This window comes from Allobosea sp. P5_A5, from assembly GCF_056400625.1.
The window spans coordinates 282088-339185 of the sequence record NZ_JBFUKY010000005.1 but is presented as its reverse complement, the minus strand read 5'-3'; the positions used below and the strand labels follow the sequence as shown (position 1 = coordinate 339185).

46 protein-coding genes, 1 pseudogene and 1 riboswitch (1 of these 48 running past the window's edge) are annotated in these 57098 nt (G+C 64.3%); of the genes and pseudogenes, 25 read left to right on the top strand and 22 right to left on the bottom strand.

Annotated elements, in window-relative coordinates; translation table 11 throughout:
- The 3 genes in view from AC1DR6_RS13155 to AC1DR6_RS13145 are tightly spaced (at most 29 nt apart) and all read right to left on the bottom strand, a layout consistent with a single transcriptional unit that may run on beyond the window.
- On the bottom strand, positions 1–786 hold the 5' portion of the coding sequence (locus tag AC1DR6_RS13155) for an arginase family protein (protein ID WP_476829682.1). 126 nt of this gene lie to the left of the window's left edge; the window shows 786 of its 912 coding nt (coding positions 1–786); it begins with the start codon at positions 784–786; the stop codon falls past the left edge of the window.
- Positions 787–815: 29 nt separating this feature from the next.
- On the bottom strand, positions 816–2243 hold the full coding sequence (locus tag AC1DR6_RS13150) for an aspartate aminotransferase family protein (protein WP_476829681.1): 1428 nt from the start codon (positions 2241–2243) through the stop codon (positions 816–818).
- Entirely contained in the window at positions 2236–3114 is an 879-nt protein-coding gene (locus AC1DR6_RS13145) for an MtnX-like HAD-IB family phosphatase (RefSeq protein WP_476829680.1), read from the bottom strand. Before AC1DR6_RS13145 ends, AC1DR6_RS13150 begins: the two co-directional genes overlap by 8 nt.
- A 142-nt stretch (positions 3115–3256) precedes the next feature.
- Here AC1DR6_RS13145 and AC1DR6_RS13140 point away from each other — a divergent pair, with 142 nt between their 5' ends.
- Positions 3257–3835, top strand: coding sequence for a cupin domain-containing protein (locus AC1DR6_RS13140; protein ID WP_476829679.1), 579 nt, complete (start codon positions 3257–3259; stop codon positions 3833–3835).
- Here the strand turns inward: AC1DR6_RS13140 and AC1DR6_RS13135 are convergent.
- The 3 genes from AC1DR6_RS13135 to AC1DR6_RS13125 are packed head-to-tail and all read right to left on the bottom strand — an operon-like array spanning position 3832 to position 6867.
- Positions 3832–4908, bottom strand: a complete 1077-nt coding sequence (locus tag AC1DR6_RS13135; RefSeq protein WP_476829678.1) for a sensor histidine kinase — start codon at positions 4906–4908, stop codon at positions 3832–3834. The genes AC1DR6_RS13140 and AC1DR6_RS13135 overlap by 4 nt on opposite strands.
- Positions 4909–4930: 22 nt before the next feature.
- On the bottom strand, positions 4931–5374 hold the full coding sequence (locus AC1DR6_RS13130) for a response regulator (protein ID WP_476829677.1): 444 nt from the start codon (positions 5372–5374) through the stop codon (positions 4931–4933).
- The gene (locus AC1DR6_RS13125) at positions 5371–6867 is read right to left on the bottom strand and encodes a sensor histidine kinase (protein ID WP_476829676.1); all 1497 of its coding nucleotides are present in this window, start codon (positions 6865–6867) and stop codon (positions 5371–5373) included. The genes AC1DR6_RS13130 and AC1DR6_RS13125 overlap by 4 nt, the downstream gene beginning before the upstream one ends.
- A 229-nt stretch (positions 6868–7096) precedes the next feature.
- On the opposite strand from AC1DR6_RS13125, the gene AC1DR6_RS13120 reads away from it, so the two are divergent.
- Complete coding sequence (locus AC1DR6_RS13120; RefSeq protein WP_476829675.1) at positions 7097–7309, top strand: hypothetical protein; 213 nt, start codon at positions 7097–7099, stop codon at positions 7307–7309.
- Between the two features lie 26 nt (positions 7310–7335).
- On the opposite strand, the gene leuA is transcribed toward AC1DR6_RS13120, so the two are convergent.
- Positions 7336–9003, bottom strand: a complete 1668-nt coding sequence (gene leuA / locus AC1DR6_RS13115) for a 2-isopropylmalate synthase (RefSeq protein ID WP_476829705.1) — start codon at positions 9001–9003, stop codon at positions 7336–7338.
- Positions 9004–9378: 375 nt separating this feature from the next.
- Between leuA and AC1DR6_RS13110 the strand changes: the two genes are divergently transcribed.
- Both AC1DR6_RS13110 and AC1DR6_RS13105 read left to right on the top strand, forming a co-directional pair.
- Positions 9379–10689: an MFS transporter gene (locus tag AC1DR6_RS13110; protein ID WP_476829704.1), complete on the top strand. Its 1311-nt coding sequence runs from the start codon at positions 9379–9381 to the stop codon at positions 10687–10689.
- Positions 10690–10694: 5 nt separating this feature from the next.
- Entirely contained in the window at positions 10695–11927 is a 1233-nt protein-coding gene (locus AC1DR6_RS13105) for an anion transporter (protein ID WP_476829703.1), read from the top strand.
- Here the strand turns inward: AC1DR6_RS13105 and AC1DR6_RS13100 are convergent.
- Entirely contained in the window at positions 11924–12673 is a 750-nt protein-coding gene (locus tag AC1DR6_RS13100; protein WP_476829674.1) for a TetR/AcrR family transcriptional regulator, read from the bottom strand. The genes AC1DR6_RS13105 and AC1DR6_RS13100 overlap by 4 nt on opposite strands.
- A gap of 210 nt (positions 12674–12883) precedes the next feature.
- Between AC1DR6_RS13100 and AC1DR6_RS13095 the strand changes: the two genes are divergently transcribed.
- From AC1DR6_RS13095 to purU, 12 genes are all read left to right on the top strand, one after another.
- On the top strand, positions 12884–13552 hold the full coding sequence (locus tag AC1DR6_RS13095) for an amino acid ABC transporter permease (RefSeq protein ID WP_476829673.1): 669 nt from the start codon (positions 12884–12886) through the stop codon (positions 13550–13552).
- Between the two features lie 10 nt (positions 13553–13562).
- Positions 13563–14204: an amino acid ABC transporter permease gene (locus AC1DR6_RS13090; RefSeq protein ID WP_476829672.1), complete on the top strand. Its 642-nt coding sequence runs from the start codon at positions 13563–13565 to the stop codon at positions 14202–14204.
- 60 nt (positions 14205–14264) lie between these two features.
- A complete protein-coding gene (locus AC1DR6_RS13085) occupies positions 14265–15092 on the top strand; it encodes a transporter substrate-binding domain-containing protein (protein ID WP_476829671.1) in 828 nt (275 codons plus the stop codon).
- A gap of 71 nt (positions 15093–15163) precedes the next feature.
- Positions 15164–15895: an amino acid ABC transporter ATP-binding protein gene (locus AC1DR6_RS13080; RefSeq protein ID WP_476829702.1), complete on the top strand. Its 732-nt coding sequence runs from the start codon at positions 15164–15166 to the stop codon at positions 15893–15895.
- Positions 15896–15937: 42 nt separating this feature from the next.
- Positions 15938–16396 carry a type II 3-dehydroquinate dehydratase gene (aroQ, locus tag AC1DR6_RS13075; protein ID WP_476829670.1) on the top strand — a complete coding sequence of 153 codons (459 nt, stop codon included), beginning with the start codon at positions 15938–15940 and terminating at the stop codon, positions 16394–16396.
- Positions 16393–17448 (top strand): Gfo/Idh/MocA family protein, encoded by a 1056-nt coding sequence (locus AC1DR6_RS13070; protein WP_476829669.1) that lies wholly within the window; start codon positions 16393–16395, stop codon positions 17446–17448. The genes aroQ and AC1DR6_RS13070 overlap by 4 nt, the downstream gene beginning before the upstream one ends.
- Positions 17445–18272: a shikimate dehydrogenase family protein gene (locus AC1DR6_RS13065; RefSeq protein WP_476829668.1), complete on the top strand. Its 828-nt coding sequence runs from the start codon at positions 17445–17447 to the stop codon at positions 18270–18272. The genes AC1DR6_RS13070 and AC1DR6_RS13065 overlap by 4 nt, the downstream gene beginning before the upstream one ends.
- Before the next feature lie 115 nt (positions 18273–18387).
- Positions 18388–20295 (top strand): bifunctional sugar phosphate isomerase/epimerase/4-hydroxyphenylpyruvate dioxygenase family protein, encoded by a 1908-nt coding sequence (locus AC1DR6_RS13060; protein WP_476829667.1) that lies wholly within the window; start codon positions 18388–18390, stop codon positions 20293–20295.
- 20 nt (positions 20296–20315) lie between these two features.
- Positions 20316–20538: riboswitch (cobalamin riboswitch) on the top strand.
- Between the two features lie 221 nt (positions 20539–20759).
- Positions 20760–21794, top strand: a complete 1035-nt coding sequence (locus tag AC1DR6_RS13055) for an ABC transporter substrate-binding protein (RefSeq protein ID WP_476829666.1) — start codon at positions 20760–20762, stop codon at positions 21792–21794.
- A 10-nt stretch (positions 21795–21804) separates the two neighbouring features.
- The gene (locus AC1DR6_RS13050) at positions 21805–22848 is read left to right on the top strand and encodes a FecCD family ABC transporter permease (protein WP_476829665.1); all 1044 of its coding nucleotides are present in this window, start codon (positions 21805–21807) and stop codon (positions 22846–22848) included.
- Positions 22845–23627: an ABC transporter ATP-binding protein gene (locus AC1DR6_RS13045; protein WP_476829664.1), complete on the top strand. Its 783-nt coding sequence runs from the start codon at positions 22845–22847 to the stop codon at positions 23625–23627. The genes AC1DR6_RS13050 and AC1DR6_RS13045 overlap by 4 nt, the downstream gene beginning before the upstream one ends.
- Before the next feature lie 69 nt (positions 23628–23696).
- On the top strand, positions 23697–24560 hold the full coding sequence (gene purU / locus AC1DR6_RS13040; RefSeq protein ID WP_476829663.1) for a formyltetrahydrofolate deformylase: 864 nt from the start codon (positions 23697–23699) through the stop codon (positions 24558–24560).
- 29 nt (positions 24561–24589) lie between these two features.
- Here purU and AC1DR6_RS13035 read toward each other — a convergent pair whose 3' ends face one another.
- Together AC1DR6_RS13035 and AC1DR6_RS13030 are read right to left on the bottom strand one after the other, a co-directional pair.
- A complete protein-coding gene (locus AC1DR6_RS13035) occupies positions 24590–25384 on the bottom strand; it encodes an SDR family NAD(P)-dependent oxidoreductase (protein ID WP_476829662.1) in 795 nt (264 codons plus the stop codon).
- Positions 25385–25397: 13 nt separating this feature from the next.
- Positions 25398–26570, bottom strand: a complete 1173-nt coding sequence (locus AC1DR6_RS13030; RefSeq protein ID WP_476829661.1) for a zinc-dependent alcohol dehydrogenase — start codon at positions 26568–26570, stop codon at positions 25398–25400.
- Positions 26571–26761: 191 nt separating this feature from the next.
- On the opposite strand from AC1DR6_RS13030, the gene AC1DR6_RS13025 reads away from it, so the two are divergent.
- On the top strand, positions 26762–27034 hold the full coding sequence (locus AC1DR6_RS13025) for a hypothetical protein (RefSeq protein WP_476829660.1): 273 nt from the start codon (positions 26762–26764) through the stop codon (positions 27032–27034).
- Positions 27035–27081: 47 nt separating this feature from the next.
- Here AC1DR6_RS13025 and AC1DR6_RS13020 read toward each other — a convergent pair whose 3' ends face one another.
- A complete protein-coding gene (locus tag AC1DR6_RS13020; protein ID WP_476829659.1) occupies positions 27082–27324 on the bottom strand; it encodes a hypothetical protein in 243 nt (80 codons plus the stop codon).
- Between the two features lie 434 nt (positions 27325–27758).
- On the opposite strand from AC1DR6_RS13020, the gene AC1DR6_RS13015 reads away from it, so the two are divergent.
- Positions 27759–30035 carry an FdhF/YdeP family oxidoreductase gene (locus AC1DR6_RS13015; RefSeq protein ID WP_476829658.1) on the top strand — a complete coding sequence of 759 codons (2277 nt, stop codon included), beginning with the start codon at positions 27759–27761 and terminating at the stop codon, positions 30033–30035.
- A 33-nt stretch (positions 30036–30068) separates the two neighbouring features.
- On the opposite strand, the gene AC1DR6_RS13010 is transcribed toward AC1DR6_RS13015, so the two are convergent.
- Entirely contained in the window at positions 30069–30308 is a 240-nt protein-coding gene (locus AC1DR6_RS13010) for a DUF2171 domain-containing protein (protein ID WP_476829657.1), read from the bottom strand.
- Between the two features lie 46 nt (positions 30309–30354).
- Entirely contained in the window at positions 30355–30969 is a 615-nt protein-coding gene (locus AC1DR6_RS13005; RefSeq protein WP_476829656.1) for a CinA family protein, read from the bottom strand.
- Between the two features lie 173 nt (positions 30970–31142).
- Here AC1DR6_RS13005 and AC1DR6_RS13000 point away from each other — a divergent pair, with 173 nt between their 5' ends.
- Together AC1DR6_RS13000 and AC1DR6_RS12995 are read left to right on the top strand one after the other, a co-directional pair.
- Positions 31143–31334 carry a DUF3008 family protein gene (locus AC1DR6_RS13000; RefSeq protein WP_476829655.1) on the top strand — a complete coding sequence of 64 codons (192 nt, stop codon included), beginning with the start codon at positions 31143–31145 and terminating at the stop codon, positions 31332–31334.
- Positions 31335–31366: 32 nt separating this feature from the next.
- Positions 31367–32224: an SDR family oxidoreductase gene (locus tag AC1DR6_RS12995; RefSeq protein WP_476829654.1), complete on the top strand. Its 858-nt coding sequence runs from the start codon at positions 31367–31369 to the stop codon at positions 32222–32224.
- Between the two features lie 86 nt (positions 32225–32310).
- On the opposite strand, the gene AC1DR6_RS12990 is transcribed toward AC1DR6_RS12995, so the two are convergent.
- The 3 genes from AC1DR6_RS12990 to AC1DR6_RS12980 all read right to left on the bottom strand — a co-directional run bounded on the left by AC1DR6_RS12990 (position 32311) and on the right by AC1DR6_RS12980 (position 34093).
- Positions 32311–32814, bottom strand: a complete 504-nt coding sequence (locus AC1DR6_RS12990; protein WP_476829653.1) for a YciE/YciF ferroxidase family protein — start codon at positions 32812–32814, stop codon at positions 32311–32313.
- A 205-nt stretch (positions 32815–33019) separates the two neighbouring features.
- On the bottom strand, positions 33020–33736 hold the full coding sequence (locus tag AC1DR6_RS12985) for a Crp/Fnr family transcriptional regulator (protein WP_476829652.1): 717 nt from the start codon (positions 33734–33736) through the stop codon (positions 33020–33022).
- A 132-nt stretch (positions 33737–33868) separates the two neighbouring features.
- On the bottom strand, positions 33869–34093 hold the full coding sequence (locus tag AC1DR6_RS12980) for a hypothetical protein (protein WP_476829651.1): 225 nt from the start codon (positions 34091–34093) through the stop codon (positions 33869–33871).
- A 372-nt stretch (positions 34094–34465) separates the two neighbouring features.
- Here AC1DR6_RS12980 and AC1DR6_RS12975 point away from each other — a divergent pair, with 372 nt between their 5' ends.
- On the top strand, positions 34466–35227 hold the full coding sequence (locus tag AC1DR6_RS12975) for a DUF4142 domain-containing protein (protein ID WP_476829650.1): 762 nt from the start codon (positions 34466–34468) through the stop codon (positions 35225–35227).
- 74 nt (positions 35228–35301) lie between these two features.
- Here AC1DR6_RS12975 and AC1DR6_RS12970 read toward each other — a convergent pair whose 3' ends face one another.
- Complete coding sequence (locus AC1DR6_RS12970) at positions 35302–37128, bottom strand: methyl-accepting chemotaxis protein (protein ID WP_476829649.1); 1827 nt, start codon at positions 37126–37128, stop codon at positions 35302–35304.
- Between the two features lie 351 nt (positions 37129–37479).
- Between AC1DR6_RS12970 and AC1DR6_RS12965 the strand changes: the two genes are divergently transcribed.
- Together AC1DR6_RS12965 and AC1DR6_RS12960 are read left to right on the top strand one after the other, a co-directional pair.
- Complete coding sequence (locus tag AC1DR6_RS12965) at positions 37480–39252, top strand: ABC transporter ATP-binding protein (protein ID WP_476829648.1); 1773 nt, start codon at positions 37480–37482, stop codon at positions 39250–39252.
- 70 nt (positions 39253–39322) lie between these two features.
- On the top strand, positions 39323–40471 hold the full coding sequence (locus tag AC1DR6_RS12960; protein WP_476829647.1) for a beta-glucosidase: 1149 nt from the start codon (positions 39323–39325) through the stop codon (positions 40469–40471).
- Between the two features lie 6 nt (positions 40472–40477).
- Here AC1DR6_RS12960 and glf read toward each other — a convergent pair whose 3' ends face one another.
- Both glf and AC1DR6_RS12950 read right to left on the bottom strand, forming a co-directional pair.
- On the bottom strand, positions 40478–41677 hold the full coding sequence (gene glf, locus AC1DR6_RS12955) for a UDP-galactopyranose mutase (protein ID WP_476829646.1): 1200 nt from the start codon (positions 41675–41677) through the stop codon (positions 40478–40480).
- Complete coding sequence (locus tag AC1DR6_RS12950; RefSeq protein WP_476829645.1) at positions 41670–42842, bottom strand: glycosyltransferase; 1173 nt, start codon at positions 42840–42842, stop codon at positions 41670–41672. Before AC1DR6_RS12950 ends, glf begins: the two co-directional genes overlap by 8 nt.
- Positions 42843–43331: 489 nt before the next feature.
- On the opposite strand from AC1DR6_RS12950, the gene treZ reads away from it, so the two are divergent.
- Together treZ and treY are read left to right on the top strand one after the other, a co-directional pair.
- Positions 43332–45137: a malto-oligosyltrehalose trehalohydrolase gene (gene treZ, locus AC1DR6_RS12945; protein ID WP_476829644.1), complete on the top strand. Its 1806-nt coding sequence runs from the start codon at positions 43332–43334 to the stop codon at positions 45135–45137.
- A gap of 254 nt (positions 45138–45391) precedes the next feature.
- Positions 45392–48178: pseudogene (gene treY / locus AC1DR6_RS12940) on the top strand (malto-oligosyltrehalose synthase); the annotation flags it as partial.
- A gap of 103 nt (positions 48179–48281) precedes the next feature.
- Here treY and glgB read toward each other — a convergent pair.
- The 3 genes from glgB to AC1DR6_RS12925 are packed head-to-tail and all read right to left on the bottom strand — an operon-like array spanning position 48282 to position 57012.
- Positions 48282–50486 carry a 1,4-alpha-glucan branching protein GlgB gene (glgB, locus tag AC1DR6_RS12935; protein ID WP_476829643.1) on the bottom strand — a complete coding sequence of 735 codons (2205 nt, stop codon included), beginning with the start codon at positions 50484–50486 and terminating at the stop codon, positions 48282–48284.
- Complete coding sequence (gene treS, locus AC1DR6_RS12930; protein WP_476829642.1) at positions 50483–53785, bottom strand: maltose alpha-D-glucosyltransferase; 3303 nt, start codon at positions 53783–53785, stop codon at positions 50483–50485. The genes glgB and treS overlap by 4 nt, the downstream gene beginning before the upstream one ends.
- Positions 53782–57012, bottom strand: a complete 3231-nt coding sequence (locus AC1DR6_RS12925; RefSeq protein WP_476829641.1) for an alpha-1,4-glucan--maltose-1-phosphate maltosyltransferase — start codon at positions 57010–57012, stop codon at positions 53782–53784. The genes treS and AC1DR6_RS12925 overlap by 4 nt, the downstream gene beginning before the upstream one ends.
- Positions 57013–57098 lie beyond the last annotated feature (86 nt).

Below are 57098 nucleotides of genomic sequence, written 5' to 3'. Positions count from 1 at the left end.
GTCGGCGAAACGTGGCTCCGACCAGTCGCCGCAAACGTCGATGCCGGCGATCGCGCGATGCTGCGCGAGGCGCTCGACGGCCGAGAGAACATGGTCGAGCGACATCTGGCCCTGGTCCCAATTGGTGCAGGCATCCTGCGGGCGCAGCACGTCCTTGTCGATGGTCAGCCAGATCGCCCGCGTCGGGATGGCCTCGACGAGTTCATCGAGAAACGCGTCCCAATCCTCGTCGGCGAGGTTCCGCCAATGCAGGTGGTTGCCCTCCTGGCGATAGCTCGTCGTCGTGTCGTAGCGGCCCCAGACGCGGGACGGTGCATGCCGCCAGGGAAACAGCGCGATCCGCCCATCCTCGACCGCGCCAAGATTGGCGAATTGCAGCTCGGGCCGCACGAGGTCGTCGCTGCACGGCCCGATCGTGATGACCTTGCGCACCTGCGGCAGCTCGAGCGCCCGGTTGACCCAGGCGCCGCAATTGACCGTGGCGGGAAAACGCACCCAGTCCGGGTGGTTGTCGAAATGCACGATAGTCACGTTCTCTTCGACGCCTGAGACGAGGCTTGCGGTCAGGTGATGGAAGTCACCCGACCCATAGAAGGTCACGCCGATCTCGCGCCCGCCGCCGGCATCGGACGAAAGCCGGGAGGAAAGGCTTTGCAGCGCTCCCCGGCTCGCCACGATGCGCAGGCGACAGGCAAGGTCGGACGCATCGATGCGGGTTGCGGCTCCCGCATCGATGCGCCGGCGTAGCGGCTCCTGAGCCGCCACACCTGCGTCGAGATCGATCACGCGCAATCGCAACTGGCCCTCGGCGGCTATCAGGCAGTTGCGACGCGGGCGAAGAGCTGATCGAGCAGCGCAATCGCGAGATCGATCTCGGCGTAGCTCATGGTCAGAGCCGGCGCGAGAGTGATGACGTTCTTGTAGTAACCGCCGATGTCGAGCACGAGGCCGTAGCGCTGGCCGTTGATTTCGAGATCGGCCTTCATGCCCTCGTCGCACATCAGGTCGACGAGTCGCTTGGACGGCGTGTAGCTGTCATGCGGCTCGCAGATCTCGATGCGCAGCGCCATGCCGAGGCCGTCGACCTCGCCGACGATCTTGTGGCGCTTTTCGAGGTCCTTCAGCCCGTCGAGGAAATACGCGCCCTTGGCCATGACCATGGTCTCGTAGTCTTCCTCCTCCATCATCTTCATCGCTTCGAGCGCGACGGCGGTGCCGAGCGGGTTGGCGTTGAAGGTGGAGTGGGTCGAGCCGGGCGGGAACACCGTCGGATTGATCAGGGCTTCCTTGGCCCAGACGCCGGAAAGCGGGTTCAGCCCGTTCGTGACGGCCTTGCCGAAGACGATGATGTCCGGCGTCACGCCGAAATGCTCGATCGACCAGAGCTTGCCCGTCCGGTAGAACCCCATCTGGATCTCGTCGACGACCATCAGGATGCCGTGGTCGTCCAGTACTTTCTTCAGGCCCGTGAAGAAGTTCTTCGGCGGGATGACGTATCCGCCCGTACCCTGCAGCGGCTCGACATAGAAGGCGGCGTATTCGGCCTGCTTCGTCTTCGGGTCCCAGACGCCGTTATATTCGCTCTCGAACAACCGGGCGAACTGCGCCACGCACTGCTCGCCGTACTCTTCCTTGCTCATGCCCTTGGGACCCCGGAAATGGTAGGGGAAGGGAATGAAATGCGCGCGCTCGCCGAAATGGCCGAAGCGGCGGCGATAGCGGTAGGACGAGGTGATCGCGGATGCACCGAGCGTGCGGCCATGATAACCGCCCTCGAAGGCGAACATCAGGCTCTTGCCGTTGCAGGCATTGCGCACGAGCTTCAGCGAATCCTCGACGGCCTGCGCGCCGCCGACATTGAAGTGGACGCGGCCCTTCTCGCCGAACTTGCGTTCGGCATCCTGCGCGATCATCGCCGCGAGTTCGATCTTCTCGCGGTGGAGATATTGGCTCGCCACCTGCGGCAGCGTGTCGATCTGGCGCTTCAGCGCATTGTTCAGGCGCGGATTGGCGTAGCCGAAATTGACGGCCGAGTACCACATCTGCAGATCGAGGAAGCGGTTGCCCGCCGCATCGAACATGAAGGAGCCGTCGCAGCCCGAGAAGATCTTCGGGAACTGCGTGTAGTGTACCGTGTCGCCATAGGAGCAATACTCGGCTTCGAGCGCGAGCAGGCGGGCTTCTTCCTCGGCCAGACCCGCGGCAGGCGCCGCACGGTCGAGCACGCGATAACCGTCATCCATCGATCTTGTCCTTGAGTTCCAGGCTCTTGGCCGGCGCAGGCGTGCCGGCGAGCACGGCTTCCAGAAGCGAAACGGCCTCGGAGAAATCCGTGAAAGGGTGGTGGTGAATTCCGTTCTCGCGGCAATGCGCGATCAGGCTCTTCTTGGCGAAGACCAGATCGGCCTCGCTCGCCAGGCAGAAATCGGAGCGACCATCGCCGACGAGCAGCGTCAGCGGCCGCGAAAGATTGCCGGCGATGCGGCATTTGCAGGTGCCGCTGCCGCAGGTGCCGCTCGGCGCCGCATGGGGCGACGTCATCCGCCAGCGATCGCCGCCGATTGATTCCAGATGGTTGGCGACCACCGGAATATGGCCGAGGCCGGCCCGGCCCATCAGCGTGTGGATGGTGCGATCGAGCCCGTCGGAGACGACCGTGATCGGCACGCCATGGCGCTGGCAAAGCCGCACGAAGGAGGCAAAGCCCCAGTCGATCTCCAAAGAGGCGACAAAGGTGTCGAGCACGTCGGGCGAGACATGCAGCAGCGCGACCTGCCGCTCCATGCATTCGCGGGAGCCGATCAGCCCCGCTTCCCATTCCGCCTCGATCTCTTCCCAGCCCGGTTCGGCGAACCGTTCGAGAATCCGGTCGGTGGTATCCCGGCTGGAGATAGTGCCGTCGAAATCAACAAGGGCTTGCCAGAGCATGATCGTCCGCTTCCAATATCGCTGACAAGTGTTGGCAAGCCGCGTGCCAATCACTAAGTCTCTGTTTTCATTGAAAATCGGGTCAAATTGACAGGTGGTGGAACCCGCAAATCTGGTGGTTTCTCCAAAATTTGGAGGAGGAGTCCGGGTTTGCGGGATGAAAGGGCCTTGGTCCCGGTCATCCAAAGCCTCGCGCCGAGCTCATCAGGGAAGGCTGATTCTCGGTCGTGCATGGACCCGGAAGTCGCTGATCCAGCGGAAACATCGCTCGTTGCGCCGGTCGAGGCGGCCGGTTTGACAACAGGGGTGCAGCGGCTAAGGAACGGCGATGAGTTTCGATGTCGGCGCAAGGCTGCGGGAAATCAGGCAGGCGGCGGGGCTATCGCAGCGCGAGCTGGCCGGCCGTTCCGGCGTGACGCACAGCCTGATCTCGCTGATCGAGCAGAACCGGAACAGCCCGTCGGTCGCCTCGCTGCGCAAGATCCTCGACGGCATCCCGATGACCATGGTCAATTTCTTCGACGAGGGACATCCGCCGCAGGATCAGGTGTTTTTCGCGGCAAACGATCTGATCGACCTCACCTCGCGCCTGCATCAGGTCAATGGCGGGGAAAGCCGTGGCAGCATGTCGTTTCGCCAGGTCGGCGATGCCAAAGCGCATAATCTGCAAATCCTGCACGAGCGCTACGAGCCCGGTGCCGACACCGGCGTCGCCATGCTGAAGCATAGCTCGCACGAAGGCGGCGTGGTCCTGACCGGCGAGCTGGAACTGACCGTCGGCGATCAGGTCAAGGTGCTGGGGCCGGGCGAGGCCTATCTCTTCGACAGCCGCGTCCCGCATCGCTTCCGTAATATCGGCAGTGAACCCTGCACGGTGGTCAGCGCCTGTACGCCACCCTACCTCTAGGTCGGCTGATCCTCGTCGACCTCATCTGCCGCGATCTCGGCGAGCGGCAGGCGCAGCAGGGCGCAGGTGCCCCGTCCGGCAAGGTCCTCATAGCGCAGTTCCGTGCCCAGGCTCTTGGCCATGGCGCGAACGATCCGGCTTCCGAGACCCGTGCCGCTGATCGGGCCGTGCCCGGTCCAGCCCACGCCGTCATCGGCGACACGCAGGACGGCTTCGGCGCCGGTGACCTCAAGCGTCACGCGGACTTCGCCGGGCCCCGCCGGGTAGGCGTATTTCAGGGCATTGGTCAGCAGTTCGGTCGTGATCAGGCCAATCGAGATCGCACGATCGGTCTTGACCAGCAGGGGCACGGCCTCGAAGCGGATCGTCGGGCTGAGTTCGGTGCCCGAGAGCGAGCGCTCGAATTCGCCGACCAGCGTCGAGAGGTAGCCGCCGAGATCGACGGCACGAACATCGTCGGAGGTGTAGAGGCTGCGGTGCAGATTGCCGATGGCGGCGATGCGGGCCTGCGTCTCGGCCAGCGCCGCCTTCGCCGCCGGATCCTCCACGGCGTTGGCCTGCATCCGCACCAGCGAGCCGACGAGCGCCAGGCTGTTGGCCACACGGTGATTGACCTCGGCCAGCAGCGCCACCGCCTTGTCGCGGGCGGCGCGGACTTCGCGCTCCGCCGTTTCCCGTGCGCGCTGGAGGCGGGTCTTGGCAACGGCGTGTTCGAGCGCCGCGACAAGCAGAATTTCGAAATCCTCGCCGATCGTCTTGGTCACATAGTCGAGCGCGCCGGCTTTCAGCGCGTCGACCGCGATCGAAAGCTCCGAGGATGCCGTGACATAGACCACCGCAGGGGCATCGTCGCGTTGCGCCAGCGCAGCCATCACGTCGAGGCCGGAGCTGGTGCCGAGGTCATGGTCGAGAATGATGACGTCGTAGCCACGGAGGGCGAGCTTCTCGAACGCGTCCTCCGCCGAAGGCGAATGCGTCACCGTATAGCCGCGGCGCGACAGAATGCGCTGTACCAGCCGGCCCAGCGCTTCGTCGTCGTCGATATAGAGAATCTGGATGGCGCTGTTGAGCATCAGGCCCGGCCGGACGAGACGGTCATGCGGTTTCGGGCACCTGCATCACCGAGAAGAACAGCCCGAGCTGGCGGATCGCATTCGCGAAGCCCTCATAGGCGACCGGCTTGGTGATGTAGACATTCGCACCGAGATCGTAGCAGCGCTGGATCTCGCGGCTGTCATCGGTCGTCGTCAGCACCACGACCGGCGAACGCTTGGTGTGCGGGTTAGCCTTGACCTTCTCCAGGATGTCGACCCCGCCCATGTCGGGCAGGTTGAGATCGAGCAGGATCAGGAGCTGGCGGCCGGCGCTGGCCTCGCCCGAGCCGTCGGGGCCGAGCAGGAACGCGAGCGCATCGGTCCCGTTCGCGAACGGCATGATCTCGTTGTTCACGCCGGCGCGGCGAATGTTCTTTTCGATCAGGCGCGCATGGCCTTCATCGTCTTCGATCATCACGATCAGGACGGGTTTCGCCTGGTTCATGCCTCGGTCGTCCTTCTGTGAAGGTCAAGATCGGTCGGTAGCAGGATGGTGAAGGTGCTGCCACTGCCGAGTTCGGAACTGACGGTGATATCGCCGCCGAGATTGCGCACCATCGTGCGGACATGGGCGAGCCCGATGCCTTCGCCGGCCGTGTTCTGGGAGCCGGAGCGGCGGAACAGCTCGAAGATGCGCTCGTGGTCGGAGGCCGCAATGCCGCGCCCATTGTCCTCCACGTCGATGCGCACCCAGCCCGGCGAGGCGCGCCGCGTGCGAACTGTGATCTGGATCGGCCGCTGCGGCGAGCGATACTTGATCGCGTTGTCGAGAAGGTTGCCGAGAACCTGGTCGAGCGTCAGCCGGTCGGTGACGATGCGCGAGATCTGCGACTGGACGGTGATGCCGCCGCCCTCTTCGCCGCTGGCCTGATGGTGCACCGCCGCGGCCGCCGCCTCCGCCGCTTTGGTCAGGTCGACCGATTCCGGCTTCAGTGCGCGCCGGCCCTCCCGGGAAATTTTCAGAATGGCGTTGATCAGCCCGTCCATCTTGCGCGTCGACGAGCGGATGAAGCCGACCGCCTCGGGAATATCCTCCCGCAGAGCCACTTGGGCCGCAGCGCGTTGGTCCGGGGTGGAGGTTTCACCGGCCTCTACATAGGCGTCGATCGGCTTGAAGGTTTCCTCCAGTTCGCTGGTGAACCCCATGATGTTCACCAGCGGCGCCCGCAGGTCGTGCGTCACGATATAGGCGAAGCGCTGCACCTCCTCGTTCGCCTTGACGAGGGCATCGGTGCGCTGGCGGACGCGGGCCTCCAGCCCCGTGTTCAGCGCCTCGACCTCACGGCGCGCGACCACCAGTTCGCGGGTGTAGCCGAGGATCGTCCAGGCCGCCGCGCCTGCCAATCCCAGGATCAGGACGGCGCCGATGATGGTCGACCAGCGCAGGCGAGATGCGGCGGCGGTCTGCGCATCGATCGCCGCGCGCAGCCCCACTTCCGAACGCGCTAGGATGGAATCGAAATCCTCGCGGACATCGTCCATCAACTGCTTGCCGCTGCCGCCGCGCACGATCGCCATCGCGGCCTCGAAATCGTCCTTGCGGGCCAACTCGACCGTCGAGGCCAGCTCGGCCATCTTCTGGTGAAGCTGGCTGGACAGCTTGGCCGATTGCGCCTCGATCTGCGGGATGTTGGTCGCGGTCTTCTGCCAGCGTGCGAGCCCCGCTTCGAACCGCTCCGAAGCGTTCGTGAACGGCGCCAGATACGCTTCGTCCCGCGTCAGGAGATAGCCGCGCTGTCCGGTCTCGGCATCCTGCACCAGCGAGATCAGATCGGCCGATGCGCTTCGCAGGTCGCGCGCTGCCAGCACCTGCTCGAAATAGCGCTCATTGGCCGTCGTCAGCCATAACGATGTGGCAACGATGCCGAGGAGGATTGCGATCCCCACCGCAAGCAGCAAAGCGTTCGAGCGTTGGAAGAACGCTTGTGTGATCGGCATTTCGGAAACCAGGCTGCGACGAGACGGTCATTGCCAATCACGGATTCGCGCGCAACGTCAAATGACATGAGACGCGCCGCGTGCATCCAAGGTTGCATGACAATGATGGCCTGAGCGGCCTGCCGGACCCGATAGCATTGAACCTGGACGCTCGACGCGGCATGGATTGCCGGGACTGCCCCATCCAAGCATCGGCACTTAGCCGCTGCCGCATCAGACCGGATACCTCATGCCGAAACTCTGCAAGTTCACCTCTCCGGCAGACGGGAAGGCGGTCTACGTCAATCCCGAGCAGGTCAGCGTCGTCTATACCTACAAGGGCGAGCCGCCGGATACGATCATCGCCTTCGGCAAGGACTTCCTGCTCGGGGTCCGCGAAAGCCTCGACGAGACGATCGCGATCCTCGAACGCGCCGGCGCGGAAATGCCAGCGGCGGAATAGCAGCCGCTACCGCCGCCCGCATTCGCTCAGGCCGTGCCGGCCATCATCCGTTGGACACCGCTCAGGACGGCTTTCAGCGATGCCATGACGATGTTGGGGTCCATGCCGACGCCGTGCACGACCTGGCCCTTTGCATCCTCGAGCTTCACATAGCAGGCCGCGTTGGCGTTGGCGCCGCGGCCGACCGCATGCTCGTGATAGTCGAGGAAGGAGAAGTCGACGCCGTAAGCCTGCTTCAAGGCTTCCACGAAGCCGTCGATCGGGCCGTTGCCCTTGCCTTCGATCGTGCGTGTCGTGCCGTCCTTCTGCTTCAGCTCGGCACTGAGCGTCCGGCTGCCCGGTCCTGTCGGCAGCGTGGTATGGGACAGAAGCTCCAGCGGGGCGTCGCTGAGCAGATAGGTCTGCTGGAACAGGCTCCACAGCGCGGCGCTCGTCAGCTCCTTGCCGTCGGAGTCCATCCGCTCCTGCGCGATCTTCGAAAACTCGATCTGCAGCGGGCGCGGCAGGTCCAGCCCGTGATCGGCCTGGAGGATATAGGCCATGCCGCCTTTGCCCGACTGCGAGTTGATGCGGATCACCGCCTCGTAATCGCGCCCGACATCCTTCGGATCGATCGGCAAATAGGGGACCTGGAACAGCGGGTCGTTGCGCTTCTGCTGCGCGTCGAAGCCCTTCTTGATCGCGTCCTGATGCGAGCCGGAAAAGGCGGTATAGACGAGTTCGCCGACATAGGGGTGGCGCTCGTGGACCGGCAGCTGGGTGCAGTATTCCGCCACGCTGCGGATGTCGTTGACGTCGCGCAGGTCGAGCTTGGGATCGACCCCTTGCGTGAACAGGTTAAGCGCCATCGTGACGATGTCGACATTGCCGGTTCGCTCGCCATTGCCGAACAGAGTGCCCTCGACGCGGTCGGCGCCGGCCATCAATGCGAGTTCGGCGGCGGCGACGGCGGTGCCGCGGTCGTTATGCGGATGAATCGAGAGCAGCACGCAGTCGCGGTCGGAGATGTGGCGGCCGAACCACTCGAACTGGTCGGCGTAGACATTGGGCGTCGCCATCTCGACGGTAGCCGGCAGGTTGAGGATCAGCTTTTTCTGTGGCGTCGGCTTGATCACCGCCTTCACCGCCTCGCAGATCTCCAGCGCGTAGTCGAGTTCCGTGCCGGTAAAGCTTTCGGGCGAATATTCGAAGGTGAAGTTGGTTTCCGGCGCTGCCTCCGCCAGTGCCTTGATTTGCGTCGCGGCCTCGACCGCGATTTGGATGATGCCGCTGCGGTCCGACCGGAACACGACCTCTCGCTGCAATGTCGAGGTCGAGTTGTAGAAGTGCAGGATGACGTTCTTGGCGCCCTTCACCGCCTCGAAGGTGCGCGTGATCAGCTCCGGCCGGCATTGCGTGAGCACCTGGATCGCAACATCGTCGGGCACCGCGCCATCCTCGATGATCGAGCGGACGAAGTCGAAATCGGTCTGGGATGCCGCGGGAAACGCGACTTCGATCTCCTTGAAGCCCATTTTTACCAGCAACTGGAACATCCGGTTCTTGCGCTCGACGCCCATCGGCTCGATCAGCGCCTGGTTGCCGTCGCGCAGATCGACCGAGCACCAGGTCGGCGCCTGCTCGATCACCTTCGACGGCCATTGCCGGTCAGGCAGGTTCACCGGCGCATAGGCGCGGTATTTCGAGATCGGCATTCTGGACATGGAAAACCTTTGTGGTGGCGGCGGCCACGCTTTGCCGCAGGCGGCGCGATGCGATGGGCGAACTGTCGGAAAACCCGGCGCGTCAACGCGCCGGGCGGGTAAGTCGCAGGATCAGCTGGCCGGAAACGCACCGAAATCGCATGGCGCGAGATAAGCAGAGCCGGGCCTTCCGATCAATCCCGCCGCCGCCGATGTGGCATTTCGGCCGCCGGCGGACCTTACGTCACATTCCGTCGCGAAAGTGCGGAACCGTACGTAATGTCGCATGTTGCGTCGCAAGATCGATTCGGTGCATCCGGCAGCGCGGGCTTCGCCTGCCGGTTTGTGCGCACAGGACCGATGGCGGGAGAGCTTTAGTCGATGTCGATGGCTGTCGGGGCGAAAGGCGCGCAAGAGCGCAGCGGGCGTGCACCTTCAAGGCGTGCCTTGCTGGGGCTGGATGCCCTGAATTTCTTCCTTGCCGACGTGCGTGACGGTCTGGGTCCTTACCTCGCCATTTACCTCATCGCGGTGCGAGGCCCGGAGCAGGGCTGGAACGAGGCCACTGTCGGCCTGGTGATGACCATCGCGGGCATCGTCGGGCTGATCGCCCAGACGCCCGCCGGCGCGCTGATCGACAAGGGCCGCAACAAGCCCGCGATCGTGATCGCATCGGCGATCGCGGTGACGATCTCCTGCCTCGTTTTGCCCTTCATCAGCAATTTCTATCTGGTCGCCGGCACGCAATCGATTGCCGCGATCGCAGGTGCGATCTTTCCGCCGGCGCTGGCGGCGATCACGCTCGGCCTCGTCGGTCCCAAGCTGTTTTCAAAGCGCATCGGCCGCAACGAGGCTTTCAACCACCTCGGCAATGCCACCTCGGCGGCGATCGCCGGCGCGACGGCATATTTCTTTGGTCCCATCGTGGTGTTCTGGCTCATGGCGGTGCTGGCCGTCCTCAGCGTCGGCGCCATGCTGATGGTGCCGGAGAAGGAGATCGACGACGATCTCGCGCGCGGTCTCGACGACGGGGTCGACGAAGAGCAGCCCTCCGGCATCGCGGCCCTGCTGAAGAACCGCTACCTGATGCTGTTCGCGATCCTCTGCGCCATCTTCCACCTGGCCAATGCCGCGATGCTCACCTCGGTCGGACAGTTGCTCACCCGCATCGCGGGCAAGGAGCAAGCAACGTCGCTGGTCGCGATCTGCATCGTCGCGGCGCAATGCGTGATGGTGCCGATGGCGATCATGGTCGGCGCCAAGGTCGATTCCTGGGGGCGAAAGCCGCTCTTCCTCATCGCCTTCGGTGTGCTGGCGTTGCGCGGCGCGCTTTACGTGCTCTCCGATAATCCGTTCTGGCTGGTGGCGGTGCAGGCGCTCGACGGCGTGGGCGCCGGCATCTTCGGCGCGCTCTTCCCGATCGTGGTCGCGGACCTGACCCGTGGCACGGGGCGCTTCAACGTCGCGCAGGGCGCGGTGGCGACCATCCAGGGCCTGGGTGCCGCGATCTCGGCCTCGCTGGCTGGCGTCATCATCGTGCAGGCGAGCTATTCCGCCGCCTTCATCACGCTCGCGATCATCGCCGCCTGCGGCCTTGCGCTCTACATCTTCGCCATGCCGGAAACGCGCGATTATCAGCCGCCGGTCGACAAGAGTGTTGCTCCGGTGCCGACGGCGATGACCGGAAAGACCGCGTGACCGCGATGATGGTCTGGGGGCTCAACGCGACGCAGATCGCCGCCATTGCAATCTTCATCGTCACCTATGTCGCGATAGCCATCGGCCGTATGCCGGGGCTGCGCGTCGACCGCGCGGGAGCGGCGCTGATCGGGGGCGCACTCATGGTCGCCTTCGGCGTGCTGTCGCTGGAGGACGCCTACCGCGCCATCGACCTCGACACGATCACGCTGCTGCTCGGCATGATGATCGTGGTCGCCAATCTGCGGCTGTCCGGTTTCTTCCGCATGGTGACGGGTTGGGCTGTCGGCCGGGCCGGGCATCCGGCGCTGCTGCTGGCTGCCGTCGTGGTGACGACGGGCGTGCTTTCGGCTTTCCTCGTCAACGATGCCATCTGCCTGGTGATGACACCGATCGTGATCACGCTCACCCGCGCGCTTGATCGCAATCCGGTGCCCTATCTCATCGCCGTGGCACTGGCCTCCAATGTCGGCTCCACTGCGACGATCACCGGCAATCCCCAGAACATGATCATCGGCAACCTGTCGGGGATTTCTTACGGCGCCTTCACCGGCGCGCTGGTGCCGATCGCGGCGCTCGGTCTGCTTGTGACGATCCTGTTCGTGCTGGTGCTCAATCCGCGCGAATATTTCACCAGGCAAGGCCTGCCGAGCGCATCCATCCCGGCGCATTATCATGGCTGGCTTGCGACCAAATCGGCGCTGGTTTCGGTGGCGATGATCGTGCTGTTCTTTCTCGGCCAGCCCGTCGCAAAGGTGGCGATCTGCGCCGCGGCGCTGCTGCTGCTGACCCGCCGCATCGAGCCGAAAAAGGTCTATGCCGAGATCGACGGACAATTGCTGCTGATGTTCGCCGGCCTGTTTGTGGTGGTGCGCGGGCTTGAGCACGCGGTGCTGACGAAGGACGTGGTGGCGCAGGCTGCGCATTTCGACCTCGGCAACGTCGCGATCCTGAGCGGCATCACCGCCGTGCTCTCCAACCTCGTCAGCAATGTTCCGGCCGTGCTGGTGCTGAAGCCCTTCGTCGAGCAATTGCAGGACCCCAAGCACGCCTGGCTCGTCGTCGCGATGGCCTCGACGCTGGCCGGTAACTTCACGTTGCTGGGCTCGGTCGCCAATCTGATCGTCGCCGAGCGCGCCGCTAAGGAAGGCATCTCGATCGACTTCTGGACCTATTTCAAGATCGGCGCGCCGCTGACCATCGCGACGCTGGCGATCGGCGTGTTCTGGCTGCGTTAAGGCTCGGCCCGCAGCATTCCCAGCACGGCGTCGATCGTCATGGCGCGCCGCCGGGCCTGATGATCGGGCGCGCACATGTCATAGCCGAAGACCTGGCCGACCGTGGCGCGGTTCGAGACGTTGTAGAAGCTGAGCGCACTGGCCGTCAGATGGATGTCGAGCGGCGTGTAACCCGGCCGGAACAGCCCCGTCGCGACACCACGCTCGTAGATTTCCCTGATAACGTCGATCACGGACCGGTTGAGGCCGGCGATCTCGCTCGACGCGCTCAGATTACGCGCGTGATGGACGTTCTCGACCATCACCATTCGGACGAAATCATGGTTCTCGACATGATAGTCGAAGGTGAAGCCGACGAGTTTCATCATCGCCTCGCGCGGCGGGAGCGAGCCGAGATCCAAGCTCCGTTCGAAGCTGCGGATGCGCTCGTACATCGCCTCCAGCACGGCGCGGTAAAGCCCCTCCTTGTCGCCGAAATAATAGTAGATCATCCGCTTGCTGGTCGCGGTTTGGGCCGCGATCTCATCGACCCGGGCGCCGCTCAGGCCGTTCTCGACGAACTCGCGTCGTGCCGCTGCGAGGATGCTGCGCCTGACCCCTTCCGGATCCTGCGTCCATGACGCCTGGCCGGATGTGGCCCGGCCTGACACCGTCTTGCGAGAGGCCGGGCGGGCGGGCTTGCGCGACAGGGCAGGTTTGCGCGACGGGCCAGCTTTGCGCGACAGGTCCGGGGTCCCCTCGTCCATGCTTTGGAGCCCCCTGAGCTGCGGCGGGTCGGCGCCCATCAGGTCAAAATGGACCGACTGGTACATTGCGCTTGACCGATTGAACCGGCTCGTACACTTATCACCGGCAGCACGCCGCGCAAGCGGGCTGCAGCACCCGCCAAGAGGTGCAGGAATAACGAGGAAACGCGGCTCGACCCGGATAGAAGGTCGTCCGTCCAGGGAGCGAGGATGAACTACAAGCTCGACTTCACGCCCGTGATCGAGGGCCTGCCCGACCTGCTCGCGGCGTGCCTCGGCACCTTCGCGCTCGCGCTCGGCGGCATGGCGCTGGCGATCGTCATCGGCATTGGCGGCGTCATCCTGCGGGATTCGCCGATCGCGCCGGTGCGGTGGCTGGTGAAGGCGTTTGTCGAGGTCATCCGCAACACGCCCTTCCTCGTCCAGATCTTCTTCATCTATTTCGCGCTGCCGCTGGCCGGCCTGCGGCTCGATCCGACGCCGACCGCGATCATCGCGCTCGGCATCAATGGCGGCGCCTATGCCATCGAAATCATCCGCGGCGGCGTGCAGTCGATCCCCAGCGGACAGGTCGAAGCCGGGCTGGCGCTGGGTCTGCACAAGGCACAGGTCTTCCGGCTGATCGTGCTCAAGCCGGCATTGCGCGCGATCTTTCCCTCGCTGACCAGCCAGTTCGTGCTGCTGACGCTGACGACCAGCGTCTGCTCGGCGATCTCGGCCTATGAGCTGACATCGGTGGCGCAGCAGATCGAGACGTCGAGCTTCCGCTCCTTCGAGGTCTACGGCACGATCACCGTCTTCTACCTCGTGATCTCGTGGTTGATGATGCGCTTCTTCGGGCAGATTACCCGCCGCTATTTCAGCTATCCGGTTAAGTGAGGAGGACGCGATGGGTTCCGCCGAATTCCTCTTCCTGCTCACCGGCCTGAAATGGACCGTGCTGCTGTCCATCGTCGGCTTCATCGGCGGCGGCGTCTTCGGGCTCGCGGTTGCGCTGATGCGGACGTCGGGCGTCAAGTCGCTGGAACGGGGCAGCTCGGGCTATATCGCCCTGTTCCAGGGCACGCCGCTGCTGATGCAGCTCTTCGTGGTCTATTACGGGTTGGCATTGGTGGGCTTGAAGCTCGATGCCTGGGTCGCGGTCGCGATCGGCTTCACGCTGCATGCCAGCGCCTATCTCGGTGAGATCTGGCGCGGCTCGATCGAGGCGGTGCCGAAGGGGCAGGTCGAGGCCGCCAAGGCGCTCAGCCTGCACTATACCTCGCGGATGAAGGACGTGGTCCTGCCGCAGGCGATCAAGATTTCCCTGCCGGCGACGGTCGGCTTCCTGGTCCAGCTGATCAAGGGCACCTCGCTTGCCGCCATCGTCGGTTTCACGGAGCTGACGCGGGCCGGCAACATCGTCTCGAACCAGATTTTCAAGCCGCTGCTGGTCTTCGGGATCATCGGCATTCTCTATTTCCTGATCTGCTGGCCGCTCTCGCTTTACGGCAGCCATCTGGAGCGGCGCATGGCGGTTGCCTCGCGCTGAGCTGACGACCCCTTCACCGTAGAAACCAACCACCAAAACAAGACCAGGGAGAGAAAAACGATGACGAACACCACCCGCCGCAGCCTGCTCGCCGCCGGCGCCGCCGCGCTGGCCCTGCCGGCCATTCTCGGCACCCCCGCGCACGCCATCACGCCTGCCGAGATCAAGGCCAAGGGCAAGATCGTCGTCGGCATCCAGGGCGACAACCCGCCCTGGGGCTTCGTCACCAGCGCCGGCAAGCAGGATGGCCTCGACGCCGATATCGCCGCGCTGTTCGGCAAGGAACTCGGCGTGACCGTTGAGTTCGTGCCGCTCGAGGTCAACAACCGCATCCCGGCGCTGACCACCGGCCGTGTCGACGTGCTCTTCGCCACGATGGCGATGCTGCCCGAGCGCGCCAAGGCCGTGCAGTTCTCCAAGCCCTACGTCGCCAACACCATCGTGCTCGTCGGCAAGAAGACCGACGTCATCAAGACCAACGAAGACATGGCGAAGTTCACAATCGGCGTCGCCAAGGGCGCGGCGCAGGATACGCAGGTGACCAAGAACGCGCCGTCTAACACGACGATCCGCCGCTATGACGGCGATGCGCCATCGATCCAGGCGTTGGTCTCCGGCCAGGTGCAGGCGCTGGGCGGCAACATCTTCTACATGCAGCGCGTCGAGCAGGCCCGCCCGGGCGAGTTCGAGAACAAGCTCGAGTTCCAGAACCTCTACAACGGCGCCTGCACCCGCCTCGGCGAGAAGGAGCTGAACGCGGCCCTCAATACCTTCGTCGACAAGATCAAGGCCAATGGCGAGCTGCAGAAGGTCTACGACAAGTGGATGAAGGTCCCGGTGCACAAGTTCCCGGACAGCCTCGAGGGCATCTCCTTCACCGCGAGCTGAGCTGAGCAGATCGGAACAGGGTCATGACACAAGCCGCCACCATGACGGGCACCGCCGCGCAAGGCGATGCCATGATCGCCATGAACCATGTCGAGAAATGGTACGGCGACTTCAAGGCCCTGACCGACATCAACCTTGCGGTCCGCAAGGGCGAGCGCATCGTCCTGTGCGGGCCGTCAGGCTCCGGCAAATCGACGCTGATCCGCTGCATCAATCATCTCGAAGCCTACCAGAAGGGCGAGATCAAGGTCAGCGGCACCAAGGTCGACGACAATGCGAAGACCATCGACGCCGTGCGCCGCGAGGTCGGCATGGTCTTCCAGCACTTCAACCTGTTCCCGCATATGACGGTACTGCAGAACTGCATGCTCGCGCCGATGCGCTCGCTCGGCGCCAGCAAGGCGGAGGCCGAAGCGACGGCGCGGACGTTGCTGGGCCGGGTCAAGATTCTGGAGCAGGCCGAGAAATATCCGGCTCAGCTCTCCGGCGGGCAGCAGCAGCGCGTCGCCATCGCGCGCGCGCTCTGCATGAAGCCGAAGGTGATGCTCTTCGACGAACCCACCTCGGCACTCGACCCGGAAATGGTCAAGGAGGTCCTCGATACCATGATCGGTCTGGCCGACGAGGGCATGACCATGATCTGCGTCACCCACGAAATGGGCTTTGCCCGCCAGGTCGCCGACCGGGTGATCTTCATGGCCGATGGCGTAATCGTGGAGGAGGCTGCGCCCGAGGCGTTCTTCAGCGCGCCCCGCCATGAGCGCACGCGGAAATTCCTAGGCGAGATCCTTCGCAAGCACTGAAGACCAGCCTCTCACTGACCCGAACTACGGATACCGGCCGCCATGTCCCGCCTCGTCTATGTCCTGAACGGCCCGAACCTGAACCTGCTCGGCAAGCGCCAGCCGCACATCTACGGCCACGAGACCCTGGCCGATGTCGAGCGCGACTGCCGCGCACTCGCCGAGGAACTCGGCCTGACCCTGCGCTTCCACCAGTCCAACCGCGAATACGAGCTGATCGACTGGGTTCACGAGGCGCGCGAGGACGGCGCCGGCATCGTCATCAACCCTGCCGCCTTCACCCACACCTCGGTCGCCCTGCTCGATGCGCTGAACACCTTCGAGGGACCGGTAATCGAGTGTCATATCTCGCAGGTCCATAAGCGAGAGGCTTTCCGCCATCATTCCTATGTCGCGATGCGATCCGACGGCGTGATCGCCGGCTTCGGCACGCAAGGGTACCAGCTCGGCCTGCGCCGGATTGCGAAGCTGCTCGACGAGGCAGCGAAGGCCCGGACGTGAATCCCGTTCGCCTTGCGGTTATCGGCGCCGGGTTGATCGGCCGGCGCCATGCCGAGCATGTCGCGAGCGAGCCCGGCACGACGCTCTCGGCCATCGTCGACCCTTCGCAGACAGGCCGTGACGAGGCGCAGCGGCTCGGCACGCGCTGGTTTGCGAGCTTCGCCGAAATGCTCGCCACCGAGCGGCCGGAAGGGGTCATCATCGCGACGCCGAACCAGCTTCACGTCGCCAATGGGTTGGAGGCCGTCGAAGCCGGCATTCCGGCCATTGTGGAGAAGCCGCTCGCCGACGATCTCGCCGGTGCCGCGCGCCTGGTCGCGGCTGCCGAGAAGGCCGGCGTGCCGCTGCTGACCGGGCACCATCGCCGCTACAACCCGATGATCGCCAAGGCCAGGGAGATCATCGAGAGCGGCCGGATCGGCCGCGTGCTCGCGCTGCATGGCCATTTCTGGCTGATGAAGCCGGACGATTATTTCGACGTCGACTGGCGGCGGGAGGAAGGAGCGGGGCCGATCCTGCTCAACCTGATCCATGATGTCGATCTCTTCCGCTATCTCTGCGGCGAGGTCGTCTCGGTGCAGGCGCTGAGTTCGAACGCGGTCCGCGGCCATGCCGTCGAAGAGACGGCCGCGATCCTGTTGCGCTTCGCAAGCGGCGCGCTGGGCACCGTCACCGTGTCGGATTCCGTGGTGGCGCCCTGGAGCTGGGAACTCACCACTGGCGAGAACCCCGCCTATCCGCAGCAGGACCAGTCCTGCTACCAGATCGGCGGCACGCATGGCGCGCTGTCGATCCCGCAGCTCGAAATCTGGTCGAACCGCGAGAAGCGTGGCTGGTGGGAGCCCTTGCAGCGGGAGCGTGTGCCCTTCGTGCCGGACGACCCGCTGAAGGTGCAGATCCGCCATTTCGCGGATGTCATCCGCAACGGCACCGCGCCGATTTCGTCCGGCCGCGAAGGCCTGGCGACGCTCGCTGTCATCGACGCGGTCAAGCGCGCGATCCGCACCGGCCAGGCGACCACGCCGCATAGTCCCGAAGGCGCTGCCTCATGATCACCGGCACGACGCGTCTCATCGCTCATCTCGGCTATCCGACCGAGAGCTTCAAGGCGCCGATGATCTACAATCCCTATTTCGAGCGGGACGGCATCGATGCCGTTGTCGTGCCGATGGGGTGCAAGGTCGAGGATTACCCGGATTTCCTCAGGCTGCTGTTTCGGCTTTCCAATGCGCTGGGCGCGCTGGTAACGATGCCGCACAAGGTCACGACGGTCGGGCTGGTCGAGGTGCTCTCCCCTACCGCCTCCATAGCAGGCGCCTGCAACGCCGTGCGGCTCGACGGAGAGGGCCGGCTCGTCGGCGACATGTTCGACGGCGAGGGTTTCGTGCGCGGCGTGCTGCGCAAGGGTCGCGAAGTCGCTGGCCAAAAGGCGCTCGTCGTCGGCGCTGGTGGTGTCGGTTCGGCGATCGCCGCCTCTCTGGCACGTGCCGGCGTGGCGACGCTCGCCGTCTTCGACACCCATGGTCCCTCCGCCGAAGCTCTGGCGGCTCGCTTGCGCGAGCATTATCCGCAACTGCGGGTCCAGACGGGCTCGAACGACCCGGCCGGCTTCGACATCGTCGTCAACGCGACGCCGCTCGGCATGAAGCCGGGGGACCCGCTGCCGCTCGACATCGAGCGGCTTGATTCCGCCGCCTTCGTCGGCGAGGTGGTGATGAAGCAGGAGGTCACGGCCTTTCTCGCGGCGGCGCGTGCGCGCGGCTGTGAAACCCAGGTCGGGACCGATATGCTTTTCGAACAGATACCCGCCTATCTCGAATTCTTCGGCCTGCCATCGACCACGGCCGAAGACCTGCGGAGCGTGGCGAAGCTATAGCATCGGCCCGAAAAGTGGCACGCGGTTTTCGAAAAAGCCGATGTGAAACCAATAAGTTAGAGGGTCGGATCGAATACGATCTTCGATCCGACCCTCTACGCTGAAAGGCACGACCATGATCCCCTCCATCGCGACCGTCTGTGTATCCGGCACCTTGCAGGAAAAGCTGGAGGCGATCGCCGCGGCCGGGTTCACCGCCGTCGAGATCTTCGAAAACGATCTGATCGCCTTTCCGGGCTCGCCCGCCGAGATCAGGCGGATCTGTGCCGATCTTGGGCTGACGATCGTCACCTGCCAGCCCTTCCGCGATTTCGAGGGCATGCCGGAAGGCCGCCGCCAGCGTGTCTTCGACCGGGCCGAGCGCAAATTCGACCTGCTGCAGGAACTCGGCACCGACCTGCTCTTCGTCTGTTCCAACACCTCGCCTGAAGCGCTGTCCGGCATCGACCGACTCGCCGCCGACTTCGCCGAACTGGGCGAACGCGCCGGCAAGCGCGGCTTCAAGATCGGCTACGAGGCGCTGGCCTGGGGCCGCCAGATCTTCGACTACCGCGACGCCTGGGAGATCGTGCGCCGCGCCAACCGGCCGGAGGTCGGGATCGTGCTCGATTCCTTCCACATCCTCTCGCGCAAGCTCGACGTTTCCGCCATCGGGACGATCCCCCGCGACAAGATCGCGATGGTGCAGATGGCCGACGCGCCGCTGCTGCAGATGGACTATCTGTCGTGGAGCCGGCATTGGCGCTGCCTGCCGGGCCAGGGCGACCTCGATCTATCCGCCTTCATGCGCGCGCTCGCCGATACCGGCTATGATGGCGTGCTCTCCTTGGAGATCTTCAACGACCGCTTCCGTGCTGGTTCGGCGCGATCGGTCGCGCTGGATGGGCACCGCTCGCTGATCTGGCTGCTCGACGAGACCGGCCGTCAGGTCGGCAAACCCGTTCCCGGCGCCGTGCCGATGCCGCCGCCGGGGCCGGTCGAGGCTGTCGAATTCCTCGAATTCGCCGTGGCCGAGGTCGAGAGGGCCAGCTTCGAGGGCATGCTGCGGGCGCTCGGATTCACCCGCATCGGCAAGCACCGCTCGAAGGAGGTCGGGCTTTGGCGTCAGGGCGATATCCGCATCGTCCTGAACAGCGAGGATGACGGCTTCGCCCACAGCTATCAGATCACCCATGGCTCGTCGGTCTGCGCGCTGGCGCTGCGGGTGCCGGACGCGCAGGCCGCGACCGCGCGCGCCAAGGCGCTGCTCGACGTGCCCCATGCCGGCGCGGTCGGGCCGGGCGAGCTCGACATCCCCGCCGTGCGTGGGCTCGGCGGCAGCCTGATCTATTTTATCGACGGGGGCTCGGCGCTCGGCCGCTGGGCGCAGGTCGATTTCGAGCCGACCCACGAGACGGGCGCCGATGCCGGCCTGCTCGGCGTCGACCATGTCTCGCAGACCATGCAGTACGAGGAGATGCTGACCTGGCTGCTGTTCTATTCCTCGCTCTTCGACACGAAGAAGGCGCCCAGCCAGGCCGTGCTCGACCCCGGCGGCGTGGTCCAGAGCCAGGTCATCGAGAGCGGGCTCGACGGCCGCAACGGCCATGGCCTGCGGCTCATCCTCAACGGCTCGCAAAGCCACCGCACGCTCTCGGCTCGTTTCGTCACCGACTTCTTCGGCTCCGGTGTCCAGCACATCGCGCTGACGACGAACGACATCGTCGCGACCGTCCGGCAGCTTGCGGCGAACGGCGTCTCGATGTTGCCGATTCCGGAGAATTACTACGACGACCTCGAGTCCCGCTCCGACCTGCCGCCGGAAGAGATCGACGCCTTGAAGGCGCTGAACATTCTCTATGACAGCGATGCCGGCGGCAGCTTCCATCAGGCCTATACGCAGACACTCGATGGCGGCCTGTTCTTCGAGATCGTCCAACGCAGCGGTTATACGGGCTATGGCGCCCCCAATGCCGGCATTCGCCTGACCGCACAGGCACGGCTGGCGCGTCCGATCACGGTGCCGGCCCCGATGGGGCATTGACGACTTCTTGCCGCCCTCTATGGTGAGGCCTCGATCGAGGTTCTTCGGGTTCTGCCCGAAGCTAAGAGGGAATTCGGTGAGGCCGGGCACTGTGAGGTGTCTGCCGAAGCCGAAGCTGCCCCCGCAACTGTAAGCGGCGAGCCCTTCGTCCATCGTCCACTGGTGCCGTGAGGTGCCGGGAAGGCCGGGCGAAACAGGCATAGACCCGCGAGCCAGGAGACCTGCCCCGGTCGCTGAAGACGTCTTTCGGGCGGGGTGCTCCGATGGCTGTGTCGTGACCGGTGCCTTGGCGGCCTCGGCTCCCTCACGCCTACGCGCTCTCGCCCCCATCTCGGGGAGCGATGATATCCATGTCCAAGTTCAATGCGGTTTCCGGCGGGCGCAGCAGCGTCGGCCGCGGCTTGACGCAACCCTATCTCGCGGCCTATCGGATATGTAACAATATTACATATCGAGGCCTTGCCATGTTTGCCCATCCCAAGCCAAGCCATCTGCTGCCGGCGCTTGCCGCGCTTTTCGGTCTGGCATTCAGCGGTGTCGCATCGGCGGAGCCGACCCGTTACCCCCTGACGCTGGAGAACTGCCGCGAGAACGTCACCTTCGCGGCGCCGCCCAAGCGCGTGGTCTCGATCGGTCAGACGCAGACGGAAATCCTCTACGCGCTGGGCCTTGGCGACCGTGTCGTGGGAACGGCCGTCTGGTTCTCGCCTGTTGCCAAGCCCTATGAGGCGGTTAACGCCAAGGTGAAGCGCCTCGCCGACAACGACCCGAGCTTCGAGGCGGTGCTGGCGCAGGACCCCGACATGGTCACCGCGATGTTCGAATGGCACATCGGCCCCAATGGCATCGTCGGCAAGCGCGACCAGTTCGCCAAGGTCAAGGTGCCGACTTATGTCTCGCCCACCGACTGCGTCGGCAAGGACAATTCGGGCGCCGGCGATGGCGTCCGCACCAGAATGTTCACGATGGATCTCGTCTATCAGAACATCCGGGAGTTCGGGCAGATCTTCGATGTCTCCGACCGGGCTGACACGCTGGTTGCGGAGCTGAAGGCGCGCGAGGAAAAAGCGGTCGCGGCCGTTGCCGACCTCAAGGCCCAGGATGTCTCCATCGCGGTCTGGTTCTCCAGCAAGGATCTCAAGGGCGACGCCTTCATGGCCGGTAAGAACGGCGTGCCGGCCTATATCCTGTCCAAGCTCGGCGCCCGCAACGTCATCACGACCAACGAGGAATGGCCCCTGGTGGGCTGGGAGAGCATCGCCGCCGCCAACCCCTCCGTCATCGTCGCAGTCCGGATGGACCGCCGCCGCTTCCCCGCCGACGACATCGAGAGGAAGCTGGAGTTCCTGAAGACCGATCCGGTCGCCAGCAAGCTCGATGCCGTGAAGAACGGGCGTGTCGTGGTGATGGATGTCGGCGCGACGCGGGCCGGCATCGACACGGTCGACGGAATCGAGACGCTGGCCAAGGCCATCGCCGGCTTCCGCCCGGTCAACTGAGCAGCATGCCTTGAGCCACGCTGCCCATGGACCCAACTGGCCGGTGCGCATCGGCGCCGGTCTCCTCGCGCTGATCGCGCTTGCGCTCGCGGTCGCGCTGGCCGTGACGATCGGCGAGATGCGCATTCCGCTCGACACCGCGCTGAAGGCTCTCGGCAACGGGCTGTTCGATCTCGGCCTGCCGGTCAGCGCGATCCAGCAGGGCGTCATCTTCGATTATCGCCTGAGCCGTGCGCTGATGGCGGCGCTGTGCGGCGGCTCGCTCGCAATTTCGGGCGCGATCTTGCAGGCGCTGCTCCGCAACCCCTTGGCCGAGCCCTATATCCTCGGCATTTCCGCCGGCGCCTCCACCGGCGCCGTGGCGGTGCTGATCCTGGGCATCAGCGTCGGCGGCCTCACGCTGAGCCTGTCCGCCGGTGCCTTCGTCGGCTCCTGCGCCGCGCTGGCCGTCGTCGCGTTTCTCGCCTCTGGGGCCGGCGGCGCCAGCGACCGCGTCATCTTGTCGGGTGTCGCGACCTCGCAGCTCTTCAATGCGGCCACCGCGACGATCGTGACGACGCTTGCCAGCGCCGAGCAGGCGAGGGGCGTGATGTTCTGGCTGCTCGGTAATTTCGGCGGCGTGCGTTGGCCCGATCTCTGGATCGCGACGCCCGTCGCCTTTATCGGCTTCGGCTTGTGCATGCTGCACGCCAAGGTGCTCGATGCCTTCGCCTTCGGCGCGGATTCCGCTGCGGCTCTGGGTGTGGCGGTGACGCGGGTGCGCGTCGTGCTGTTCGTCACCACCGCGGTGATGACGGCGGTGATGGTCAGCATCGTCGGCACGGTCGGGTTCGTCGGTCTCGTCATCCCCCATGCGGCACGGTTCCTCGTCGGCTCCGGACATGCCCGGCTGCTGCCGGCCTGCCTGGTCGGCGGGGCTCTGTTCATGATCGGCGCCGATATCCTCTCGCGTGTGCTGGTTCCCCAGCAGATCCTCCCGATTGGCGTGGTGACGGCGCTGTTCGGCGCGCCCGCCTTCGCGGTCATCCTCTATCGGGCGAGACGCCCGTCATGACGCTGGCCGCACGCGATCTGCGCTGGGGCGTCGCCGGCCGGATGATCGTCGACGACGTGACGCTGGAGGCCGCACCGGGCCGCATCCTCGGCCTGATCGGGCCAAACGGTTCCGGAAAATCCAGCCTGCTGCGGCTGCTCTGCCGTCTGCGCGATGTCGCCAGCGGCGTCGTCACCTTGGACGGGCGCGACATTGCCACCGTCCCCCGCCGCGAGCTCGCGCGCCGGCTCGCCTTTGTCGAGCAACAGGCGACGACCGAGGTTCAGCTCTCCGTCTGCGACGTGGTCAGGCTGGGGCGGACGCCGCATCGCGCCGCGCTCGCCTCGTGGAGCCCCGCCGACGAGGCTGCGGTCAACGAGGCCCTGGAGCGCGTCGGCCTGCAGGATCGGCACGATCAGTTCTGGCATACGCTGTCGGGCGGCGAGCGCCAGCGCGTCCATATCGCTCGCGCTTTGGCGCAAGAGCCGAGCGAATTGATCCTGGACGAGCCGACGAACCATCTCGACATCCAGCACCAGCTCGCGATCCTGACGCTGGTCCGCCGGCTCGGGATCACCTGCATCGTCGCGCTGCACGATCTCAACCTCGCGGCCTTGTTCTGCGACGAGATTGCGCTGATGCAGAACGGCCGCCTGCTGGCCGCCGGCAACCCGGAAACCGTGCTGACCGAGGAGATGATCAGGAGGGTCTTCGGGGTCGCGGTGGCGATCCGGCCCGGCGCGACCGGCCGCCGCCACATCGAATATCTGGTCGAACCGCCCGGTGCGTCAGGCCGGTGACGACGCGACGTCCTTGACAACACCGGCCGTGAGCAGCGACACGGCTTTCGCCGACCTTGCGAAAGCGCCATGTCAGACCATCCGATGATCCTCGCCTTGTCCTGCCCCGACCGGCCGGGCATCGTCGCCGCCGTCTCGACTCTGCTGGCGGATTCCGGTTGCAACATTCGCGACGCCCAGCAATTCGACGATCTTGAAACCGGCCGCTTCTTCATGCGCGTGGTGTTTGATCGGCTGGAAGGCGCTCGCGGTGCGCCCGAGATCCGGGCCCTGATCGACGATCTCGCCGCTCGCTTCGCCATGGATTTTTCGCTGCGCGCCACGTCAGAGCGGAAGCGCGTGATGTTGCTCGTCTCGAAGTTCGACCACTGCCTTGCCGATCTGCTCTACCGCTGGCGTATCGGCGAACTCCCCATGGAGATCACGGGCATCGTCTCCAACCATGCCCGCGCCGCCATCGCCTCGACCGATCTCGGCGATCTTCCCTTCCATCACATGCCGATCGACCGGAAGAGCAAGATGGAGCAGGAGGCCGAGCTTTGGCGCCTGGTGCAGGAGACTGGTACGGACCTCGTCGTGCTCGCGCGCTACATGCAGATTTTATCGGATGGCCTGACCGCCAAGCTTTCGGGTCGCTGCATCAATATCCACCACTCCTTCCTGCCGGGGTTCAAGGGCGCGAAGCCCTATCATCAGGCTCATGAGCGAGGCGTGAAGCTGATCGGCGCGACCGCCCATTACGTCACATCCGACCTCGACGAAGGGCCGATCGTCGAGCAGGATGTCGAGCGCATCTCGCATCGCGACACGCCCGAGGATCTCGTGCGCAAGGGCCGCGACATCGAGCGCCGCGTCTTGGCCCGAGCCGTGCGGTATCATCTGGAAGACCGCGTCTTGCTCAACGGACGCAAGACGGTGGTGTTCACCGACTGATCCCGGCGACGATCGGCTACGCGATCGTGTTACGAGCCTTCGGCGGAGCCCGGCTCGGCCATCTTGCGGTGCTGCCGTGCCAGCATTTCCGACGGCAGCACATTAGCGAGCGAGGCCTGAACCTTGTTCTTCCAGCCACTGACCACGTCGCCGTCTCCGTTCATCAGGGCCTTGTAGCCGGCCCGCGCGACCACGGCCGGATCGTCTTTCTTGTCTTGGCCGATCTGGGTGTCGAGCAGGTCGGCCCGCTCGAAGAACCGGGTCTCGGTCGGCCCCGGCATGAGGCAGGTCACGCTGACGCCGCTGTCCCGCAACTCGTCCCGTAGCGCGAAGGAGAACGAATCCATGAAAGCCTTCGTGCCGTTGTAGACCGCCTGAAACGAGCCCGGCATGAACCCCGCGATCGATCCGGTGATCAGGATGCGGCCGGCCCCGTGCTCGCGCATGAGCCGCGCCACCGATTGGATCACGAGGAGCGAACCGGTGATGTTTGTGTCGACGACATGACGCCAGCGCTCGGGCTCCTGGTCGAGGAAGCCATTGCCGAGGCCACGCCCGGCATTGGCGAAGAGCAGCTCGACCGGTCGCGGATCCGCCTCGATCCGTTCGACCAAGGCACCGACGCCTTCCGCTGTCGACAAGTCGACGACGATGGCCTCAACCTCGACCCCGATCAGCCGCAGCTCCTCAGCCGCGAGTTCGATCGCCTGCTCATCGGCGGCGATGATCAGGTCGTAGCTGTCGTTCGCAGCCAGCCGCGCCAGCTCCATTCCGATGCCGCTCGATGCGCCGGTGACGACCGCGAGCTTTCTTGCGCTTTGCATCACGCGGTCCTCCTCACGGGTTCATCACGACCTTGATGCAGCCATCCTCCTTGTCCCGGAACTTTTTGTAGAGATCCGGGCCGTCCTCGAGCGTTGCTCGGTGGGTGATGACGAAGGAGGGGTCGATCTCGCCGTTCAGCACCTTTTCCAGGAGCGGCGCGAGATAGCGATGCGTATGGGTCTGCCCGGTCTTGAGGGTCAGCCCCTTGTTCATGAACGCCCCCATCGGCACCTTGTCGAGGAAACCGAGGTAAACGCCAGGCATCGAGATCGTGCCGCCCTTGCGGCAGCACATGATGGCTTCGCGCAGCACATGGGGCCGATCGGTGCCGAGGTAGAGGCTGGCCTTGACCTTGTCGACGACGGCATCGAGCGAGGCGGTGGCATGGGACTCCGCGCCGACCGCATCGATGCAACGGTCCGGCCCGCGCCCGGCCGTCATCTCCATGAGCCGGTCATAGACCTTCACGTCGTCGAAGTTGATGATCTCCGCCCGCCCGATTCCAGCCGCCAGCGCTAGGCGTTCCGGCACGTTGTCGATCGCGATCACGCGCCCGGCGCCCAGCATCCAGGCCGACTGGATCGCGAACTGGCCCACCGGCCCGCAGCCCCAGATGGCCACCGTATCGCCGGGCTCGATCTGCGCGTTTTCCGCAGCCATGTAGCCGGTCGGGAAGATATCGGAGAGGAACAGCACCTGCTCGTCCGGGACGCCGTCGGGGATCTTGATATGGCCGACATCGGCATAGGGCACCCGCATATATTCCGCCTGCCCACCGGCGAAGCCACCCAGCATATGGGAATAGCCGAACAGCCCGGAGGGCGACTGGCCCATCATCTCGCGGGCGATCTCGGCGTTCGGATTGGAGCGGTCGCAGAGCGAAAACAGCTGCTTTTGGCAGAAAAAGCATTCCCCGCAGGCGATGTTGAACGGGATGACCACCCGATCGCCGACCTTGAGCTTGCTGACCGCGCTGCCGACCTCGACGACCTCTCCCATCGTCTCGTGGCCGACGATATCGCCCGCTTCCATGGTCGGGGTGTAACCGTCGTACAAATGCAGGTCGGAGCCGCAGATCGCGCAGGAGCTCACCTTGATCACAACATCGCGGGCATCCTCGATCTGCGGATCGGGAACCGTGTCGCAGCGAATGTCGCTTTTGCCGTGCCAGCGCAATGCTCTCATGAACGGACGTTCCCTGTGCTGTTTCGCCCTATGGCGATAATCGATCTCGCAGCATCAACGGGACGGCTTCCGCCGCTGTTCTGAAACCGGGCGCCTGGGTGCGGCGGCGTACCTTGTGGCCGCTGCCACGGTGCTGGCCTCGTTCACTCGGAAAGGCCGGCACCTGCCGGCCCTCAGCGATGGAGCGAAACATGAACGGACGGGAATGGGCGCTGGAGTTGAATGCCCGCTATCCAGACGAGGATTGGATGGCCGAGCTGGCGCGCCGAACGGGCGAGACGCGCGACAAGGTCGAATGGCATCTGCAGGAGGAAATGGAGCCTCCGCCACATATCGCCAATGCAGCGGAGGATATGGCGTCCAAGTCCGGCTCGAAGCCGGCGATGCCCGAAGGTGATCTCAACGTCGACGACCTGCCGTTTTCCGGCGTCCCGCAATTCCTTGGAAAACTGACCAAGGACTGACGAGTACCAGGTGGAGCGCGGGGCGGGCCCCGCTCTTGCTGCTCGGCTCAGCCGGACTTCGACCCCTTCGGATCGCGATCGCGGCCATGCCCGTTGCCGACCGTCGCGTCGCCATCGCCGGACAGCACCACGGGGTTGGCGCTGTGAAGCCCGCCGGCATTCGGCTTGGCCTTGGTATGTCCATACTGGCCCTGAGCGTCGCGCTGAGCCGGCGTGCCGGATGTGGCGTCCTCGCGCAGCTTGGCATCAGTAGTGCTGTTCTTCGTATTGTCGTTTTTGGCGTCGGTCATGGGTGTCTCCTTCGCGAAATCGCTGGTGAAGCCTGCGGTCTTCCCCGCGTCAACGATGTTTGCGAGCCGCCATTCCGTCGGGATCGGCGGGATCATAAGGTGCGTTCGGCCCCGTGGGGTGGTCGGAGCGTGGGCTCGGTCCGGGCCGTGTCTCGGCTTCCTCGCCGGGCTGCCCCGGCCGACGCGGCGTATCGACCTGCCTTGGCGCGTCGACCTTTCCTTCAACAGGTGAACGCGTCGGTTCGGCGGCGGGGTTGGATGGTTGGGACATGCGGTCCTCCGAATTTCTGCGAGCGTTCTCTCCTCAAAATGAACGGTCCGGCGGGTACGCGGTTCCACAAATCGGCGAGGCCGAACCAATGGCGACGACATCCGGAACATGAAGCTTCGACGTGACGTTAAAACTCTTCGGGCGGGCTATGAGGACGAGCGTCATGCACGATGAAGACGATACCGAGCATTATGACGGCGCGGCCGGGGGTTGGGGGTCTGTCCGCGGCATTGTGGAAACGCTCGTTGCGGAACGCGACTCGCCCGCTGTCCTGAAGACGCTGTGGCGCCAGAACAAGCCGGGCGGTTTCATGTGCACGTCCTGCGCCTGGACGAAGCCGGCAAAGTACCACACCTTCGAGTTTTGCGAAAACGGCGCCAAGGCGACGTTATGGGAGCTGACATCGCGCCGGTGCACGCCCGATTTCTTCGCCGAGCATACGGTGAGCGAGCTGCGTGGCTGGCGCGATTACGACCTCGAGCAGCAGGGCAGGCTGACCCATCCGCTGCGGTACGATGCGTCGCAGGACAAATACGTTCCGTGCTCATGGGAGGACGCTTTTGCGGCGATCGGTGGCGTCTTGCGCGAACTCGATCCCAAATCGACCACCTTCTACGCGTCGGGCCACGCGAGCCTCGAAACCTCCTATCTCTATGCCCTGTTCGCGCGGCTTTACGGGCACAACAACCTGCCTGACAGCTCCAACATGTGCCACGAAACCACATCGGTGGCGCTCAAGAAGACGATCGGCTCAGCGGTCGGAACCGTCGTCCACGATGATTTCGAGCATTGCGACGCGATCTTCTTCTTCGGCCAGAATCCCGGCACCAACAGCCCGCGCTTCCTGCATGAGCTGCAGGAATGCGCCCAGCGCGGTGTGAAGATCGTGACCTTCAACCCTGTGCGGGAAAGAGCGCTGGAGGTCTTCATCAATCCGCAGGCGCCGCAGCAGATGCTGACGGGCAAGGAAACGCGCATTTCGTGCCAGTATCATCAGGTCCGGCCGGGCGGCGACATCGCGGCCATCCTCGGGCTCTGCAAGCACATCATCGCCGAGGACGACCGGCTTGGGGCGCTGGAGAAGCGCAACATCATCGATCACGACTTCATCAAGCAGCATACCAGCGGATATGACGACTTCGCGGCCAAGGCACGCTCGACCCCATGGGAGGACATCGAGGCTGAATCGGGCTTGCAGCGCGACGCTTTGATCGCGGCGGCGGAGGTCTATATCGCCGCGCGCAACACCATCGCCATCTACGGCATGGGCCTGACGCAGCATGTCCACGGCTTCGAGAACGTCGCGAGCGTGGTCAACCTCCTGCTCCTCAAAGGCAATATCGGACGCCAGGGCGCGGGCGTCTCGCCGATCCGCGGACATTCCAACGTTCAGGGCCAGCGCACGGTCGGTATCACCGAAAAGCCGGAACTGGCGCCGATGGCGAAGTACACCGAGCTCTATGGTTTCGAGCCGCCGATGGAGAAGGGGCGCGGAACGGTCGAGACCTGCGAAGGGATCATCTCCGGCGAGGTTAAGGCTTTCATCGGGCTGGGCGGGAATTTCCTGCGTGCCATTCCCGAGCAGGCCGCGATGGAAGCGGCATGGCCCGAGATGCGGCTCACGGTCCATGTCGCGACGAAGCTCAACCGCAGCCATCTTTTCAATGGCCAGACGGCTTACCTGCTGCCGTGCCGCGGCCGCACCGAAGAGGACATCCAGGCGACCGGCCCGCAGGCCGTCAGCATGGAGGACAGCCTGAGCTGCGTTCACGGCTCGCGCTCGACCCATAAGCCCGCGAGCGAACACCTGTTGTCGGAGGCGGCTATCGTCGCAGGCCTTGCAAAGGCGACGCTGCCCCCCAATCCCAAAGTCCACTGGGACGAGTGGGTCGGCGACTACGCCAAGGTCCGCGACCTGATCGAGCAGACCTTTCCGGCCCAGTTCAAGGACTACAACAAGCGTCTCTATACCCCCGGCGGCTTCTACCGGGGGAATACAGCCCGCGAACGCATCTGGAAGACCGATGACGGCAAGGCCAACTTCACCACCTCCGAATTCCTCTCGGCATCCGGAGTAGGGGAAGCGCCGGGCCGTTTCCGCCTCATCACGATGCGCAGCAACGACCAGTTCAACACGACGATCTATGGCTTCAGCGACCGGTTGCGCGGCATCGAAGGACGGCGCGACGTCTTGCTGATCAGTCCCGCCGACATGCAGCGAGCGGGCCTGACCGAAGGTCAGCGCGTCGCGCTGGAAAGCGATGCGGGAGACGGAACCTTGCGCGTGGTCGAGGGGCTGAGCGTGACGCCCTTTGCTTTGCCGGACGGTTGCCTCGGTGCCTATTATCCGGAGGCCAACCCGTTGGTGCCGCTTTGGTATCACGATGTGCAGTCGAAAACCCCGGGATCGAAGGCCGTGCCGGTTCGGATCCGCAGCTGAGGTTTCGCCCGGCCCCGAAAGGCCGGGCAGGTCTCACATCTTCGCAGGCGACCACCGCTCTCGCGCTTCAGCGGCCGGGATCGTAAGCCTGACCTTGTCGGCCTCGATGTCCAGGACGAAGTCGAGGTCGAGAACATAATCGCCCCCGCCGCTCACAGCATCCGTGCTCTTGATCTTCAGCAATTCGCCGTGCAGGGCATCGACCGTTCCGACGACCTCGTCATCGGTCCCAATTACGGCCTGCTCCTGGCGAATGCGTTGAACGAGCGTCATTTCATGTCCTCCTTGTTCGGCTGAGCCCGGATAAGCGACGGCCCCACTATTTCGTTCCCCCGCACACGCGCGGCGCGCTGCTGAGAAGTTCTGCCGCATGGGCGTCGCCAAGCTCCGCGAGCGCGAGCAGGAAAGTCGCCTGCATCGCCAGATGCGTCAGAGCTTGCGGGCTGAGGAGGCCAAGTTCGCAATGCAGAACCTTGACGGTCTCGCCCATAGCGAAACCGGTGAAGACACGGCCGATCGGATTGCCGTCCTCGTCAGGCTCGCCGCCCGTCACGCCGGTGACAGAGATGGCGCAATCGGCGCCGCTTCTGGCGAGTGCGCCGCGCGCCATGGCCTTGGCGACCTCGGCATCGACGGCGCCGGCCGGGCCGAACAGCTCCCGTGACACGCCCAGCATGCGCATCTTCGCATCCTTCGTATACGTGACGATCCCGCCAGCCAGAACGGCGGCAGAGCCGGAGGACCGTGATAATCGATGAGCGATCAGGCCGGCCGTGCAGGACTCGGCAGTCGCGAGGCGGAGTTGTCGGGCCAGCGCGAAACCGATGAGCCGCTCGGCCAGTCTGTCCGCATCCTCGAGCGTCACGCCGTCGAGCCTGATCGCGCCGCCGGGATCAAGCGAAGCGACTTCCGCTGACAGGACCTGCTGCATCATTGTTCACCTCCGGACTAAAGCGGCGGATGACGGTCCATCTCCCCGCTCCATCGGAACATGCGAGGCGGCCGTCCGGTTCTCCAGACACACCAGGCCTCGCCGCAAGGTGCGGATCCCGACATTCGGTCGCCCGTTGGGCTCGGTGATCATGTTCCCATCAGAAGGAGGACGTCATGCCTGCCAAATCCGCCGCCCAGCAGAAAGCCGCCGGTGCCGCTCTCGCCGCCAAGCGCGGGGACATCAAAAAGGGCGACCTCAAGGGCGCGTCGAAATCGATGGAGAAGTCGATGAGCGAGGGTCAGCTCGACGAGCTTGCTTCGACCAAGCGCAAGGGCAAGCCCGAACACAAGTCGAAAGCCTCGTGAACCGCATCCGCCCCAAGTCCAAGGAGAAAGCCATGACCGAGCGCCCCAAGCCCCCTTTCGCCGAACAGCCGCAGGCGATGCCTGGCCTGACCGGCAAGATGACGCCGAGGCCTGACCATGGCGAAACCAGCTATGTCGGCTCCGGGCGCCTGAAAGGCCAGCGCGTCGTCATTACCGGTGGTGACAGCGGCATCGGCCGCGCCGTCGCCATCGCTTTCGCGCGGGAAGGCGCCGATATCCTGATCTCCTATCTGAACGAGGACGAGGATGCGCAGGACACTGCGAGCTGGGTCGAGAAGGCCGGGCGCAAGGTCGTGCTCATGCCCGGCGATATTCAGGACCCGCAGCATTGCCGCGCGATTATTGACAAGGCGGCCTCCGAGCTCGGCGGTATCGACATCCTCGTCAACAATGCCGCCCATCAGGCGACGTTCTCGGAGATCGGCGATATCTCCGACGAAGAGTGGCAACTCACCTTTGCGGTAAACATCCACGCGATGTTTTACCTGACCAAAGCAGCCGTGCCGCTGATGAAGCCTGGCTCCAGCATCATCAACACCGCATCGATCAACGCCGACAAGCCGAGCCCCAACCTGCTGGCCTATGCCACGACCAAAGGTGCCATCCAGAACTTCACAGCGGGGCTTGCTCAACTCCTGGCGGAAAAGGGCATCCGCGCCAACGCGGTGGCGCCGGGTCCGATCTGGACGCCGCTCATCCCCTCGACCATGACCGGCGATAGCGTGACCGAATTCGGCACCCAGGTGCCGATGAAGCGTCCCGGCCAGCCGGCCGAGCTGGCCACGGCCTACGTGATGCTCGCTGATCCGCTGTCGAGCTATGTCTCAGGCGCGACGATTGCGGTGACAGGCGGGCAGCCCATCCTTTAACGGTCCGACACGTCGCGGGTCATCTGCTTTCAAAACAGAAAAACCCCGCCGGTGCAGCCGGCGGGGTTTTTTAGTCAATGTGGCGATCAGGCTGCGCGGCGGTTGATGCCGCTGGTGGCGAGTTTGGTGAGCTTTTCGTCCGTCGCAGCCTCCTCGTCGAGGTTCTGCTTGAGCAGGGCCGCGCAATCTTCGCGGCCGAGCTGCTTGGCCCAGGCCACGAGCGTGCCATAGCGGGTGATCTCATAGTGTTCGACCGCCTGCGCCGCGGCGATCAAAGCCGCGTCCAGCACCTGCTTGTCTTCGACCTCGCCGGCGATCTCGTTGGCTTCTTCGATGATGCCGTTGATGGCTGGGCAGGTGACGCCCTTTTCCTCGACGCCATGCTGCTTGAAGACTTGTCGCAGCCGCTCGATATGACCCTCGGTCTCGCGAAGATGCGTCTCGAAGCTCTGCTTCAGCTCCGGGCTCGTCGCCTTGGCGATCATGTCCGGCAAAGCCTTCTTGATCTGGTTTTCGGCGTAATAAATGTCCTGCAGCGTATGGACGAAAAGATCGTTCATCGTCACGATGTCTTTGGAAAACCAACCCATCTCAAATCTCCAATCTTTAAGCACCCCCAGCGCTCATGGAGGAAACAGACCGCCACACGCCTGGTTCCCCCAGCACGCGAGAGGCACGAAGCGGAGCGTCAGCGCACCAAGGGGAACCTTGGGTGCGCTGGGCTCGGCGACCACCCACCGACTTCAAGCCCGGAAATTTCATTCCGTTCGCCGGCAAAGCAGACTATGCGCGCCCTTAAAGGCGAGGAGCCTCATGGAGGGCGTTGCCTCCGCTGCGCTGTCCAGGCGGATCGATGGCGTCGAAGCGCGGGGTCGCTGCGGCTTTCGGCCGGGAGCATTCCATCAGGCCGGCGGCATCCAGGACTTCGATCCGGCCGCGTTTGGAGCGGATCAGATGCTCGCCTTCCAGGACATGGAGCGCCACCGTCACGCCGGACCGGCGAACCCCAAGGGCGCGAGCCAGATCCTGATGCGTCACCGCGATGATGTCGCTGCCCGTGACACTCCGGCAGCGCGCGATCCAGCGCCCGACACGTCGCTCCAGCGTCAGCGCCACGGTCTCGGCGGCCTCCTCGAGGAAATGCGCCGAGGCTTTCAGCGCATACACCGCAAGGCGCTCCTTCAGCTTGGGATCGGCCGCGACGATGTCGCTCAGCGCCTTCATGCCGACGCAGATGAAACCGCCGGATCGGAAGACTTCGGCACGGATCGGCGGAAAACTGGCTGTGAACAGCCGCTGCAAACCGACGACGTCGCCTCTGCCCGCAAATCCGACCTGAAAGCGGGTGTCGCCGCGTTCCAGGACCAGCGTCGCCACGCCGTCAACGGGGAAATAGACCGCGTCGTCGAGCGCCAGATTGCTGCCGGCCCGAAGGCTCAGACGCTTGGCGACAGGAGCCAGCTTCTCGGCAAGTTCGTCACGTGGAAAACCCCCCCGGGCTTCGCAAATCACATCGCGCCTCCATTGGGAAGCGTCATGTGTCACCGGTATCGGCCGGTGCAACATTAACATGAGTTATCAAACCCGAAATAACTGTTCGGGGCCGCGTCGTGTGGTCGCAATCTTTGCATGCCCGAGGGCTGCTCAGGCCAGCGCGTCTGGATCGATGGACTCCTTGAATCGGGCGACGGCGCGCGCCACGAGCTCGCTGTCGCTTCCCTCGGTGTTCAACAGGCTGGCGACGATGTAGGCCAGATGCAGTCGGGCTTTCTCACGCAGCGAGGCGCCGTCGCCCACGGAATCCTTCAGGAGAGTCCAGGCTGCTTCGATCGCCATCTGGGCCCGCGCCATTTCGTCCGGGCTCTTCATGGATGAGAAAGGCACGTCAGCTCCGTCATAGCTTTCGCCGAAACACTAGCGCCAGACGGCGCTATCGACTTCCGCATGTACGGTAGCGGACAATTGCAGGGGCGTTGGCAGATGTTCTCACGTGGCTGCGCGTCGGGACATAGCCCCGACGATGTCATGCATATGCGTGTCATTCGCATAAACGTGGCGCCGATGCGGCCTGTTATCGGCGATGAGCGGTGCCGATCGATTGGCAAGTCGGATGCCGCTCTGTCGAACCGATAGACCTCGATCATTGCATGGCCGGGATAGGGCCGGGCCATGAAGCGTACGGCGACGCGCCTTGCGGAACGCTCTCTGGGATCCCGGATTAATCTCCCATGAAACTTTTAAGTGGGCGGCCATGTGCGTCGACTGAAAGTTCAGAAGGCAGCCGGCGATCATGGCTGCGTTCGGAGCGTTTGCCTCCGCGAGCCGCACTTGCTGAATGGTACAAAAGCGAACGCATCGACCCCTGAAACGAAGCGGATCGCAAAACGCGGAACTGGAAGACCAGGCCTTGGTTGCGAAGGTATTCGTCGATCCTTGAAAGGCATTCCCATGACAGTTTTCGCTTTACGGCCGCGTTTCACGAACTCTTGCCTGGCCTTCGCTGTCCTACTTCCGCTCGCGGCGGCAGGCTGCATGCCGGACCGTCCGATGCTTTCGGCGGCGTCTGCGATGACGAACAGCGCGGATGGCTTTGTCGCCGGGGCCATGTCGTCCAATCGGCTCGAAATCGAATCCAGCAACCTGGCCCTGCAACGCTCGCGCAATCCGCAGGTGCGGCGCTTCGCCCAGCACATGATCACCGATCACCGCAAGGCCGGCCGAAACCTGGAGGCGACCCTTCGCCGCTCGGGGATGGATGCGCGGCCGATGCCGATGGAGCCGCGCCACAAGCAGCAGCTCGACGAACTCGCGGCAGCTCCTCGCGGCGAATTCGATTCCGCCTATCTCGATCTGCAGGCCAATGCCCACCAAGAGGCCATCGCCTTGTTCTCCGGCTATGCCGAGCGCGGCAGCGATCAGCAGCTCTCGGCCTTCGCGCGCGAGACGCTGCCGACCTTGAAAATGCATGCGCAGATGCTACCGGGCGCGAACGAAACCCGCTGAGCCCTCTCACCGGTAGCAGACGTGAAAAGGGGCTCGGTCAGAGACCGAGCCCCTTCGTCTCACTTCGATGCGCCTTAGAACTCTTCCCAGCCCGCATCGCCGCCATTGACGGCGCGACGTGGCGCGGAATGTACCGGCATCGCCCGAGACGCTGCTTTGGGCACCGCACGCGCCATCTGGGCCGCGACCTGCCGCAGCTCCGGCACGCCGCCGACCCTGGCAGGGGCGCTGGTGACGGCAAAGCCTTCGACCAGGCTCTGCAGCGCATCGGTCGCCATCTGGAGCTCGGAGGCAACCCCGGCACTCTGATCGGCCATCGACGAATTGCGTTGCGTCATTTCATCCATATGCGCGACGACCTTGGCCACCTCCTCGATGCCGTTGGCCTGCTCGCGGGAGGCGCTCTTGATTTCGTCGAGGGCCGCCGCGACGCTGGTCGAAGACGTCACGATCTCCGAGAGCGCCGCGCCCGCCTGCTGGACGAGCTTGACGCCGCCGGCGACCTGGTCGCTCGAATTGGTGATCAGCTTCTTGATGTCGTTGGCCGCATCGCTGGAGCGTTGCGCCAGCGTGCGCACCTCGGAGGCCACCACCGCGAAACCCTTGCCCGCGTCGCCCGCACGCGCTGCCTCCACCGCCGCGTTCAGCGCCAGCAGATTGGTCTGGAAGGCGATGTCGTCAATCACCCGGATGATCTCGCCAATGTCGCCCGATGCCTTCTCGATGCGCTCCATCGCGATCACGGCATCGCCGACGATCGCGCCGCCGCGATTGGCGACGCCGCTGGCCGTGGTGCCGAGGTCGGCCGCCTCGCAGGCGCGCTCGAAGCTCTGCTTGACGGATGCGGCGAGCTCTTCGGTCGTGGCGGCGGTTTGCTCCAGCGAAGCTGCCTGCTCTTCGGTACGCTGGGCGAGGTCCTTGCTGTCGGAGCCGATCCGCCCCGAACCCACGCTGATGCGCTCCGAAATACCGCTGACGGTCTGGATCACGGTCGAGAAGGAATCGAGCAGGGCGTTGATGCCGGAGCACAATTCGCCGATCTCGCCGGACTTGCCCTCCAGCGGCACGCGCTGTGTCAGATCCTTCGCCTGCGTCGCCATGATGACCGAGCGGGTCTGCGCGACGGCGGCTTCGAGAGCGGCGGCTACGAGCTTGGCGGCGGTGATGTCGGTCGCATATTTCACGACCTTGTAGGGCTGGCCGAGAGAGTCGAAGATCGGGTTGTAGCTTGCCTGGATCCAGACGTGCCGGCCGCCCTTGCCGATGCGCAGATACTGGTTCTCGTCGTATTCGCCCCGCGCCAGCTTTTTCCAGAACTGCGAATAGGCCTCGGTCCCGCGTTCAGCCGGGGGGATGAACATCGAATGATGCTGTCCCTTGATTTCCGGAAGCGTGTAGCCGAGGGCGCCGAGAAAATTGTCGTTGGCGTCGAGGACTTTGCCGGAGAGGTCGAATTCGATGACGGCCTGCGCCTTGCGGATCGCGGCGAGCTGGCCTTCCGCATTCGAGACCGTCTCCTTCATCGCGGTGATGTCGGTGGCGTATTTGATGACTTTGAAAGGGTGCTTGCCGTCGGTGCCGCAGATCGGGGTGTAGGTCGCCTGTAGCCAGACGCGCTTGCCGTCCTTGGCGACGCGGGCGAACTGGGCCTGGAAGGCCTTGCCGGACTTCAAGTCTCGCCAGAAACCGCGATAGGCTTCGGTCGAGCGCTCCTCCGCCGGAACGAAGATCGAGTGGTGCTGGCCGATGACCTCGCTGCGCTCATAGCCCACGGTCTGCAGGAACAGATCGTTGGCGGCGAGAATATTGCCGTCGAGGTCGAACTCGATGACAGCCTGCCAGCGCCGGATCGAGCTCGCTTCCGCAGCGGCCTGGACGCCGCCCCTTTTGAAAAAACTCATGGTTCCCGTCCCTGACACACGCAATTCCGCTACGTCAGCTAAGGTTACCGAAGTCGGTTAGGAAAATGTTACGTCAGGGCGCCAAGGCCAACTCCGCCATGAGCCAACCAATGTTTTGCACGTAATACGAGCAAATAATAGATATACCATTTTTAGCTGTGCAGATCTACTCATCTAGCGGATTGTTGGGAGTTCGAACGCGGCTGCCGCTCGGCGTCCCGGTGGCGTCCGCCACGCGCTGCCTGTGTCGAGAGCGTGCGTTACCGGACCTTGCCTTGCCACGCCACCGGTAAACGCTTGGGCTCGGCCGTCGTTAAGCTCCGTCAGACGTCTCATCCTGAAGGACTATCCTTGCGCGCCGCAGCCGGTCGACATTCGCAGCCGCCCTTTGGCAGCGCGGTTCGCTTCATCCTGCATTATCTGCGGGGCTGGCGCGTTGCCTTCTCGGGGCTGCTGCTGCTCGTCGTCCTGGCCGCAGGCTGTGCCGTGGCGGTGCAATACGTCATGAAGATCCTGGTCGATGCGATGGCTGGCCCAAGGGATGGCTCGCTCGCCTGGCAGGCCTTGGCCGGCTTCATCGGCCTCATTGCCATCGAGAGCGTCCTGTGGCGCGTAACCGGTTGGCTCGGATGCCGGACCACTGTCTCGATCGGTGTCGCCGTGAGGCTCGACCTTTTTCGCCATCTCGGCGCGCATCCGATGCGCTATTTCAGCGATAATCTTGCAGGGTCGCTCGGCCATCGGCTGACGGCGACGGCAGGACATTTCGGCGGCCTTGTCAGCACCTTCGTCTGGCGGATCATACCGCCTTGTATCGACTTCATCGGTGCACTGATCATCTTCGCCACGGTCGATATGACGATGATGGCGGCATTGGCGGTAGCCGTGGCCGTTTTAATGGGCGGTCTGCTCGCCTTCGGCGGTCGCGGGCGGCACCTGCACCTGCGTTATGCCCGGAAAGCGAGCGACACCAGCGGTGACCTCACCGATGTGATCTCGAACATGTGGTCGGTGAAGGCCTTCTCGGCTCGCCTGCGAGAACATGACAGGCTGCGCGCGGTCTTCGAGCGCGAGGCTGGGGCGCAGCGCGCAAGCTGGATGTATACCGAAAAGGCGCGGTTCATTCATGACATCGCGCTCTGGCTGCTGGCCGGCGGCATGTTGTTCTGGGCTGTTTCGCTATGGAGCGCGGGCCGTATCACGCCGGGCGAGGTCGTCGTCGTCAGTACGATGACCTTCCGCATCCTGCATGGGTCGCGCGATCTTGCGCTTTCGGTAGTAGAGATGGTGCAGCAATTCGGCTTCATAGAGGAGACGTTGCGCGTCATCGGCAGCCCGCCGGGCGTGGCCGACGCACCGGACGCCGTACCGCTGCCGATCGAGAAAGGCGCGATCGAGTTCGAGAATGTCGCCTTCGGTTACCGGGACGACAGCGAAGCCATCCACGATTTCAACCTCGTGATCCCCGCAGGCCAGAAGGTCGGGATCGTCGGTCCATCGGGCGCCGGCAAGTCGACCATCGTGCATCTCCTGCAGCGTCTTTCAGACGTCCGAAAAGGCGAGATCCGGATCGACGGCAAGCCTCTGACGGCGTTGCAGCAGGACAGTCTGCGCGAGGCCCTTGCGGTGGTGCCGCAGGAGATTGCGCTGTTTCATCGCTCCATCGCCGACAATATCCGCTTTGCCCGGCCGCAGGCCAGCGACGCGGAGGTCGAGGCCGCCGCCCGCGCCGCGCAATGCGAAGGCTTCATCAGGCGGTTGCCGGAAGGCTATGACACGCTGGTGGGCGAACGCGGCGCCAAGCTTTCCGGCGGGCAGCGGCAGCGCATCGGCATCGCGCGCGCCATCCTCAAAAATGCGCCGATCGTCATCCTCGACGAAGCGACCTCCGCGCTCGACACCGAAACGGAGCTGAAGATCCAGCAGGCGTTGGTGTCTCTAATGGCCGAGCGCACCGTGATTTCGGTTGCGCATCGGCTGTCGACGCTCGCCAGCTTCGATCGTATCCTGGTCATTGCAGATGGCCGCATCGTCGAGGACGCGCCGCCGGCCCTCCTGCGCGCGACGCCGGGCCTGTTCAACCGGATGTGGCGGCTCCAGGCCGAAGGGCTCGAGGTTGCCTGAGGCGACATGTCCCGCATGGCCCGGCGCCGCCAGCAATCCTGAGAATTCGGCGCGACAGAGAGGATGATCGATGCAGCGTTGGCGACCGCGCACGCCTTTCATGGGCGGGTTCGAATGCTCGACGCATCGCCGCCGCGATGGGCGCCGGCTCGATGTGCTGGCCGCGACGGGGCACGACCGTATGGCGGCCGGGGATTACGCGTTGCTGGCTCACGCCGGTATCGCCAGCGCACGGGAAGGGCTGCGCTGGCACCTGATCGAGCGGCTGCCCTGGCACTACGATTGGTCGAGCGCGCTGCCCATGCTTCACGCCGCGCGACGTTCCGGCACCGAGGTGGTCTGGGATCTGATGCATTATGGCTGGCCCGATGGGCTTGAGATCGGCTCGGCTGCCTTCGTGGAGCGTTTCGCCCGCTTTGCCCGGCACGCGGCGGACTTGATCCAGCAGGAGAGCGGTGCGCCGCCTGTCCTGTCCGTCGTGAACGAAATTTCGTTCATGGCATGGGCCGCGGGGACCGTGGGCATTTTTCAGCCCTTCGGCCGCCGCCGTGGCCGAGAGATCAAGCGGCAGCTTGTCCGGGCGACGATCGCCGCCATCGCCGCCATCCGCGAGGTCGCCCCGCTTGCCCGCTTCATCCAGATCGACCCGGTGATCCATGTTCTCGCCGATCCGAAGCGGCCCCAAACGCAGGCCGTCGCGCGCCGGCTGACGGCAGCACAATTCGAGGGATGGGACATGATCGCCGGACGCAGCGCACCGGAACTCGGTGGCAGCGAAGCCTGCCTCGATATGATCGGCGTAAACTATTACCCGCACAATCAATGGATTGCCGACGGGCCAATGCTCGATTGGCAGGGCGACGAGCGATACCGGCCCCTGCGGAAACTGCTTTCTGCCGTCAGTGTCCGCTACGACCGGCCGGTGCTGATCGCCGAAACCGGGATCGAAGGCGATCTGCGCGCGCCCTGGCTGCGTTACGTCTGCAGCGAAGCGCGAGCGGCCACTGACGCCGGCGTCGATCTGCTGGGGATCTGCCTGTATCCGGTAATGAACCATCCCGGCTGGGACGACGACCGCCACTGCCCCAATGGTCTGATCGACTACGACCGTGCCACCTTTGCCCGCAGCCTCGATCCGCATCTGCTCGCCGAGCTGCAGCGTCAGCAGGACATCGCGGCACCGGCGACCAGAACCGTCTTGATGGCGGCCCCGGCCTGACGGGCTTCAGGCCAGGATCGGCGCGGTCGCCAGCGTCGGCTTTTCCACACCGGATGCGATCTCGGCAGATGGTTCAGCGCTGCCATTCGCATTGGCAGCCAACCCATCCCGAGGCACCGAATCCTCGATCCGACGGAACGTCGCCAGAGCCTGCCCGACCACCTGGTCCATGTTGTAATAGCGATAGGTGGCAAGCCGGCCGACGAACCAGACATTGCCGGCCTTGCGGGCCATATCGTCATAAAGCTTGAAGCGTTCGCGGTTTTGGGGCGCCGGCACGGGGTAATACGGGTCCCCCTCGGCGCTGGGATATTCATACACCAGACTGGTGCGCTCATTGCGCTGCCCGGTGAGGTGCTTGAACTCGGTGATGCGCGTGTAGGCCTCGGTCTGCGGAAAGTTCACCGTGGCGACAGGCTGCACCTGGGGCTGGTCCAGCGTGACATGCTCGAACCGCAACGAGCGATAGGGCAGGCGGCCATGCCGGTAGCCGAAATATTCGTCGATCGGCCCGGTATAGATCAATCGCCGGAACGGAATGACCGAGGCGATCTCGGCGAAGTCGGTCTGCAGCATCACCTTGATGCGAGGATGGGCAAGCATTCGCTCGAACATCCGCGTGTATCCTTCGAGCGGCATGGCCTGGAAGCTGTCGGTGAAATAACGGTCGTCGGAGTTGGTCCGCACCGGGATCCGCGCCGTCACCGAAGCGTCGAGTTCGGAAGGCTCGCAGCCCCATTGCTTGCGGGTGTAGTGCCGGAAGAATTTCTCGTAGAGCTCGCGCCCAAGCTGCCCGACCACGACATCCTCGGCTGTGCAAACCTCTCCGCGCGCTTCGGCACGCTCGGCATAGAAGGCCGCAAGCTGTGCCTCATCGAGATCGAGCCCGTAAAGTTCCCGGATCGTCGTGCGGTTGATCGGGATCGGCACACGCTTGCCATCGACCTCCGCCAGAACGCGATGCTCGTAGGGCCGCCATTGCGTGAAGTTCGACAGATAATCGGAAATCTGCGGCGCGTTGGTGTGGAAGATATGCGGACCGTAGCGATGCACCAAGATACCAGCGGCATCATGATAATCGTAGGCGTTGCCCGCGATATGCGGCCGCTTGTCCACGATCAGAACGGACTCCCCGCGCTGCGACGCCAGCCGCTCGGCGAGGACGGAGCCGGCAAACCCGGCACCAACGATAAGCCAGTCAAACATGGACGGCGTCCTTCGCCCGAATAGCGGCGCGCGACGTCTCGTCCGCGCGTGAGAAACCCCGTTCGACATGGTCCAGCATGGCCTCCCAGGTGCTGTCCCACGACATCCGGCTCAGGGCGGCATCGACCTTGACGATAAAATCGTCGCGCGGCGATGTCCGCAGCCGCTCGATCGCCTCGATCATGGCTTCCGCCCCTTCGGCGATCGCCACCAGCCCGCTCTTGCCGTAACCGTTGACGACATCGGCAATCGGGGTCGATGCGACCGGCAGGCCGGCCGCCAGGAATTCCGGTGTTTTCGTCGGGCTGATGAAGCGTGTCGCCTCGTTCAACGCGAACGGCATCAGGCCGACATCCCAGCCGGCGAGATAATCAGGCAGCACTTTGTAATCCTTGGCCCCGAGCCAATGGATATTGTCCCGGTGGGGCAGATCGCTCTCCGAAATCTTGGCCAACGGACCGATCATCACGAGCTGCCAGTCCGGTCGCGTCGTGGCCAGGGCGTCCAGCAATCCAAGGTCGAGCCGCTCGTCGATGACGCCGAAATAGCCGATCCGGGGATGGGCTATCGCGCGCTGGTCGGCCGGATCCTCGATCGGCCGCCGCGCGCGACCAAAATGGCCGGCGTCGATGCTGCTGGGAAAGCAGTGGACGTTGCGATGCCGCGAACGCTTGGATTCGTAGAGGCTGACACCGCCGGTGAAGACGATATCGGCACGGTCGAGCAACTGTTGTTCGCGAGCGACCAGGTCTGGCGGCGCGAAGCGGAAAGCCGACAATTCGTCCATGCAGTCATAGACCACAAGGTCCGGCTCAAGCTCCTGCGCGAAGGCCTGTGCCATCGGCGAATAATACCAGAGCAGCAGGCGCTTATAGTCGAAGCCGCCGAGCAGCCGGCCGAGTTCCGCCCTGACCAGCGCGGCAGGGTCTGGCGCGCCTTCGGGCAACACAGGCGTCGCGACCAGCACCCCGTCGCAGGCGGTTAGGCGGATCGTTGGGACGGCATTGGGCTCGAACACCGGTTCTTCCAGAAATACGACCTGAAAGCTGCGGCTGGCCCGGGTGAGCAGATGATGCGGCCGCTGGAACACGAAGTTCCAGCGCAGATGGGAGAGGCAAAGCAGAAGATCACCGGACTGCGCTGTGGTCGGGATCGATGCGTTCATGGAAAATGCCTCCTGCGGCTCGGATGGCCGCACGCTACGGACGATGGACGCGCTTTTAGGGGTAGGCCGGGCCCAAGCTCTCAACCCATGGGGACGAAAACTTTGCGGCAAAGCGGGCCATGGGCGCACACATTGAACACTCAAGCTAGTATGCAGTTCGCTTGGCGGCCGCCTGGTGGGCTATCTGTCCGCTATCCGACAATGATCGTGGGCGATGGATCAGACACCGGGTGCCGCTGTTCTGCCGGGGGCGCTCGGCCAGCTGGCAGACTTCGCCACGGCCGCGTCTTGCGGAGTTGGCATTAACGTGACGGCGAGGCTCACCCTGCGGGGCATCATGGAACGATGCCCCGCTTATTTGTCGTGTCAGGTTACGTCGTTTCCAATGGTCCGTCGGTGACCTCCGCGTTTCGCAAGAAACTCGCGAGATGATCGAACGTTATTCCGAGTGCCCTCGCAGAATCTTGAGTATCCTCACAGAGTCATATGATGCATCGCGTTCACTCCTTTCCCTTTGGCACTGACCTTTCTGCGGACGGTGCCGCCTTTTCGCTCTGGGCGCCGTCCGCAGACCAAGTTCGCCTCTGGACGCCCGACGGCGAGCACGCCATGGCGCGCGACGATCAGGGCTGGCACCGGATCACCCTCGGCTCCGCCCGACGCGGCGGGCTCTACCGCTTTAAGATCGGCGACCTGCTGGTGCCCGATCCGGCCTCGCGCTTTCAACCCGACGACATCGACGGCCCCAGCATGCTGGTCGACCCGATGGCTTATAATTGGTCGGACGAGCACTGGACCGGCCGCCCCTGGGAAGAAGCGGTGATCTACGAGTTGCATGTCGGCACTTTCACGCGTGAAGGGACCTATGCGGCGCTGGCGCATCGCCTGCCGTATCTGCGCGACATCGGCATCACCGCCATCGAACTGATGCCGATCGCCGATTTTCCGGGCACCCGCAGTTGGGGCTATGATGGGGTGCTGCATTATGCGCCCGACAGCGCTTATGGCACGCCGGAAGAATTGAAGGCGCTGGTCGATCGCGCTCATGCCCTCGGGATCATGGTCTTCCTCGACGTGGTCTATAACCACTTCGGTCCGCAGGGGAATTTCCTGCACGGCTATGCGCAGCCGTTCTTTACCGAGCGGCATCAGACCCTGTGGGGTGCAGGCTTGAATTTCGACGGGGAGGATGCCGCATTCGTTCGGGACTACTTCGTTCACAACGCCTTGTACTGGCTGGAGGAGTATCACTTCGACGGGCTGCGCTTTGATGCGGTCCACGCCATTGCCGACGACAGCGAGCACCATTTCATCGCGGAACTGGCCGAGCGGGTCCGTGCTGGGCTTCCGGGCCGGCATGTCCATCTGATCCTGGAGAACAATGCTAACGAAGCGCAGTGGCTTGAGCGTGACGCGGACGGCTCGCCCCCTCTGCATACCGCGCAGTGGAACGATGACATCCATCATGTCTGGCATCGTCTCGTGACAGGCGAGGTCGACGGCTATTACGGCGACTACGACGATCCGGTCGGCCGCCTCGGGCGCTGCCTGGCGGAAGGCTTCGCCTATCAAGGCGAGGTCTCGGCGCATGACGGAAAGCCGAGGGGGGAACCCTCCGCCCATCTGCCGCCGACCGCTTTCATCGGGTTTTTGCAGAACCACGACCAGATCGGCAATCGCGCCTTCGGCGAGCGCCTCAGCGAGATCGCCGACCCCGGCAGGCTCGCGCTGGCCCGGGCCGGACTGCTGCTCAGCCCGCAGATCCCGCAGTTGTTCATGGGTGAGGAATGGTCCGCCAGCGCCCCCTTCCAGTATTTCGTCGATTTCACCGATACCGATCTCTCCAAGGCGGTTCGGGAAGGTCGGCAGCGGGAATTCGCGGGGTTTGGAGCGTTCAAGGATGAATCCATGCGCGAACGCATTCCGGATCCGACCTGCGGCGACACGGTGGAGCGATCGCGGCTCGATTGGGCTGAGATGGAACGGGAGCCTCATTCCAAGGTGCTGGCGGACACGCGACGCTTGCTCGATCTCCGGCGCAAGACCGTGGTGCCGCTGCTGTCATCCGGCTTTGAAAGCGCGAGCTGGACGCGCTCTCCCGGTGATCTGCTCGATGTCGAATGGCGCTTCCGGGCTGGCGCGCTGCGCTTCGTGGCCGATCTCGGTGACGAGCGGCAGGACGTCGCCCTCGAGCGAGGCTGGGAGTCGATCTGGAGCAACGCTTCGGCTGCGCTGAACGGAGGGTTCCTCGACCTGTCGCCTTGGACCGGCGCGGTCCTGATGAAGCGGCCGTGAGCGCGGCGCTTCGCATCGATCGAGACTTTGTTCGTCTCGCTGGCGGAACCCGACACCCGGCACAGCGCTTATGTGTCGAGGCCTTGGAGACGTTGCTCGCCGTGCTCGGTCTCGAAAGCCGTCGCTCGCAAATCCATGGTCATGGCCGAAAATTTCGGCACCCATCCTGAAGCCTTTTGGAAGTGATCATGTCGTCGGGCCTTTCCAATGATCGCGTCGTCCCTTTCCAGCGAGAGGAGGGGGGAGCCAATGAGCCGCGGGTCGAAGCGATGGCGCTTGCCGCGCCGCCGCCGCGCGCCACCTATCGCCTGCAGTTCCACAAGGGCTTCACCTTCGACAACGCCGCGGCGATCGTGCCCTATCTCGCCAAGCTCGGCGTCAGCCATGTCTACGCCTCGCCGCTGCAGACGGCTCGGCCCGGCTCGACACATGGCTACGACATCGTCGATCACACCGCGATCAATCCCGAGCTTGGCGGTGCGGAAGGCTTCCAGCGCCTGTCGGCAGCTCTCAAGGCGCATGATCTCGGCCTGATCCTGGATATCGTCCCCAATCATATGGGGATCGGCGGTGCCGACAATGCCTGGTGGCTGTCCGTCATCGAGTGGGGGCAACTCTCGCCTCAGGCCCCGGCTTTCGACATCGATTGGGAACGGCTCGCCGCGAACGGCAAGCTCGTCCTTCCTTTCCTCGGCAAGCGCTATGGCGAGGCGCTGGAAGAGGGTGAGTTGAAGCTGGCCTTCGACGAGGAGCAGGGCGGCTTCAGCATCTGGCATTTCGAGCACCGCTTCCCGATCACCCCGCTGAGCTACCCGGTCATCCTCGACAGGATGCTGATGCTGGCCGAGCCTTCGGAGCCGGCGTTTCGCGAGGCGCTAGCCATCTCGGCGCGGCTGCGGACGCTGTCGGAAGGCGAACCCAACGCCCAGACGGCCGGACTTTTCGAAGCCTGCGAGGATCTCAAGCAACGGCTGGCCGAAGCGGTTCGCTCCTCCGATCTCCTGAAAGAAGCACTCGCGCGCGCGATTGACCTGATCAACGGCGCGGTCGGCATTCCCGAGAGCTTCGACACGCTGCATCGCATCCTCGAGATGCAAAGCTATCGTCTGGCCTATTGGCGGGTGGCCACCAGCGAGATCAACTACCGGCGCTTTTTCGATATCAACACCTTGGCGGGTGTAAGGGTCGAGGATCCCGCGATCTTTCAGGCGACCCATGCGCTGATCTTCGCGCTCGTGCGCGAAGGCAAGGTGCAGGGTTTGCGCATCGACCATATCGACGGGCTGGCCGACCCGGACGGCTATGTCCACGCCTTGCAGGCGGAACTCGGTCCCGGTTTCTATATCCTCGCCGAGAAGATTCTTGGCCATGGCGAGACGCTTCGGCCATGGCCGATGTCGGGCACTACCGGCTATGATGTGCTCAACCTGATCGATGGCGTGCTTGTCGATCGGGCGGCGGAGAAGCCCATCGTCCGCGCCTATCGCGAGGCCACCGGGCAGGATGCGGGGTACGAGGACCGGCTCCGGCAGGCCAAGCGCGAGGTTCTGCAGGGCAGCTTCGCCAGCGAACTCGAAGGGGTGGTGTCCGATCTGGCGCGGATCGCGCTCGCCGACCGCCGCACGCGAGACTACACCCCACACGGCATTCGCCGGGTTCTGGTCGAGATCATCGAACGCTTCCCCGTCTATCGCAGCTATGTCGCTGGCGATGCGACACCGGAAGACCGCCAGCTCATTGAAGAGACGGTCGCAGCCGCCGCCGAAGCGAGCGCCTTGCCGGACCAGACCCTGCACCGCTTCATTGCGCGCGCGCTGCTCGGCGATATCGCCACGGATGAGGCCACCGGCGTATCGCCGGAGCATCTGGCCCGTTTTCGCCGCCGCTTCCAGCAATTGACCGGGCCGGTCACTGCGAAAAGCGTCGAAGACACGCTGTTCTATCGCTATGTCCCGCTGCTCGCGCTGAACGAGGTCGGCGGCGAGCCCGGCACCTTCGGTTTTTCTCCCGACGCGTTTCATGCTGCTAATGCCGAGCGCTACAGGTCCTGGCCGGATGCGATGATCGCGACCGCGACGCATGACACCAAACGGGGCGAGGATGGTCGCGCGCGCCTTCTGGCGCTGAGCGAAATCCCCGAGCGATGGAGCGAGCTAGCGCGGCTATGGCCGTCGTCGAGCCTGCAATGGGCCGCGGACGCGAATGCTCCCGATGCCAATGATCGCCATATGATCCTGCAGCAGTTGCTGGCGTCCTGGCCGATAGCCCTGCTCGAGGAGGACGACCGCGAGGAACTGACGGCCTTCCGCGACCGGATGCAGGGCTGGGTCGAGAAGGCCTTGCGCGAGGCCAAGCGTCATACGAGCTGGACCAATCCCCGCGAAGCCTACGAGACCGCCGCCAAGGACCTGATCGCGCGCCTGCTCGAGCCGGGAAGCCGCTTTCTTTCGCGCTTCCGGCCGTTGGCGCAGGAGCTGGCGAGCCGGGGCATGGTGAAAAGCCTGTCCCGTACCGTCTTGAAGCTGACGCTGCCCGGAGTGCCGGATCTGTATCAGGGCACCGAGTTCTGGGATTTTTCGCTGGTCGATCCCGATAATCGCCGCCCGGTCGATTATGCCATCGCGGAACAGGCGCTCGCCGGTGAAGGCTCGGTTAGCGCGTTGCTGGCCTCGTGGAAGGATGGGCGCATCAAGCAGTCCATCGTCAACAAGCTGCTTCTCGACCGGGCCGGCTCGCCGGAACTTTACGCCAAAGGAGATTATAGTCCGGTCGCCGTCGATGGACCACGTGGCGATGAGGTGCTCGCCTTCGAACGTTCCGAGGGCTCGCAGTCCCGCCTGATCCTGGTCGCACGACTGACCGGCGCCGAGCCGCAGAGCTGGACCATGCCCCTGGGCCGTCATTGGGATGGACTGAGCGTCAAGGCAGCGGGACACTGGCGCGATGTCCTGACCGGCGCCGAGTTCTCGATCGGCGATGACGGCATGGAGATCGCCGATATTCTGGCCGTCTTGCCGGTTGCCGTCCTCGAACGGCTGTGAGGACATCGCTCACGGAGCTAGCGCCGATGATCCGGCGCTAGAGATCTAGGCCGATCGCATCGCGGCCTTGGGAAACGGGCGCCTCCGATCAGCAAGCCCGTTTCTAGGCGACCGGCTCGCTGCCGACAAAAATGAGGGTCGCGAGCGGCGGCACAGCGATTTCGACCGAGGCGGGATGATCGCCCTCGACCGCGCCACCCGCATCAACACCGCCACTGTTTCCCATGCCCGATCCGCCATAATCGGCGGCGTCGCTGTTCAGGATCTCCTGCCAGTAACCGCTTTGAGGCACGCCGATCCGGTAGTTCCAGCGCGGAAGGGGCGTCATGTTGACGACCACGAGAACCGGCTTCTGGCCGGGAAGGCTGCGGACGAAGGCATAGACGCTGTTTTGCCAATCTCCCTCCACGACCCAACGGAATCCCTCCGGTCGGTCGTCGGTCGCATGCAGAGCCGGAACATCGCGGTAGGCCCGGTTGAGGTCTCCGACGAGCTTCTGGACACCATGGTGGCGCGGATCCTTCAACAGGTCCCAATCGATCTCGCCATCATGGTTCCACTCGCGGCGCTGCGCGATCTCGCCACCCATGAACAGCAGCTTCTTGCCGGGATGCGTCCACATGAAGCCGAGATACGCCCGAAGCCCGGCGAATTTCTGCCAGTCATCCCCTGGCATCTTTTCCAGAAGCGAGCCTTTCCCGTGCACGACTTCGTCATGCGAAAGCGGCAGCACGAAACGCTCCGAGAACGCATAGACCAGCCCGAAGGTCATCTCTTGGTGGTGATGGCGACGATGGATCGGATCGCGTTCGACATATTGCAGCGTGTCGTGCATCCAGCCCATGTTCCATTTGAACGAGAAGCCAAGCCCGCCTTCCGCGATGCTCCGCGTCACGCCAGGCCACGCGGTCGATTCTTCGGCGATGACGATCGCGCCGGGGTGACGCTCTGCGACCAGGCTGTTGAGCCGGCGCAGGAAATCGACCGATTCCAGGTTCTCGCGGCCGCCATGGATGTTCGGCACCCACTCTCCCGGCTGGCGGCTGTAGTCGCGATAAAGCATCGAGGCGACCGCATCGACGCGCAGACCATCGACGTGGAAATGCTCCAGCCAATGCAGCGCGCTGGCGAGCAGGAAGTTCGCGACCTCCCGCCGGCCGAGATTATAGATCAGCGTGTTCCAGTCCTTGTGGAACCCTTCGCGGGGATCCTCATGCTCGTAAAGCGCTGTGCCGTCGAACCGCGCCAGCCCGTGAGCGTCGGAGGGGAAATGGGCCGGTACCCAGTCGACGATCACGCCGATCCCCGCCGCATGGCAGGCATCGACGAAAAGCGCGAAGTCTTCGGGTTCGCCGAAGCGCCGCGTCGGGGCGAAGAGACCGAGCGGCTGGTACCCCCAGGATCCGGTGAAGGGATGCTCCGCGACCGGCAGGAGCTCGATATGCGTGAAGCCCATCGTTGTGGCATAGGGAACGAGCCTGCGCGCAAGCCCGCGCCAATCCGGAATTTCGCCCTCGGCCTCCCGCACCCAGGAGCCGGGATGCAGCTCATAGATCGAGATCGGCGCTTCAGGCCCCTGCTTCTGTCCGCGCCCGGCCATCCAATCCTGGTCGGTCCACTGATGCGAGGCATGACGGGGCACGATCGAGGCCATGCCGGGCGGCAGTTCGGCCGCCCGCGCCATCGGATCGGCCTTGTGCGGCAGCAGGTGGCCTTGCCCGTCGACCAGCTCGTATTTGTAAATTTCACCGCTGCCCAGGCGTGGAATGAACAGCTCCCAGACGCCGCTGTCGCCGCGTCGGCGCATCATGTGCCGCCGACCGTCCCAGGAATTGAAGTTGCCGACGACTGAAACGCGCCGCGCGTTCGGCGCCCAGACCGAGAAGCGCACGCCGCGCACGTCATCGATATCCGCCAGATGCGCGCCGAGCGCCTTCGCGAGCTCGAGATGGCTGCCTTCGCCGATCAGGTGCAGATCGAAATCGCCGAGCAGCGGACCGAACGCGTAGGGGTCTTCCATGACCTGGCGGCCGCCCGGCCAATCGATGGCGAGTTCGTAGCGGCCTTGTTCCAGATCGCCCACGAAAAGGCCGGCGGGCTCCATCGGACGCAGCCGCAGTTCATCGGTCGTGCCGGCCGCACGGACGGCAACGTTCACCGCGCCCGGCATGAAGACACGGAGAAAGCGACCGCGCGCCCCTTGATGAGCACCCAGCACGGCGAACGGATCGCCCAACCGCCCGGATGCGAGTGCGGCGCTCGTGTCCGCATCCAGCGGCGGGACACGGTCGATAGCGGCCTCGGTCATCCCTGATCCTTCCCCGGCAGCAACCTGTCCAGAAGCTGCGTCAATCCCGCCAGCGGCACCGCAAGCCAGTCGGGCCTGTTGCTGACCTCGTAGCCGACCTCGTAGGCCGCCTTTTCGATCATGAAGAGATCCAGCAACGCCGCCTCGTCATCGTTGTTGCCTTCGCGTCCGGCACCGGTCGCTTCTCGATAGGCTTCGACGAGAACGGCCGGCATCGTCTCGCGGAAGCTCTCGGCGAGCCGCTCGTAGCGTTCCTCCCGGCCGGTCGCGGCGCCAAGCCTCTTGCCGGCAGCCAGCGCATAATCGAGCGAGCGCAGGATACCGGCGACATCGCGCCAGCCGCTATCCTTGGCCCGGCGCTCCGCGAGCGGCTGGGCCGGCTCGCCCTCGAAATCGATGATCATCACGTCACCGCTCGCGACCAGAACCTGTCCAAGATGGAAGTCGCCATGGACACGGTGGAGCAGGCTCCCCTCTCCCTTCCGGCAGAGCTTCCCGACCAGCTCGATCAGTTCGTCCTGTCGTGCCAGAACGCTGTCCGCCATCGCCTGTTCGTCGGGCGAAAGGGCATCCCGATTGCCGCGAAGACCTTCATACGCCGTCTCGATGCGCCCGGTGATGCGCTGCAGCCAGCGTTTCACCTGCTTTCCGTCTGCCGGCAGCGGACGGAAAGCCTCGTCCGGGCTGTCCTGCGCCAGCACCAGATGCATTTCGCCAAGCCGGCGGCCAAGCGTCTGCGCGAAATTTTCGTAAATCGCCATCAGGTCCGGCAACTCGGCATCGGCCCGGGCCATCTCGTCCAGCGCGCGGCCGATATAGGACAGGGTCCACTCCCAGGCGTCGCCTTCACCGGGGATATAGGCCTGCACCACGGCCATTACCTCTTCCTCGCCCTCGGAGGGAACGTGGACGATCTCGCCGATCAGCGCCGGCGCATTGGCGAAGCCACGCTCTGTCAGAACGCGCGTCATCTCGGCTTCGGGATGCTGACCGGGCGCCAGCCGCCTGAACAGCTTCAGCATGAGCTTGTGGTCGATGATCGCCGACGAGTTCGACTGTTCGGCGGACAGCCAGCGCACCGGGTCGTCGGGCGAGATGGTGATGTCGTCGAAGGCCGGAGTGGGCCGGAAGGCCAGTTCGCCGGTTGTGCTTTTCACGGTGGCGCCGGCCTTGAGCAGCGCAAGCAGCTCATGGACGAAATCCGGCAGGGTAAAGGCGTCGGTGAGGAAGCCCATGCGGCGGCCGCGCCTGACGCGTGCCAGCGCCAGCTGCTGCGACAGGGCTGCAGGAGCCTGATCGTCCCAGCCGATGCCTAGCGGCAGAAGGTAACGATCCTTGCCCTTGCCATGCTCGGCCTCGACGGCGACGAGCGCCGTCTCGCGCCCCGCACCGAAGCGCGCGGTGAAGGCGACCTTCGCGCTGGCCAGAGGTTGGTCCTTGGTCGCGAACCATCGCCTCTTCACAAGATAGGGCGGCAGGATGCTCGTCTCGAATTCGCGCCGGTATTGCGGCGTGATCATCTCGTCGGGGCCACCCCTGAGCACGAACGTGACGTAATCCGGCAAGGGCTCGGGCGTCTGCGTATGCCAGGACGGCACCTGCGCATCCTTCGCCAGGACGAACCAATAGAAGCCGTAGGGCGGGAGGGTGATCAGATAGGTCAGCTGGCCGATCGCGGGGAAGATCGCGTTGCCCAGCATCTCGATCGGATGCTGGCCGGCGAATTCCGAGAGATCGAGCTCGAACGCCTGCGCCGAGCGCGACAGGTTGGCGACGCAGAGGATCGTTTCGCCCTCATATTCACGCAGATAGGCGAACGCCTTGCGGTTCTTCGGGTAGAGGAAGCGCAAACTGCCCCGGCCGAAGGCCTTGTGCTCCTTGCGCACGGCCAGGATGCGCCGCGTCCAGTTCAGCAGCGAGTGCGAATCTCGCGTCTGCGCTTCGACATTGACGGCCTCGAAGCCATAGAGCGCATCCATGACCGGCGGCAGCACGAGGCTCGCCGGGTCGGCCTTCGAGAAGCCGCCGTTCCGGTCGTGTGACCACTGCATCGGGGTACGCACGCCGTCGCGGTCGCCCAGGAAGATGTTGTCGCCCATCCCGAGCTCGTCGCCGTAATAGATCACGGGCGTGCCGGGCATCGAGAGCAGCAGGCTGTTCATCAGCTCGATGCGGCGGCGATCGCGCTCCAGCAAGGGCGCAAGCCGGCGGCGGATGCCGAGATTGATCCGCGCGCGCTTGTCCCGTGCGTAGAAGTTCCAGAGATAGTCCCGCTCCTTGTCGGTGACCATTTCCAGCGTGAGCTCGTCATGGTTCCGCAGGAAGATCGCCCACTGGCAGTTCTCAGGAATATCCGGCGTCTGCCGCATGATGTCGGTGATCGGGAAGCGGTCCTCCTGCGCGATCGCCATGTACATGCGCGGCATCAGCGGGAAGTGGAACGCCATGTGGCATTCGTCGCCGTCGCCGAAATAGGCCTGCGTGTCCTCCGGCCACATATTGGCCTCGGCCAGCAGCATGCGGTCGGGATAGGTCGCGTCCAGCTCCGCCCTGATCTGCTTCAGGATGTCGTGTGTCTCGGGCAGGTTCTCGTTGGAGGTGCCGTCCCGCTCAATCAAATAAGGCACCGCGTCGAGCCGAAGGCCATCCACCCCCATATCGAGCCAGAAGCGCATAACGCCGAGCACGGCTTTCAACACGGCGGGATTGTCGAAGTTCAGATCCGGTTGATGCGAATAAAACCGGTGCCAGAAATAGGCGCCGGCCGTCGCGTCCCAGGTCCAGTTCGAGCGCTCGGTATCGAGGAAGATGATCCGCGTGCCGGAATAGAGCTGGTCGTTGTCGGACCAGACATAGAAATTGCGATGCGCCGAGCCCGGCTTCGCCAGCCTTGCGCGCTGGAACCAGGGATGCTGGTCAGAGGTGTGATTGATGACAAGTTCGGTGATGACGCGCAGGCCGCGATCATGCGCCGCCTTGATGAAGCGCTTGACGTCCGAAGTGGTGCCGTAATCGGGGTGAACGGCCTTGTAGGCCGAGATGTCGTAGCCATCGTCCAGTCGCGGTGAAGGGTAGAACGGCAGCAGCCACAAGACGTTGACGCCCAGGCTGACGACATAGTCGAGCTTCGCCATGAGGCCGGGAAAGTCGCCGATGCCGTCGCCATTGGCATCGAAGAACGACTTCACATGCAGCTGATAGATGATCGCGTCTTTGTACCATTGCGGATCATGCGCATCCGCTTGCGGCGCGGCGATGATGGTCTCGGCGACGTCGTCAGTATCCGTTTGTGCAGTCATAGGCGGCTCTCTTCGGAAGACGCGATCCGCCAGATCGAGAAGGGCAGGGCGTGGGGATCAAGGGTGATGGTCTGTGTCTTGCCATGCCAGGCGAAACGGTGGCCGTGCATGAGATCCTCGACCGCGATGGAGGCGTCGTCGGTCAAGCCGAACTCCCAGAGCGGAACTTCGATCTGCGCCGAATGCGTCGCATGCGGGTCGAGGTTGACGGCGACGAGGATCATCTCGCCCGTCGGTTCGGCACGCTTTCCGAAATACAGGATGTTGTCATCCGAGGCTTTGTAGAAGGTGAGCCCGAGATGGCTCTGCAGGGCACGATGATCGCGCCGGATCGCATTGAGCTGCGTGATCTCGGCGACGATGTTGCCGGGCGCATTCCAGTCGCGAAGCCGGATCTGGTATTTTTCGCTGTCGAGATACTCTTCCTTGCCCTGGACCACCGGTGCCGCTTCGCACAACTCGAAGCCCGAATAGACGCCCCAGAGCCCCGACAGCGTCGCGGCGAGAGCGGCGCGGATCAGGAATCCCGGCCGGCCGGACTCATGCAGGAAGACAGGATTGATATCGGGCGTGTTCACGAAGAAGTGCGGCCGATACACATCGCGCGCTGGCGCGGTATTCAGCTCTATTAGATAGTCCGTCAGCTCGGCCTTCGTATTCCGCCAGGTGAAGTAGGTATAGGACTGGGAGAAGCCGACCTTGCCGAGCCTGTACATCACCTTCGGGCGCGTAAAAGCCTCGGCCAGGAACAGCACGCCGGGATCGCGCGAGCGGATGTCCGCGATCATCCATTCCCAGAACGGGAAGGGCTTCGTGTGTGGATTGTCGACCCGGAAGATCCGCACGCCCTGATCGACCCAGAACTGCACGGCGTCGCGCAAGGCGACCCACAGATCGGGGATCGCTCCTGGCCCATAGAAGTCGACATTGACGATGTCCTGGTACTTCTTCGGCGGATTTTCGGCATAGCGCATCGACCCGTCCGGCCGCCAGCTGAACCAATCCGGATGCTGGACGAGCCAGGGATGATCCGGCGAGCATTGGATCGCGAAATCGAGCGCGATCTCCAGCCCATGCTCACCTGCCGCCCTCACCAGCGCCAAGAAATCGTCGAGGCTGCCAAGCTCGGGGTGGATGGCGTCGTGTCCGCCTTCGGCCGCGCCGATGGCATAGGGGCTGCCGGGATCGTCGGCGCCGGCCACAAGGCTGTTGTTGGGGCCCTTGCGATTGGTCCGGCCGATCGGATGGATCGGCGGGAAATACAGCACGTCGAAGCCCATCGCCTGGATGGCTGGCAACCGGCCGATGACGTCCCGAAACGTCCCATGGCGGGAGGCGCTGTCGGTGATCGAGCGGGGAAACAGCTCATACCAGCTCGAGAACGCTGCAGCTTCGCGATCAGCCTCGATCGGATAGGTTTGCTCGACCGTCGTCGCGTGGATGCGCGGGTCGGCCCTTTCCGAGGCCAGTGCAAGTTCGTCTGCCAGCAGGACGGACGCGTCCTCGTCCGGCGAAGACCCCAGGCGGCTGAGATAGTCCTCGATCACGCCGCGATCGGTGGGCGCCGCGCCACTGGCAATCTTCTCAAGTAGTAGCCGGCCTTCGATGATCTCAAGGTGGATATCGACACCTGCATCGCGTTTCTTCGCCAGATCGCGCCGGAAGGTCCCGAATTCGCTCCACCAGGCCTGGAGGGCAAATTCGTGCCGGCCGATCCGCTCGACCAGAAATTCGCCCCGCCACCCATCGTTGATGAAATAGCGCATCGGCGCTCTCGACCATTCGCCGCTGTCCTGAGCCTGCCAGAGCAGCTCCGCGGCAAGCACCTCATGCCCGTCGGAGAAGATGTCGGCGGTCACCTCGACCAAATCTCCGACCGAGCGTTTGACCGGGAAACGTCCGCCATCGACAGCCGGCTGGATATTCTCGATCGCGATACGGTCGCGCTCGAGTTCAGAGCGTCCGGGAAGATCGTGCTGGGTCGGAAGGATCGCTTTGGACGCCTTGAGGTCGATCAGCGCCCCGCTTGCTGGAGGCAGCGATTGTTGATCGGCATCATCTACCGCAAGTGCGATACCGAACCGCGCCACCTCGCGGGCAGCAGCCAGCGGCATCTCGTTGACGGTATCGCGGTTCAACACGGCCAGTTGCGGGCCCGCACTGCTCTGCCGCAGCATCACAGCGGAATGCTCCCCGAGCTCGATAGGCCGAAGCGACCGCCGATCCCCGGCAGCTAATCGCGAGCACTGTTGGTTGATCTCGCGGATCGCATCGCGAAGATCGGTGGTGCCGCTGCGGGCGAGGCGGAAATCTTCAGCCGTCGCATGCAGAAACGGGGTCTCCATCCCGTATTCGAAGCCCATCGGCAAAAGCCAGCCATCGGCCAGAAGGGCGGCAGCCGCGCAAGCCGATTGAGCGCGCCGCATTGCATCGCCCGGGAGACGGGCCGGCCGGCGCGCCGCGAACGGGTTCTCCGGAAAGCCGAGAAGGCGAACATGCCGGGCGAGCGAATTATACTCGGTGGCGAGCCAAGGCGCTGCCCCATCCCACCAGGCGACGGAAGAGGTGACGAAGTCGAAGACCGCACTGGCTTCAGCCACCGCTTCGCGCGGAGCGCCCGGCATCCACGCCAAGGATTGAAGTCCAGGCTCTGCCTTGCAGGCCGGGCCGAGGATCTGTTCCCAAACGCTGACCGGAATCGACGTTGCCTCGGGACAATGCACGCCCGAAATGCCGAGTTTTTGCCATTCCAGGATCTGAGCGGACCAGAAGCCGGCAAAGGCCCGAGAGGTCTCGTCCTGCTCCAGCGCCGGCCTCAAACTGCCGGCCTGGTCGATAAACCGAGGGTCGAGCGCGTCCGTGCCGCTTTTTGTCCAGATGGTCGGGGTTGAGTGGGCGAGCTGCCCCTCAGTGGCAGCGCGCCCAACAGCGACGTCGATCCACAGTTCGAGCCCGGCCTTACGGCATGCGTCCGATAATTGCTGGAGCCGCTCATCGGCCGGTAGCCCAGCGATCTCCGTGATGCTCTGCGTCAGGAACAGGTCTTTGGGTGATCCGAAAGGCCATCCCAGAAGCAGAACGGAAAAGCCAAGGTCCGCGGCGTCTTGGGCCGCGTTATCCCAGCCTTCGGCCTCGGCGATCCACGGGTGCAGATAATAGACACGCGGCGGGCTCTTCGCCGACGGACTGCCGGTCGGATGGTCTGGATTCGGAAAACCTGTCGTCACGGCGAGCACCTGTTCTCCCATTCGAGGGAAGAACCTCCGCAGCGCTGACCGGTTCCGCCGGAGACTGCTTATAAATGTGGCTTCCG

Bases quoted from the DNA above. Each gene is read 5' to 3' on its own strand.
- AC1DR6_RS13150 (WP_476829681.1), bottom strand. From the start codon at position 2,243: ATGGATGACGGTTATCGCGTGCTCGACCGTGCGGCGCCTGCCGCGGGT.
- AC1DR6_RS13140 (WP_476829679.1), top strand. From the start codon at position 3,257: ATGAGTTTCGATGTCGGCGCAAGGCTGCGGGAAATCAGGCAGGCGGCG.
- AC1DR6_RS13135 (WP_476829678.1), bottom strand. From the start codon at position 4,908: ATGCTCAACAGCGCCATCCAGATTCTCTATATCGACGACGACGAAGCG.
- AC1DR6_RS13130 (WP_476829677.1), bottom strand. From the start codon at position 5,374: ATGAACCAGGCGAAACCCGTCCTGATCGTGATGATCGAAGACGATGAA.
- AC1DR6_RS13125 (WP_476829676.1), bottom strand. From the start codon at position 6,867: ATGCCGATCACACAAGCGTTCTTCCAACGCTCGAACGCTTTGCTGCTT.
- AC1DR6_RS13120 (WP_476829675.1), top strand. From the start codon at position 7,097: ATGCCGAAACTCTGCAAGTTCACCTCTCCGGCAGACGGGAAGGCGGTC.
- leuA (WP_476829705.1), bottom strand. From the start codon at position 9,003: ATGCCGATCTCGAAATACCGCGCCTATGCGCCGGTGAACCTGCCTGAC.
- AC1DR6_RS13110 (WP_476829704.1), top strand. From the start codon at position 9,379: ATGGCTGTCGGGGCGAAAGGCGCGCAAGAGCGCAGCGGGCGTGCACCT.
- AC1DR6_RS13105 (WP_476829703.1), top strand. From the start codon at position 10,695: ATGATGGTCTGGGGGCTCAACGCGACGCAGATCGCCGCCATTGCAATC.
- AC1DR6_RS13100 (WP_476829674.1), bottom strand. From the start codon at position 12,673: ATGGACGAGGGGACCCCGGACCTGTCGCGCAAAGCTGGCCCGTCGCGC.
- AC1DR6_RS13095 (WP_476829673.1), top strand. From the start codon at position 12,884: ATGAACTACAAGCTCGACTTCACGCCCGTGATCGAGGGCCTGCCCGAC.
- AC1DR6_RS13090 (WP_476829672.1), top strand. From the start codon at position 13,563: ATGGGTTCCGCCGAATTCCTCTTCCTGCTCACCGGCCTGAAATGGACC.
- AC1DR6_RS13085 (WP_476829671.1), top strand. From the start codon at position 14,265: ATGACGAACACCACCCGCCGCAGCCTGCTCGCCGCCGGCGCCGCCGCG.
- AC1DR6_RS13080 (WP_476829702.1), top strand. From the start codon at position 15,164: ATGATCGCCATGAACCATGTCGAGAAATGGTACGGCGACTTCAAGGCC.
- aroQ (WP_476829670.1), top strand. From the start codon at position 15,938: ATGTCCCGCCTCGTCTATGTCCTGAACGGCCCGAACCTGAACCTGCTC.
- AC1DR6_RS13065 (WP_476829668.1), top strand. From the start codon at position 17,445: ATGATCACCGGCACGACGCGTCTCATCGCTCATCTCGGCTATCCGACC.
- AC1DR6_RS13060 (WP_476829667.1), top strand. From the start codon at position 18,388: ATGATCCCCTCCATCGCGACCGTCTGTGTATCCGGCACCTTGCAGGAA.
- AC1DR6_RS13055 (WP_476829666.1), top strand. From the start codon at position 20,760: ATGTTTGCCCATCCCAAGCCAAGCCATCTGCTGCCGGCGCTTGCCGCG.
- AC1DR6_RS13045 (WP_476829664.1), top strand. From the start codon at position 22,845: ATGACGCTGGCCGCACGCGATCTGCGCTGGGGCGTCGCCGGCCGGATG.
- purU (WP_476829663.1), top strand. From the start codon at position 23,697: ATGTCAGACCATCCGATGATCCTCGCCTTGTCCTGCCCCGACCGGCCG.
- AC1DR6_RS13035 (WP_476829662.1), bottom strand. From the start codon at position 25,384: ATGCAAAGCGCAAGAAAGCTCGCGGTCGTCACCGGCGCATCGAGCGGC.
- AC1DR6_RS13030 (WP_476829661.1), bottom strand. From the start codon at position 26,570: ATGAGAGCATTGCGCTGGCACGGCAAAAGCGACATTCGCTGCGACACG.
- AC1DR6_RS13025 (WP_476829660.1), top strand. From the start codon at position 26,762: ATGAACGGACGGGAATGGGCGCTGGAGTTGAATGCCCGCTATCCAGAC.
- AC1DR6_RS13020 (WP_476829659.1), bottom strand. From the start codon at position 27,324: ATGACCGACGCCAAAAACGACAATACGAAGAACAGCACTACTGATGCC.
- AC1DR6_RS13015 (WP_476829658.1), top strand. From the start codon at position 27,759: ATGCACGATGAAGACGATACCGAGCATTATGACGGCGCGGCCGGGGGT.
- AC1DR6_RS13010 (WP_476829657.1), bottom strand. From the start codon at position 30,308: ATGACGCTCGTTCAACGCATTCGCCAGGAGCAGGCCGTAATTGGGACC.
- AC1DR6_RS13005 (WP_476829656.1), bottom strand. From the start codon at position 30,969: ATGATGCAGCAGGTCCTGTCAGCGGAAGTCGCTTCGCTTGATCCCGGC.
- AC1DR6_RS13000 (WP_476829655.1), top strand. From the start codon at position 31,143: ATGCCTGCCAAATCCGCCGCCCAGCAGAAAGCCGCCGGTGCCGCTCTC.
- AC1DR6_RS12995 (WP_476829654.1), top strand. From the start codon at position 31,367: ATGACCGAGCGCCCCAAGCCCCCTTTCGCCGAACAGCCGCAGGCGATG.
- AC1DR6_RS12990 (WP_476829653.1), bottom strand. From the start codon at position 32,814: ATGGGTTGGTTTTCCAAAGACATCGTGACGATGAACGATCTTTTCGTC.
- AC1DR6_RS12980 (WP_476829651.1), bottom strand. From the start codon at position 34,093: ATGAAGAGCCCGGACGAAATGGCGCGGGCCCAGATGGCGATCGAAGCA.
- AC1DR6_RS12970 (WP_476829649.1), bottom strand. From the start codon at position 37,128: ATGAGTTTTTTCAAAAGGGGCGGCGTCCAGGCCGCTGCGGAAGCGAGC.
- AC1DR6_RS12960 (WP_476829647.1), top strand. From the start codon at position 39,323: ATGCAGCGTTGGCGACCGCGCACGCCTTTCATGGGCGGGTTCGAATGC.
- glf (WP_476829646.1), bottom strand. From the start codon at position 41,677: ATGTTTGACTGGCTTATCGTTGGTGCCGGGTTTGCCGGCTCCGTCCTC.
- AC1DR6_RS12950 (WP_476829645.1), bottom strand. From the start codon at position 42,842: ATGAACGCATCGATCCCGACCACAGCGCAGTCCGGTGATCTTCTGCTT.
- treZ (WP_476829644.1), top strand. From the start codon at position 43,332: ATGCATCGCGTTCACTCCTTTCCCTTTGGCACTGACCTTTCTGCGGAC.
- glgB (WP_476829643.1), bottom strand. From the start codon at position 50,486: ATGACCGAGGCCGCTATCGACCGTGTCCCGCCGCTGGATGCGGACACG.
- treS (WP_476829642.1), bottom strand. From the start codon at position 53,785: ATGACTGCACAAACGGATACTGACGACGTCGCCGAGACCATCATCGCC.